At 50.5% G+C, this 56,774-nt stretch carries 56 protein-coding genes (1 of these 56 running past the window's edge); 11 read left to right on the top strand and 45 right to left on the bottom strand.

Annotated elements, in window-relative coordinates:
• Positions 1-195 precede the first annotated feature (195 nt).
• Genes Q8L79_RS09135 through arsS form a run of 4 tightly spaced genes read left to right on the top strand, consistent with a single transcriptional unit; the run spans position 196 to position 3,087 of the window.
• Positions 196-804 carry a DoxX family protein gene (locus Q8L79_RS09135; RefSeq protein ID WP_305270250.1) on the top strand — a complete coding sequence of 203 codons (609 nt, stop codon included), beginning with the start codon at positions 196-198 and terminating at the stop codon, positions 802-804.
• Entirely contained in the window at positions 786-1,472 is a 687-nt protein-coding gene (locus Q8L79_RS09130; RefSeq protein ID WP_305270248.1) for a TVP38/TMEM64 family protein, read from the top strand. Before Q8L79_RS09135 ends, Q8L79_RS09130 begins: the two co-directional genes overlap by 19 nt.
• Before the next feature lie 2 nt (positions 1,473-1,474).
• Entirely contained in the window at positions 1,475-2,119 is a 645-nt protein-coding gene (locus Q8L79_RS09125; RefSeq protein WP_305270246.1) for a DUF3047 domain-containing protein, read from the top strand.
• Positions 2,120-2,124: 5 nt separating this feature from the next.
• Positions 2,125-3,087, top strand: a complete 963-nt coding sequence (gene arsS, locus Q8L79_RS09120) for an arsenosugar biosynthesis radical SAM (seleno)protein ArsS (RefSeq protein ID WP_305270244.1) — start codon at positions 2,125-2,127, stop codon at positions 3,085-3,087.
• Between the two features lie 95 nt (positions 3,088-3,182).
• Here arsS and Q8L79_RS09115 read toward each other — a convergent pair whose 3' ends face one another.
• From Q8L79_RS09115 to Q8L79_RS09085, 7 genes are all read right to left on the bottom strand, one after another.
• Positions 3,183-4,592, bottom strand: coding sequence for an MSMEG_0569 family flavin-dependent oxidoreductase (locus Q8L79_RS09115; protein WP_305270242.1), 1,410 nt, complete (start codon positions 4,590-4,592; stop codon positions 3,183-3,185).
• 435 nt (positions 4,593-5,027) lie between these two features.
• Complete coding sequence (locus Q8L79_RS09110) at positions 5,028-5,315, bottom strand: MSMEG_0570 family nitrogen starvation response protein (protein WP_305270241.1); 288 nt, start codon at positions 5,313-5,315, stop codon at positions 5,028-5,030.
• A 112-nt stretch (positions 5,316-5,427) separates the two neighbouring features.
• Positions 5,428-6,414, bottom strand: a complete 987-nt coding sequence (locus Q8L79_RS09105; RefSeq protein WP_305270239.1) for a sll0787 family AIR synthase-like protein — start codon at positions 6,412-6,414, stop codon at positions 5,428-5,430.
• Complete coding sequence (locus Q8L79_RS09100) at positions 6,411-6,953, bottom strand: MSMEG_0567/Sll0786 family nitrogen starvation N-acetyltransferase (protein ID WP_305270237.1); 543 nt, start codon at positions 6,951-6,953, stop codon at positions 6,411-6,413. Before Q8L79_RS09100 ends, Q8L79_RS09105 begins: the two co-directional genes overlap by 4 nt.
• A gap of 1 nt (position 6,954) precedes the next feature.
• Positions 6,955-8,049, bottom strand: coding sequence for an MSMEG_0568 family radical SAM protein (locus Q8L79_RS09095; protein WP_305270235.1), 1,095 nt, complete (start codon positions 8,047-8,049; stop codon positions 6,955-6,957).
• Positions 8,042-9,031 (bottom strand): Nit6803 family nitrilase, encoded by a 990-nt coding sequence (locus Q8L79_RS09090; protein ID WP_305270233.1) that lies wholly within the window; start codon positions 9,029-9,031, stop codon positions 8,042-8,044. The genes Q8L79_RS09095 and Q8L79_RS09090 overlap by 8 nt, the downstream gene beginning before the upstream one ends.
• A 113-nt stretch (positions 9,032-9,144) precedes the next feature.
• Positions 9,145-9,627: an MSMEG_0572/Sll0783 family nitrogen starvation response protein gene (locus Q8L79_RS09085; RefSeq protein ID WP_305270231.1), complete on the bottom strand. Its 483-nt coding sequence runs from the start codon at positions 9,625-9,627 to the stop codon at positions 9,145-9,147.
• Between the two features lie 489 nt (positions 9,628-10,116).
• Here Q8L79_RS09085 and Q8L79_RS09080 point away from each other — a divergent pair, with 489 nt between their 5' ends.
• Entirely contained in the window at positions 10,117-11,541 is a 1,425-nt protein-coding gene (locus Q8L79_RS09080; RefSeq protein ID WP_305270229.1) for a PLP-dependent aminotransferase family protein, read from the top strand.
• A gap of 12 nt (positions 11,542-11,553) precedes the next feature.
• Here the strand turns inward: Q8L79_RS09080 and Q8L79_RS09075 are convergent, their stop codons facing one another.
• The 8 genes from Q8L79_RS09075 to Q8L79_RS09040 form a co-directional block, all read right to left on the bottom strand.
• Positions 11,554-11,799: a DUF2442 domain-containing protein gene (locus Q8L79_RS09075; RefSeq protein WP_305270228.1), complete on the bottom strand. Its 246-nt coding sequence runs from the start codon at positions 11,797-11,799 to the stop codon at positions 11,554-11,556.
• 482 nt (positions 11,800-12,281) lie between these two features.
• Complete coding sequence (locus tag Q8L79_RS09070; protein WP_305270226.1) at positions 12,282-12,908, bottom strand: DUF2971 domain-containing protein; 627 nt, start codon at positions 12,906-12,908, stop codon at positions 12,282-12,284.
• A gap of 61 nt (positions 12,909-12,969) precedes the next feature.
• Positions 12,970-13,347: a type II toxin-antitoxin system VapC family toxin gene (locus Q8L79_RS09065; RefSeq protein ID WP_305270224.1), complete on the bottom strand. Its 378-nt coding sequence runs from the start codon at positions 13,345-13,347 to the stop codon at positions 12,970-12,972.
• The gene (locus Q8L79_RS09060; RefSeq protein ID WP_305270222.1) at positions 13,331-13,582 is read right to left on the bottom strand and encodes a type II toxin-antitoxin system Phd/YefM family antitoxin; all 252 of its coding nucleotides are present in this window, start codon (positions 13,580-13,582) and stop codon (positions 13,331-13,333) included. The genes Q8L79_RS09065 and Q8L79_RS09060 overlap by 17 nt, the downstream gene beginning before the upstream one ends.
• A gap of 327 nt (positions 13,583-13,909) precedes the next feature.
• Entirely contained in the window at positions 13,910-14,779 is an 870-nt protein-coding gene (locus Q8L79_RS09055) for a peroxiredoxin-like family protein (RefSeq protein WP_305270220.1), read from the bottom strand.
• 82 nt (positions 14,780-14,861) lie between these two features.
• Positions 14,862-15,083 carry a 4-oxalocrotonate tautomerase family protein gene (locus tag Q8L79_RS09050; RefSeq protein WP_305270218.1) on the bottom strand — a complete coding sequence of 74 codons (222 nt, stop codon included), beginning with the start codon at positions 15,081-15,083 and terminating at the stop codon, positions 14,862-14,864.
• A gap of 44 nt (positions 15,084-15,127) precedes the next feature.
• Positions 15,128-15,769 (bottom strand): cysteine hydrolase family protein, encoded by a 642-nt coding sequence (locus Q8L79_RS09045; RefSeq protein WP_305270216.1) that lies wholly within the window; start codon positions 15,767-15,769, stop codon positions 15,128-15,130.
• Between the two features lie 37 nt (positions 15,770-15,806).
• The gene (locus Q8L79_RS09040) at positions 15,807-16,385 is read right to left on the bottom strand and encodes a carboxymuconolactone decarboxylase family protein (protein WP_305270214.1); all 579 of its coding nucleotides are present in this window, start codon (positions 16,383-16,385) and stop codon (positions 15,807-15,809) included.
• Between the two features lie 180 nt (positions 16,386-16,565).
• Between Q8L79_RS09040 and Q8L79_RS09035 the strand changes: the two genes are divergently transcribed.
• Entirely contained in the window at positions 16,566-17,459 is an 894-nt protein-coding gene (locus Q8L79_RS09035; RefSeq protein WP_305270212.1) for an AraC family transcriptional regulator, read from the top strand.
• 48 nt (positions 17,460-17,507) lie between these two features.
• On the opposite strand, the gene Q8L79_RS09030 is transcribed toward Q8L79_RS09035, so the two are convergent.
• Positions 17,508-18,980, bottom strand: a complete 1,473-nt coding sequence (locus tag Q8L79_RS09030; protein ID WP_305270210.1) for a hypothetical protein — start codon at positions 18,978-18,980, stop codon at positions 17,508-17,510.
• Positions 18,981-18,982: 2 nt separating this feature from the next.
• On the bottom strand, positions 18,983-20,227 hold the full coding sequence (locus Q8L79_RS09025; RefSeq protein ID WP_305270208.1) for an SPFH domain-containing protein: 1,245 nt from the start codon (positions 20,225-20,227) through the stop codon (positions 18,983-18,985).
• A gap of 500 nt (positions 20,228-20,727) precedes the next feature.
• Here Q8L79_RS09025 and Q8L79_RS09020 point away from each other — a divergent pair, with 500 nt between their 5' ends.
• Both Q8L79_RS09020 and Q8L79_RS09015 read left to right on the top strand, forming a co-directional pair.
• Positions 20,728-21,438, top strand: a complete 711-nt coding sequence (locus Q8L79_RS09020; RefSeq protein ID WP_305270206.1) for a response regulator — start codon at positions 20,728-20,730, stop codon at positions 21,436-21,438.
• Positions 21,435-23,531, top strand: coding sequence for a HAMP domain-containing sensor histidine kinase (locus tag Q8L79_RS09015; protein ID WP_305270204.1), 2,097 nt, complete (start codon positions 21,435-21,437; stop codon positions 23,529-23,531). Before Q8L79_RS09020 ends, Q8L79_RS09015 begins: the two co-directional genes overlap by 4 nt.
• A 166-nt stretch (positions 23,532-23,697) precedes the next feature.
• On the opposite strand, the gene Q8L79_RS09010 is transcribed toward Q8L79_RS09015, so the two are convergent.
• From Q8L79_RS09010 to Q8L79_RS08950, 12 genes are all read right to left on the bottom strand, one after another.
• Entirely contained in the window at positions 23,698-27,558 is a 3,861-nt protein-coding gene (locus tag Q8L79_RS09010) for a hypothetical protein (RefSeq protein ID WP_305270202.1), read from the bottom strand.
• A 358-nt stretch (positions 27,559-27,916) separates the two neighbouring features.
• Complete coding sequence (locus Q8L79_RS09005) at positions 27,917-29,614, bottom strand: sorbosone dehydrogenase family protein (RefSeq protein ID WP_305270200.1); 1,698 nt, start codon at positions 29,612-29,614, stop codon at positions 27,917-27,919.
• Between the two features lie 223 nt (positions 29,615-29,837).
• The gene (locus tag Q8L79_RS09000) at positions 29,838-30,749 is read right to left on the bottom strand and encodes a hypothetical protein (protein ID WP_305270198.1); all 912 of its coding nucleotides are present in this window, start codon (positions 30,747-30,749) and stop codon (positions 29,838-29,840) included.
• Positions 30,750-31,169: 420 nt separating this feature from the next.
• Positions 31,170-31,487, bottom strand: a complete 318-nt coding sequence (locus tag Q8L79_RS08995) for a hypothetical protein (RefSeq protein ID WP_305270197.1) — start codon at positions 31,485-31,487, stop codon at positions 31,170-31,172.
• 303 nt (positions 31,488-31,790) lie between these two features.
• The gene (locus Q8L79_RS08990; RefSeq protein WP_305270195.1) at positions 31,791-32,078 is read right to left on the bottom strand and encodes a ferritin-like domain-containing protein; all 288 of its coding nucleotides are present in this window, start codon (positions 32,076-32,078) and stop codon (positions 31,791-31,793) included.
• Between the two features lie 468 nt (positions 32,079-32,546).
• Positions 32,547-32,684, bottom strand: a complete 138-nt coding sequence (locus Q8L79_RS08985) for a hypothetical protein (protein WP_305270193.1) — start codon at positions 32,682-32,684, stop codon at positions 32,547-32,549.
• A gap of 176 nt (positions 32,685-32,860) precedes the next feature.
• Complete coding sequence (locus Q8L79_RS08980; RefSeq protein ID WP_305270191.1) at positions 32,861-33,496, bottom strand: class I SAM-dependent methyltransferase; 636 nt, start codon at positions 33,494-33,496, stop codon at positions 32,861-32,863.
• 35 nt (positions 33,497-33,531) lie between these two features.
• Positions 33,532-33,885 carry a hypothetical protein gene (locus tag Q8L79_RS08975; protein WP_305270189.1) on the bottom strand — a complete coding sequence of 118 codons (354 nt, stop codon included), beginning with the start codon at positions 33,883-33,885 and terminating at the stop codon, positions 33,532-33,534.
• A gap of 90 nt (positions 33,886-33,975) precedes the next feature.
• The gene (gene feoB / locus Q8L79_RS08970; RefSeq protein WP_370869909.1) at positions 33,976-36,501 is read right to left on the bottom strand and encodes a Fe(2+) transporter permease subunit FeoB; all 2,526 of its coding nucleotides are present in this window, start codon (positions 36,499-36,501) and stop codon (positions 33,976-33,978) included.
• Between the two features lie 144 nt (positions 36,502-36,645).
• Positions 36,646-36,999, bottom strand: a complete 354-nt coding sequence (locus tag Q8L79_RS08960) for a hypothetical protein (protein WP_305270187.1) — start codon at positions 36,997-36,999, stop codon at positions 36,646-36,648.
• A 27-nt stretch (positions 37,000-37,026) separates the two neighbouring features.
• Positions 37,027-39,441 carry an SAM-dependent methyltransferase gene (locus Q8L79_RS08955; protein ID WP_305270185.1) on the bottom strand — a complete coding sequence of 805 codons (2,415 nt, stop codon included), beginning with the start codon at positions 39,439-39,441 and terminating at the stop codon, positions 37,027-37,029.
• A 13-nt stretch (positions 39,442-39,454) separates the two neighbouring features.
• Positions 39,455-40,201, bottom strand: coding sequence for a protein-L-isoaspartate(D-aspartate) O-methyltransferase (locus Q8L79_RS08950; protein ID WP_305270182.1), 747 nt, complete (start codon positions 40,199-40,201; stop codon positions 39,455-39,457).
• 401 nt (positions 40,202-40,602) lie between these two features.
• Between Q8L79_RS08950 and Q8L79_RS08945 the strand changes: the two genes are divergently transcribed.
• A complete protein-coding gene (locus tag Q8L79_RS08945) occupies positions 40,603-41,169 on the top strand; it encodes a YbhB/YbcL family Raf kinase inhibitor-like protein (protein WP_305270180.1) in 567 nt (188 codons plus the stop codon).
• Between the two features lie 83 nt (positions 41,170-41,252).
• Here Q8L79_RS08945 and Q8L79_RS08940 read toward each other — a convergent pair whose 3' ends face one another.
• The 6 genes from Q8L79_RS08940 to Q8L79_RS08915 all read right to left on the bottom strand — a co-directional run bounded on the left by Q8L79_RS08940 (position 41,253) and on the right by Q8L79_RS08915 (position 45,618).
• On the bottom strand, positions 41,253-42,497 hold the full coding sequence (locus tag Q8L79_RS08940) for an aminotransferase class I/II-fold pyridoxal phosphate-dependent enzyme (RefSeq protein ID WP_305270178.1): 1,245 nt from the start codon (positions 42,495-42,497) through the stop codon (positions 41,253-41,255).
• Between the two features lie 305 nt (positions 42,498-42,802).
• On the bottom strand, positions 42,803-43,192 hold the full coding sequence (locus tag Q8L79_RS08935; RefSeq protein ID WP_305270176.1) for a DUF2934 domain-containing protein: 390 nt from the start codon (positions 43,190-43,192) through the stop codon (positions 42,803-42,805).
• 15 nt (positions 43,193-43,207) lie between these two features.
• The gene (gene htpX / locus Q8L79_RS08930; protein WP_305270174.1) at positions 43,208-44,086 is read right to left on the bottom strand and encodes a protease HtpX; all 879 of its coding nucleotides are present in this window, start codon (positions 44,084-44,086) and stop codon (positions 43,208-43,210) included.
• A gap of 56 nt (positions 44,087-44,142) precedes the next feature.
• The gene (locus Q8L79_RS08925) at positions 44,143-44,748 is read right to left on the bottom strand and encodes an Hsp20/alpha crystallin family protein (protein ID WP_305270172.1); all 606 of its coding nucleotides are present in this window, start codon (positions 44,746-44,748) and stop codon (positions 44,143-44,145) included.
• Positions 44,749-44,859: 111 nt separating this feature from the next.
• Positions 44,860-45,351, bottom strand: a complete 492-nt coding sequence (locus Q8L79_RS08920; protein ID WP_305270170.1) for an Hsp20/alpha crystallin family protein — start codon at positions 45,349-45,351, stop codon at positions 44,860-44,862.
• 78 nt (positions 45,352-45,429) lie between these two features.
• The gene (locus Q8L79_RS08915) at positions 45,430-45,618 is read right to left on the bottom strand and encodes a DUF2934 domain-containing protein (RefSeq protein WP_305270168.1); all 189 of its coding nucleotides are present in this window, start codon (positions 45,616-45,618) and stop codon (positions 45,430-45,432) included.
• Positions 45,619-45,868: 250 nt separating this feature from the next.
• Here Q8L79_RS08915 and ggt point away from each other — a divergent pair, with 250 nt between their 5' ends.
• A complete protein-coding gene (gene ggt / locus Q8L79_RS08910; RefSeq protein WP_305270166.1) occupies positions 45,869-47,542 on the top strand; it encodes a gamma-glutamyltransferase in 1,674 nt (557 codons plus the stop codon).
• Between the two features lie 78 nt (positions 47,543-47,620).
• Positions 47,621-48,313 carry a 4'-phosphopantetheinyl transferase superfamily protein gene (locus Q8L79_RS08905; RefSeq protein WP_305270164.1) on the top strand — a complete coding sequence of 231 codons (693 nt, stop codon included), beginning with the start codon at positions 47,621-47,623 and terminating at the stop codon, positions 48,311-48,313.
• A gap of 209 nt (positions 48,314-48,522) precedes the next feature.
• Here the strand turns inward: Q8L79_RS08905 and Q8L79_RS08900 are convergent, their stop codons facing one another.
• The 10 genes from Q8L79_RS08900 to moxJ all read right to left on the bottom strand — a co-directional run.
• Complete coding sequence (locus Q8L79_RS08900) at positions 48,523-49,020, bottom strand: hypothetical protein (RefSeq protein WP_305270162.1); 498 nt, start codon at positions 49,018-49,020, stop codon at positions 48,523-48,525.
• Positions 49,021-49,078: 58 nt separating this feature from the next.
• Entirely contained in the window at positions 49,079-50,047 is a 969-nt protein-coding gene (locus Q8L79_RS08895) for a vWA domain-containing protein (protein ID WP_305270160.1), read from the bottom strand.
• 456 nt (positions 50,048-50,503) lie between these two features.
• Complete coding sequence (locus Q8L79_RS08890; protein ID WP_305270158.1) at positions 50,504-51,064, bottom strand: MxaK protein; 561 nt, start codon at positions 51,062-51,064, stop codon at positions 50,504-50,506.
• A complete protein-coding gene (locus Q8L79_RS08885; RefSeq protein WP_305270156.1) occupies positions 51,061-52,041 on the bottom strand; it encodes a vWA domain-containing protein in 981 nt (326 codons plus the stop codon). Before Q8L79_RS08885 ends, Q8L79_RS08890 begins: the two co-directional genes overlap by 4 nt.
• Positions 52,038-52,913 carry a nonribosomal peptide synthetase MxaA gene (locus Q8L79_RS08880; RefSeq protein ID WP_305270154.1) on the bottom strand — a complete coding sequence of 292 codons (876 nt, stop codon included), beginning with the start codon at positions 52,911-52,913 and terminating at the stop codon, positions 52,038-52,040. Before Q8L79_RS08880 ends, Q8L79_RS08885 begins: the two co-directional genes overlap by 4 nt.
• Complete coding sequence (locus Q8L79_RS08875; RefSeq protein WP_305270152.1) at positions 52,910-53,746, bottom strand: DUF58 domain-containing protein; 837 nt, start codon at positions 53,744-53,746, stop codon at positions 52,910-52,912. Before Q8L79_RS08875 ends, Q8L79_RS08880 begins: the two co-directional genes overlap by 4 nt.
• Positions 53,747-53,878: 132 nt before the next feature.
• Positions 53,879-54,895, bottom strand: a complete 1,017-nt coding sequence (locus Q8L79_RS08870) for a MoxR family ATPase (protein WP_305270150.1) — start codon at positions 54,893-54,895, stop codon at positions 53,879-53,881.
• Positions 54,896-55,257: 362 nt separating this feature from the next.
• Positions 55,258-55,542 carry a methanol dehydrogenase gene (locus Q8L79_RS08865; RefSeq protein WP_305270148.1) on the bottom strand — a complete coding sequence of 95 codons (285 nt, stop codon included), beginning with the start codon at positions 55,540-55,542 and terminating at the stop codon, positions 55,258-55,260.
• Between the two features lie 13 nt (positions 55,543-55,555).
• On the bottom strand, positions 55,556-56,032 hold the full coding sequence (gene moxG / locus Q8L79_RS08860) for a cytochrome c(L), periplasmic (RefSeq protein ID WP_305270146.1): 477 nt from the start codon (positions 56,030-56,032) through the stop codon (positions 55,556-55,558).
• 25 nt (positions 56,033-56,057) lie between these two features.
• Positions 56,058-56,774 carry the 3' portion of a methanol oxidation system protein MoxJ gene (moxJ, locus tag Q8L79_RS08855; RefSeq protein ID WP_305270144.1) on the bottom strand. The gene runs 123 nt beyond the window's last position, so 717 of the gene's 840 nt are visible here — the last part of the coding sequence; the start codon falls outside the window, past its right edge — the gene reads right to left on this strand; the stop codon is at positions 56,058-56,060.

The raw sequence follows: 56,774 nt of genomic DNA, 5'->3' as shown, positions 1-56,774 counted from the left end.
ATATCTGCATTCACCCCATCCCTGTGGCTTAGCAACGCAGGGAGCAGTTGCCGAGACACAGGCCGATAGGCAGACCTTCCAGGTTTTTAAAACCTGGAAGGTCTAATTTGGGCGAGAAGGGTCGATGTAACCCGTTGTTCATTCGTGGCTCAACTGCGTTTTCCATGATTAACTATTTTATAGAGTACATACGCTATGAACTATCATTCTTTACCCGGCCATGACTGCGCTATCTGCGCCGTTTCTTCTGCAATCAGTCGAGTCCGCGCCTGTCCCGGCAAGCTGTCTCAGTGGTTCGACAGCAACGCGCAAGGCATGGCGCCGCTATTTCCAAGATTACTGCTGGCTTATGAATTCGGCGAGGCCGGGCTGGAAAAACTTAACGGCGACAACTGGTTTGCCGACTTGACCTTTCCGTTTCCAATTAGTCTACTGCCTGCCGACGTCAGTTGGACATTGGCTACCGGCCTGGAAATTATTGCGCCGGTGGCGCTGGTCTTAGGTTTTGCTACCCGGTTTTTCAGTCTGGCATTAATGCTGTTGACCGTGGTGGCGATTGCTGCCGTACACTGGCCCGCCGAATGGCATAGCCTTGCCGAACTGTGGAAAGGCTATGCCATCACCGATCAGGGGTACGGCAATTACAAACTGCCATTGATGTATTTGCTGATGCTGTGCTCGCTGCTGCTGAGCGGCAGCGGCCGGTTAAGTGTTGATTTCCGGCTTAAGTCCTTGTCAATCGCCGACAAAATCATTCACAATCAAACTAAGTGTAAGGGGGAAATATGCACAAAAAACACCTGATCTGGCTGCTGCCGATAGCGGTAGCCGTCTTCTTTCTATTCGACGGCCCGCAACTGTTAAGCCTGGACAACATACGCGAGCACCGGCAGGCATTGACGGATTTTACCGACCGGCATTACCTGCTGATGCTGCTCGCTTGCGGCATCGGTTACAGCCTGTCCACCGCGTTAAGTCTGCCGGGCGGTACGGTGTTGTCATTGTTGTTGGGTTTGCTGTTCGGGCGCTGGATGGGCACCTTGTTGATCCTGATTTCCGCGACAGTGGGGGCAACGGCGCTGTTCTGGATGGCGCGTTACCTGTTGGCGGACTGGGCCGAACAGCGTTTGCGCAGTAACACGCTTGCTAAAAAACTGCTGGACGGCTTTCAGGCCGATGCCTTTAGTTACCTGCTGTTTCTGCGGCTGGTGCCTGCGTTTCCGTTCTGGCTGGTGAATCTAGCTCCGGCGTTTACACCGGTATCGTTGCGGATTTATGTGATGACCACGTTTATCGGCATCATGCCCGGCAGTTTCGTGTTCGCCAATCTGGGGCAGTCCCTGGGCAGTATCCAGCGTCTGGATCAATTGCTGTCGACGCAAACTTTGTTGGCTTTTAGCCTGCTGGGCGTATTGTCATTATTGCCTGTAGGGCTGAAACGCTTGCAGGCCAAACAAGTGAACGGAGCATAGGCATGAGAGGATTACCGGCCGTATTATTGACGGTTTTAGTTATGCAGGACTTGGCTGCCGAACCTACATTGCCGCTGGGTGAGTTCAGCCGCAATCGGCTCGACGGCTGGGAACGTAAAGATTTTAAAGGCGAGACCCGTTACCGCTTGCAAACCGTGGATGGCGTCGTGGTGTTGCAAGCCGAGAGTCATGCATCAGGCTCCGGGTTGTTCAAGGAACAGCGCATCGATCTCGAACAAACGCCGTTCCTGAATTGGTCATGGCGCATTGCCGACCGCTTGAGCGGGTTGAATGAACAAAGCAAGCCCGGCGACGATTACGCCGCCCGTATTTATGTGGTAGTCAAAGGCGGTCTGGCGTTTTGGCAGACCAAAGCGATTAATTATGTCTGGGCAGGCAACACCGGCAAAGACACCGTCTGGCCCAACGCTTTTGCCGGCGATCATGCGATGATGATAGCTGTGCGCGGCCCCGAGGCGGCGCTGAACGTCTGGCACAGCGAAAAGCGCAATGTCCGCGCCGACCTGCAAAAACTGTTCGGCGAAGACTTGAACGCTATCGATGCGGTGGCGCTGATGACCGATACCGACAACAGCGGCGGCCGCGTTTCGGCCTATTATGGCGACATTTGGTTTTCCAAGGATTAATAACAATGCACGATACCCAACCGCTACTGGCAGATAGCGATTTTCCTGCCATTTTCCGCAAACCGCTGGAAATCCTGCAAGTCAATCTCGGCTATTTGTGCAATCTGAGTTGTACGCATTGCCATGTCAACGCCGGGCCAAAACGCACCGAGCTGATGAGTTTGGCAACGCTGGAGCAAGTGCTGGCAGTTGCCGAAGCCGCGAATATTCATACCCTGGATTTAACCGGAGGCGCCCCGGAAATGCATCCGCATTTTCAGTATCTGGTGACCAAAGCGCGAAGTCGGGGCATCAACGTCATTGATCGCTGCAATCTGACCATATTGGAGGATAAGCGCTATGCCGGATTGGCGGAGTTTTTGGCCGAGCAGCAGGTGGAAATCGTCGCGTCTTTGCCGTGTTATCTTGAAGAAAACGTCGATAAACAGCGCGGTAAAGGCGTGTTCAAGGACAGCCTGGCGGCATTGCAACGCTTGAACCGATTAGGTTACGGACAGAAACTGCAACTTAACCTGGTTTACAACCCGCAGGATGCGGTATTGCCGCCGGACCAACAAAACCTGGAACAGGCCTATAAACAGCATTTGCAGCAACATTACGGCATCGTATTCAATCGCCTGTATGTGATGGCCAACATGCCGATCCAGCGTTTCGGCAGCATGCTGGTCAGTCAGGGCCGCTTTGACGCTTACCTGGAATTATTGCGCGGCAGTTTTAAAAAGGACAATCTCGACCATCTGATGTGCCTGAATACAGTGAGCGTCGATTGGCAGGGCAGTGTTTACGATTGCGACTTTAACCAGATGCTGGAGATGCCGCTCGGCGCGGCGGCAGGGCGTATTCATATCGGCGATGTGTTGCCGCAGATACTCAACGGTGCAAGCATCGCCACCGCCGCGCATTGTTACGGTTGCACGGCGGGGCAGGGCAGTAGCTGCGGCGGTGCATTGGAGACAAGTCGGTCATGAAATGTTTTTGGTTTTACTCGCCACGAAGACACGAAGAGCACGAAGGAAAGCATAAGCTTCGTGTCTTCGTGTCTTCGTGTCTTCGTGGTGAATAATTAATTCATGGCAGGCCTGCGCGATGTGCAAGTCTGGCTCTGCGCGGCCTCTATCTTGCCCTGAATCACCCCGGCCAGGTATTGCGCATCCTCGGCGATCCCCAGAAAGCGGCCGGAACCCCAGGTGTTGAGCCAGGGCAAACCGATGAAATAGAGCCCCTCTTCGTTGGTTATTCCGCGCTGGAATTGCGGATGACCCTGGGCATCGAAAGCCGGTAGCTCTATCCAGCTGTAATCCGGGCGGAAACCGATCGCCCACACGATGGAGGTGATGCCCGCGGCATCCGCATCTACAGTCAATGGATCGAATTCGGGTTCCCAGACTTTCCTGAACGCCGGTTCCTCCGGCGCATCGATACCGTTCTCCGCAATATAGCGGTCAATATCCTTGCGTATACGCACATACACGTCGTCGGCCTCGTCGAGGTTTTGGGTTAAATCAGTTTTGAATTCCAGCGTGGCGCCTTGGATATTGGCCATGCTGCCATACAGATTGACGCCTTCCAGCGCAAACTTGCGCAAATCGATTTCATGGCCGCCGTCACGCCCGGTCAGATAGTGGTTGGTCTTGTGGCGAACCGCATCGCCCAGTGGATGATTATCAAAAGTCAGCTTGTAAAAGCCCAGATCGTACAGCCATTCCGTCGTTTCCCGGCCGCGATACAGGCGCGGCGAACGGGGGGCGTTGCCGACTGCCAAATGCACTTTACGACCCGCCAAATGCAGGTCTTCCATCAGCTGTACGCCGGATTGCCCGGTACCCACGACCAGCACCTCACCGGCAGGAAGGGATTGCGGATTGCGGTATTGCACGGAATGGATCTGGGTAATGTGGGCGGGAAGATTTTTGGCATAATCCGGAATAATCGGAATATCGTAGCCGCCCGTTGCCACGACCAAGTGATCGGCGGTGAACTCGCCGGCGCTCGTCGTCACTTCAAGCCAGCCCTGTTTGCCCCGGCGGACGCGAGTCACGGCCACGCCTTCGTTCAGCGGTGCGTTGATCTTTTCGGCAAAAGCCTCGACATACTCGACAATCTGGTCCTTAAGCATGAAGCCTTGCGGATCGTCGCCTTGATACGGAAAATCCGGCAGGCGGCATTGCCAGTTCGGGGTCACCAGGCAAAAGCTGTCCCAGCGGTCGTTGCGCCAGGAATGGGCGATCCGGTTTTTTTCAAAGACGATGTGGCTGATATTCAGTTTTTGCAGGTAATAGCTGACCGACAAACCGGCCTGGCCGCCGCCGACGATGATGACTTGATAATGGGGGTGTGGATTATTTTGTTGATTATTCATGGGGTTCTCTCTTTGTTGTTGTGTGGCGGTTTGTGATTTCTGAGTGCCGGGTCTCGGAAGCTCACCCTGTTTTTGCTCGCATTCCCACGCGCTTGCGCTTATCGTTATACACATCTCGACGTAGGCCGGAATAAGGCCGCCCAAGCGTAGCGCGAGGTGGCGTTTCCGGCTTGCCGCACAGTTTCGCCGGAAACACCCGCCCTTGCTTACGCCGGGCGGGCTTATTCCGGCCTACGTCCGAGGCGGTTATTCCAGCGTCTATGGCGAAATCACGATCTTTGCTCTCGTTCCCACGCGCTACGTGGGAATGCAGTCAAGGCGCGCTGCGCCGCGAGTCACGGTCAATGTCTTGTGCGCATACGGGATGCAGCGCGTCCAGCGCCGCGTCACTGGCATTAAGTTAAGAAATTACGCTGGTTCCCACGCTCCAGCTTCACGAGACGGGAAGCTGGAGCTTCCTCCACTGAATTCCCAAGCTGGAGCTTGGGAACCAGCGCAAACCCTCTTTTTCTGGAGATGGCTTTACCATCAGCTCGGTTTTGGATGGACTTACCCGATAAACGCTTCCACCAAAACCTTCGGGTTTTCAGTGTCCGAAAATCGCGAAGCGATAGTTTCAATTTCGGCCAGCTGAGTCATTGCGCTGGAGCAGGTGTAACCGTATTTCTGGCGAACCCGCTCGCTGGCGATTTGCAGAGCTGCCCGGCTACGGGCGAGAAAATCCTCCAGCTCGTAGGTTTCGCCCGGATTGAAAAAATCCTTGATCACCTGCGATGGTGAATAACAAAGGGTGGCGGATTGGTCCGGCCAGCGGACGCGAAAACGCATTTCAGGCATGGGTAATTCCTCTTACCGTAAAAGTTGCAAAGCGGTTAGCTTAGGTAGGGTACGCTGTGCGTACCTTTGTAATCTTCATAAAAATCAATGTGGAAGGTACGCGCAGCGTACCCTACGCTCCCTGCTTGAGTTTTGGGCCGCAACCGGTCAACGGTTCTGCATGCAAATCCCATAACAGTTGCTCGCTGTCGGCATCGGCAAGACGAAGGCGGCCGGACGCATCGGTTTCGCCGATCACCGCGCAACTAATGCCGCGCCGGGAGAAATGCCCGATTATGGCTTCGGTATGTTCATCTTCCGCGCTCAGCACAAAGCCGTAACTGGGAAAACAGCACAGCCAGCGCTCTAACGGAATATCCGGCGGGCGCGGTATAGCGGTCACGTCGATCACGCCGCCCAAGCCGGAACACTCCAACAGCATCAGCACCGTGCCGATCATGCCGGCCATGCTGATGTCCTTCGCGGCTCCGCACAGCCCGGCTTCGGCGAGCTGCGGCAATAGTTCCAAATCCTCGCGCAATCGTTCGGGCGGCGAACCGGTACTCGCATCCCACCAAGCATGGGGTTCGCGAAAATGCCCTCGCAAATCGATCGCCGCCAGCAGCTTTTGCCCGGCTTTTGCCGCAAAACTGCTGAGCAATTTATTGGCGCGGCCGAGAATCGCCACCGATAGTTGCGGCCGATCGTTGCGAAGATTGCTGTGCCCGCCGGCGATGGGTACGCGATAAATTTCGGAGGCGGCGGTCATGCCTTCCAGCACCGGCCGGGCTTGCTCTGAGCCGTCGCTCCAGATCGCATCGACCACGGCAATCGGCCTGCCGCCCATTGCGTAAATGTCGCTGACGTTGACCATCACGCCGCAGTAACCGGCAAACCAAGGCTGGGCGGCGACAAACTCGTTCAGGAAACCTTCGGCCGCGAACAGTAAAAAACCGTCCCGGTCGCGAATGGCAGCGCAGTCGTCGCCCAGCGCGATTGCGCCGTTCTCCTGAAACGGCATGCGCTTGGCGAGCATGTCCGTTACCGCGGCAATGTCGCGCTTGTGCGCCAAGCCGAGGCTTTGTCTTATGCTCTGAGTCAGCCGGGCTAAATCGCTCATGCCGCAACCCTGCCTGTTGCAATAAAACCGGTCGCGCCGTCGGCATAAGGTGGATACCAATCCAAATCGGCTTGCATTAAATGATGCGGCCTGCCGTGCAGCTCGATTTCCTGTAGCGAGCGCCAGTGCAGGCGACGAAACAACGGTACATTGCGGCTTTGCACCTGCGCCAAAAAAGTGTGACAGTCCTGGGCATGGGCGCTGGTGACCGCGAGACGAATCAGCGCCGCGCCCAGGTTGCCCTGTTTACGGTAGTCGGCCGCGACCGCCAACCGCGAGCCCCACCAGATGCCTGATTCGGCTTGGTGAATGCGGACGGTGCCGACCACTTCATCGGGCAGGCCGCCGACGCAGGCAATCGCGACAATCGGCGTGGCAACCCGGTCGATGTCATCAATATCATCGCCATGGAAAACACCTTGTTCCTCGCAAAACACCGCCTGCCGTAAGCGCAGCATTTGCTCGCGTTCCCAGTCCTGAGTCACCCATTTGACCAGGTACTCGTTGGGCACAAAATGATTGATAGCTTCGTTCAGCATGTCAGGCCTCATAACTGGAAAGGGCCGAGCAAGCGCCGCATTTGGCGCAGCCTGCTTTCATGTCGGCGGCGCGGAGCCCGGCTTGTTTCAACATAGCGCCCAACGGTTGCAAAATATCCTGCATGAAGCGCGGATCGGGCGAGGGATGATCAGCCAGCGGTGTGCCGGTAATCGGTATGAAAGGTACGACGAACGGATAAACGCCTTTGCCGATCAATTGCTCGCAAACGGACAGGACCGCTTCCGCGGTATCGCCGAGTCCGGCCAAAATGTAAGTGCTGACTTCGCCCCGCCCGAACACCGCGACCGCCGCATCGAAAGCGTCCATATAACGTTCCAGCGGCACACTGGCCTTGCCTGGCATGATGCGGTTACGGACTGCCGGGGTGACGGCTTCCAGATGCATGCCCAGGCTGTCGATGCCTGCATCTTTCATACGTTTGAACCAAATATCATCGTCCGGCGGTTCGCATTGGCCTTGAATCGGCAGATCGACGGCGGCTTTCACCGCGACGGCGCTTTCGCACAGAATCGCAGCGCCGCGATCGGTCAGGTTCGGCGTACCCGTGGTGATGACCATGTGCTTGACGCCGTCCAGCTCTACCGCGGCACGGGCGACTTCGGCCAATTGCTCCGGGGTTTTGCGAAGGATGGTAAGACCGGCTTTCAGCGATTGCTCAATCGCGCAAAACTGGCAGGATTTTTTGCGATTGCTGTAGCGGATGCAGGATTGCAGTACCGTCGTAGCCAGCACGTCCGCCGCATGCAGCGTGGCGATATGGGAGTAGGGCACGCCGTCCTCAGTTTTTAAACCGTAAAAGCGCGGCTGGCGGGGGAATGCAATCGAATCGATTGCGCGGCCATCGCGGCGAATGATACTGATGCCGTGTTCATCCGGACGGCTGGCGATAAACGGTGAGTTGATCGCTCCGGCTATGGCGATCGGCACCATGATGGTCTTGCCGCCCAGGGTAACGGCTTTGTGGTCGGACGGACCGGCACCGCCGCGGCGAACGGCCATGCCTGATTCGGCGTCCTCCAGCCGCAATCCCAACGATTGCAGTTCGGTGATTAGCTGTGCTTCGGTTCTATTCATGGCTGGGTTGCTCGCTGCTGTGGGGGATTGGAAAAGGAGCCGGTATCGACTCATCGCTAAACATCGGCGCCGTCGGCCGGTCGTTGATCCTCAGGCTTAACAGTTCGGGACGGGTGTAATGGCCGACCGAATCCATCATGCGTTTGCGTTTGGTGATCAGCGACATATCCAGGTCGGCGATGACCATGCCTTCGCCGGAGCGCAAGGGTTCGGCCAGATGCTGGCCTTCGGGCGAGATGATCGCGGTGCAACAGCCGCCGCGCAGGGCTTTTTGCAAATCGGGATCTGGCGTCACCGATTCTATCTGCTCGTCGCTTAACCAGCCGGTCGCGTTGATCACGAAGCAGCCGGATTCCAACGCGTGGTGGCGGATCGTGACTTCGATCTGCTCGGCGAAAATCGGCCCGACCAAGGAGCCGGGAAACTGGCTGCAATGGATTTCCTCATGTTGCGCCATCAATGCGTAGCGGGCCAGCGGGTTGTAATGTTCCCAGCAGGCCAATGCGCCGATGCGGCCGATGCCGGTCTCGACCACTTTAAGGCCGGACGCGTCGCCTTGGCCCCAGATCATCCGTTCATGATAAGTCGGGGTGATTTTGCGGCGTTTTAATATCAGGTTGCCGCACTCGTCGAAAATCAGTTGGGTGTTGTAAAGGCTGCCGTGGTCGCGCTCATTGACGCCCAGCACCACGACTACGCCCAGCGCACGGGCTTGGGCGGCAACCGCATCGGTGACCGGTCCCGGCACGGTCGGTGCATGTTCGTAGAGTTTTAGATGCTCGCGGCCAGCGGCGACCGGCGGAAGCACGAACGAAAAATACGGGTAGTAAGGCACAAAAGTTTCCGGGAATACCACCAGCTGAGCGCCTTCTTTGGCCGCATCGCTGATGGCCTGGCACACTTTGTCGATAGTGCCGGTGGCCGAATCGAACACCGGTGAAATCTGTACTGCTGCCGCTCTGGCGATTTTTTTCGATGTCACAATCTGTACTCCTATTCTGAAAAAGCTGTTAAGCCACGGATTGCACGGATGAACAACGGTAATGTTTTACCCGTGTCTATCTATGTAAACCGGTGGCTAATTAAAAAAATGATTTACATCGTCCAGGTGTCCAGAATGAAAGCATTCTCGCGACGATGGATCAGCACGATGTCCAATACATCCAGCGGACTGACCGGACGGATGCCTTCGATCAGGCTGGGTTCGCCGTGTCCGTACAAGGCTTGCAGCGCGAACCGGCAGGCATAGACTTTGCCGCCTTCGGCCATGAACTTGTTGATTTGGGTGGTGTAGTTTTGGTGCCCCGGAAAAGCCTCGTCGCCCAAGCGCGGAAAGCCGCGCTGAATGCCCAGCGTCACGCCCGGTCCGTACAACAGGATCGAGGTTTCAAAGCCTTTGCGTTGCAAACGGGTCGCCTGCAACAGATTCACGAAACCGATGGAACCTTCAAAGGCGACGGTGTGGAATTTCACCAAGGCTTTCTCGCCCGGTTCTGCTTTGACGTCCTCGAATACTTTTTCTTCGTAATCCACAAAAAAATCGCCGTTGACGTGGGCCGGTTTTTGAACTGCTGGCATGGAATGCTCCTTGTTATGAGTAAAAAACCCTGCACCAATGGCGCGGTGCAGGGAGGGTTACGGCTGTCAATCAATGAGGGGGATTGACGGAAGATAGTTTACGAGCGAGGCAGTATTACTGACAGATTCAGGAAAAAATGATTTTTAGGGTACAGATCTCGGTTTAAGCTATCTGTTCTGCTTAATGAAGCGGATAACTGTTATGGATAAACCGGATTTATCGTTCTTGCGTTTTAATACTTGCTCCGTTCCCACGCGCTGCGAGGGAATGCAGTTAAAGGCGCGCTGCGCCGCGAGCCACAGTTAGCGGATAGAAGTACACATCGTATAAATACAGGACGCAGCGCGTCCGGCATTGCATTCCCACGCAGCGCGTGGGAACGAGGGATATGAGAGGGGCTGGAGCGATACAATATGAAAAAATTAAATAACTAAGCGGTACAGTTATGCTAAATTTGCCGGACAGACAACCGCATAAATTTAAACCCCATGAAACATCTTTATGAAACCGTAGCAGAAAATATCCTCGCCCATATCGAACAGGGCGTTTACCGCTCCGGCGAGCGCTTGCCCGGCATACGCCGTTTAAGTCAACAATTGAACGTAAGCGTATCGACCGCGCTTGAAGCCTACCGGCTGTTGGAAGACCAAGGCCGAATCCAGGCTAGAGCACGTTCGGGCTACTATGTCAGCACTGTTCACCGGCTACCGATCACCGAACCCGATATTTCCGAACCGTCAGCGATGCCTTCCCGAGTGACAGGCCAATCCCTGACACGGCAGATTCTGCTGGCCGCTAAAGATCCTTACCAGATCAATCTGGGATCTTCGGTACCCGCCCCGGCATTTTTACCGACACGGATTCTGCAACAAGCCACCCAAAAAGTGGTGCGCCTGTTTGAAAAACGCTGTTTCGACACCGACGAATTGCTGGGCAATCAGGAGCTTCGCCGCCAGATCGCCAAGCGCATGGTCGAGTTGAATTGTGCGGTCAGTCCCGATGATATAGTCATCACCCATGGCGCCAGGGATGCGGTCCGGCTCGCGTTGATGGCGGTCTGCAAGCCGGGCGATGTGATCGCTATCGAATCGCCGACATTTTACGGTTTGTTGCAGGTCATTGAATCCTGCGGCATGGAAGCGCTGGAAATCCCGACTCATCCGCGCGAGGGCGTTTCCCTGGAAGCGCTGCAACTGGCTATCGAACAGTGGCCGATCAAAGCCTGCCTGCTGATTTCCAACTACAACAACCCGCTTGGTTCCTGCATGTCGGACGATAGAAAGAAAACCCTGGTCGCGATGTTGGAAAAAAACGGCATCCCGCTGGTCGAGGACGATGTCTATGGCGATTTGGGCTTCGGATTAAAACGGCCATCGGTCGCCAAGGCCTGGAGCCAACAAGGCGAGGTGCTGTATTGCTCGTCCTTTGCCAAAACCTTGTCGCCGGGCTTGCGCGTCGGCTGGCTGGTTCCGGGCCGTCACATGAAAAAAGTGGAGAACCTCAAATACATGCTGCACCAAGCCACTCCGACGCTAAATCAACTGGTCATTGCCCATTTGCTGGAGCAGGGCGGTTACGACCGCTATCTGCGGCAAGTCCGGCAGGAATATGCCCAGAGCGTGACGCGCATGGTGAAGGCGGTGAGTCTGTTTTTTCCTGCGGGCACTAAGGTGACTCAGCCGGAGGGCGGTTTCGCGTTGTGGGTCGAGCTGCCGGAACATGTCGATGCGATGGAGCTGCATCGCTGCGCGAGTCTGGAAGGTATCATCATCGCGCCGGGGCCGTTGTTTTCGGCTACGCAAAAGAAATACGGTAATTTCATCCGGCTCAGCTGCGCGGTTCCCTGGAATGATAGGCTGGAACGGGCGTTGAAAAAGCTGGGGGATATGGCTGGGGAATTAATGGCGGGTTAAATAATCAGTAGCTCAGTCTGCATAACCATTACGCCATAACTCATATTCGCTAATATCAATATCATCGTTCCAACTTACCGCATAACCACCTTGCTCGACTTTAACGCTTTTAAAAAAAGCGGCATTTTTTAACGCGGCAAACATGGTTTTGTTTAATAGCGGCTTTACATCGTAGCGACGTTTTTCGTGGGTCGTAAATTCAACTAATAATTGGTAATCGTCCATTGGCTGGACAGCGAGAATTTTAGGATAGTTCATAATAATTACTCCAGCGGCGGCAGTTTATGGAACTGTTGTTCCGTCCACATGACCATCAATTCGGTTTGATAGCGTGTCGCCCATTCAATAACCATCTTCGTGCTAGTTCCCAAGCTCCCGCTTGGGAATTCAGTACGGGAAGCTCTAGCTTCCCGGCTCGCAAAGCTAAAGCTTTGCTCACTGGGTTCCCAAGCGGGAGCTTGGGAACCAGCGTAACTTTTGAGGCTCACCGCAACCTACGGCCTGTTGTTAAAACGTGCCTGGCATTTTCTGAATCGGAATTGAACATCCCGAGAATTCGCTTGCATTTGACCAGCGATGTTTTTCTGAATGAATTTCTTGATGAAATTCAAGAGAGAATGAATGCTTGTCCATATTGGCAAAAAAAGTTTGTACATGTTCGTACTCACTGTCTGATTTCAAGATTTCAAAAACCAATTTCTTTGTTTCTGCACTGACTCGACAGCCAAAAGTTATCGACTTTATGGATTTCTTGTTGATTCGAAAAAGGTTGACATTAGGTTTGTCTCTGTTATCTGCATTGATGAGAGGATTGAAGTATCTCCACTCATTTTCATATCTCCACTCAGGGCTCTTTTGAAGATAAATGCAATGGGTGTCTTCGCAAATTTCCTCAAATGTGCAAACAGGTCTTTCATTGGTATAGATGACTCTCTCTCTGCTTCTCCCGCAATAAAGTGTGGGTGAAACTCTATTGCAAAGCCGGTATGCTTGTCGCAATAGTGTGCCCACATAAGCAGGTTTCGTCTGGGGTCATCTTCGTAACCTAAAAATAATGCTGGGTTTGGGTTTGTATCATACGATGCACTTAGGGATAACACTCCATGCTCGCTGGCATATTTCTCAATAATGCTTCGGTGCTCTTCGATTTGATGAAATCGCTCTGTGGAGAAGTCCAAGTCAGCTTGCGAATATTCCAATTCGGTGCTGCCTCTTTCGATCCAATCTCTTGTGAAGTGAGTAACGCAAGGATTTAGCTCGAATGGATCGTTAAAGTCAGCTGGTTGAGTGAATCGAATCATCCCCTTCTTAAGGATGTCCGTTCTTTCTTTTGTGACAAATTTAAAGAATGAACTCGGCTTTTTCATTTTGCGGATTCTTTTGCATCAAGTGGGCGTAGTACGTCATAGTGCCGGCCGTCGAGTTTATCTATTTTTTGATAAAAAGCACATCACCAAGACAATCCTGAAACACCGCATCGTAAGTCACAATACATAGCTTCTCGTACTTGGCTTGGGCGATCAACAATCGATCGAACGGGTCTTTATGATGATCGCCCAGTTCGAGAACCATTTGGGCATGGTAAGGCGTGATATTCAGCCATTGAAAACCTTGCGCTTCAATATCTTCGGCGATATGTTCCGAGGGCAAGGGCATTTTACCCAAACCGTTTTTGATTGCCATTTCCCAGACCGTAACCGAACTGACCAATGCGCCTTCAGCCTGAATACGTTCGATGATCGGGCGGTGCTTGATTTCGCCCATCAGCCAGTCGTAAACAATACAAGTATCAAGCAGCAGGCGCATTGTTGCTGTCGTTGAATAGTTGTTCTACTTCGGCGTTGGTCTCGGCGGAATTCCAGTCCGCCGAATAAGCGGCACGGCCTTTCCAGGCACCGGGAGGGGCGACTTTGTTGGCCGTATATTTGACAAGTTTGGCGACGGGTACGCCGTTACGGGCGATCACGACTTCCTCATCTCTCTCGGCGGCAACAATGAGGCTGGATAAGTTGTTTTTGGCTTCGAGTATGTTGACTTGCATGGAGAATACCTGGGCTAAGTTGGCTAATGTTAGCCAACTTAATTGGATTGGCCTTTATTGTCAAGAGAGCGCCTCTTCCAATCAAGGCTAGCTCATTAAAAACAAATCGGCGGTGGAGAAAGTCAGGGTTAAGTCAATCCGGCGAGCTAAGCAGTTGCCGAACTTGTTCATGCAGTTCCGGGAAATCGGCGTGGATGGTTTCCCCAAAACCAATTCAAAGTCTACTTTATCCTGTCCGCCACCCTGCGGGTGAGTGAAAAGGTTAAGTCAACAGCATTGTTTTTGATGCCCAGTCTCCGGTGTAAAACGCTATTCCCGGACAGTCTCCTAAGCCGCATCGGGAACTATCCGGTTACGGCGCAACACCTCCAGGTAAACATCCGGCTCGGGGCGGATACGGTAGTTATCGGTCTCATGCGTCCAGATGACCTTGCCGTTGTTGCCGGTAATGATGACGGTCGGCAGTACGGTTTCGCTGTCGTAGCCCATCATCTGCATGCCCATCGGCAAGCCGTGAGCTTGCGCTATGCCCAATGCGCGGGCGGCGGCGTTGCCCTCGTCGGTTATGAAATCGAATTCCACGCCGAATTTTTTCGCCAAAGCCTCGGTATTGCTGTGCGGCTGCGGGGAAATCAGCGCAATCCGGACGCCGAGAGCACTGATGTCTCTATACCGGCTCGCCAGTTCCTTGATCTGGGCCATGCACAAAGGGCACCAGTTGCCGCGGAAGAAAATCAGGATGGCCGGTTTGTCGGTTAACTGTGCCGAGGTTACGGTTGCACCACTGGCGTTCCTGACAGTAAAGCCGGGCAAAGTAGAGCCAATCTTGAGCTTTGCGCTGGGTTGGCGTCCGCCATAGGTTGAAAACCAGTAGGCATACAGTAAAAAACCGAACCATCCGGCCAGCGCCAATGCCGGGGCGATGGCACTTGCGCCTTGACCATACCAGGCCCAAACGGCAAGGCCTACGCCGACTGCGCCCAGGAAATTAATAAACGGAAAATGGGCGCTGGTGCGCGCCACGTTTTTGAACAGCATCAGCCGGGTAATCACCATCAACAGCGGCCCGGCAGTCAGTATTGCGCCGCTCCAGGCGATTGGGTTCCCGCCCTGGTACAGCATCCATCCGGCATAACCGGCAATAGCCATCATCAGCGTCATGTAATTGCTGATAAATATCGATTTAAGTAGATTCATCATCGGTTCCTTATGTCGGTTATGCGGTGCTGTAGGCGCGGATAAATCCGCACCTACAAACGCTCAAGTTATTACGAGTCAATTATCCTGACGCCTGACTCATCGCGCGAATAGCATCGGTGGTGACGGCTTGTCCGCCGACGCCCCATTGGCCCGAAGCGACATCCTCGATGATCACCCAAGTGACCGGCCTTAAGCCTTCGCCTTCTACGGATACGATCGCATCGGTGACCTTGCTGATGATTTCCTGTTTTTGTTGTAGCGATAAATAACCGCTGATACCTTTGATTTGTACGAGTGGCATGGTGTTTCTCCTGTCAAAATGATTGTGTTGTTAAACGCGGATTTTTACTGGCCGCAGGATGAGCCGGAACTGGTTTGACGGCATGATCCTGTGGCCTGTTCAAGGAATTCCTGCTGCGTCACCGGCAAGGAAAACATCGGCCAGTTGTTCTCGACGGAAATACGGTACTGTTCGAGACTGATGGTCGCGCCGGCATCGGTGATGCCGAACACCCGATAGCCCTTGTCGTAGGCGGAACGCATCGTAGACTCGATGCAGATATTGGTCAGCTGTCCCGCAAGCGCTATGGTGGTGATGCCATGGGCGCGCAGCACGAAATCGAGGTTGGTTCCGGCGAACGCATCGATGCTGGATTTTCCGTCGATCACAATGTCGCTGTCCCGGCGGGCAATGACCGGTGCGATTTCGGCGCCCCAAGTCTCCTTGATCAAAGCGCCTGCATCTTTCACCGTTGCCATGATGCCGTAAGGCGCATGGCCCATCTCCCTGTAATCCGGGGAGAATTGGATGGGCGTATGCACGATCAGCATGCCTTGTTCCCGTGCACCCTTGATCAGTTGGTTAAGGTTAGCTATGACATTGTGTTTTTCGAGCACGGGTTTCAGCAGGGGATACAGCTTGCCGCCCTCGCTGAGAAAGTCGTTCTGTAGTTCCAACAGGACGACTGCGGTCTGTTTTGCATTCATAGGGGGTTCCTTCAATTGAGTTGGTTGCTGGTTGCGATCAAGCGCACTGCTTGTTGCACTGGGTCGGGGCATTCCATTCCTCGGCTTTGAATTGACTGTCCAGCGGCGCATGAATAATATGATTGGCGTAGTTGCTGAGGGTTTTCATCGTTACGCCCAGCACTACTTCCAGCACCTGCGACCGACTGTATCCTGCGGCGATAAAATTATCCAAGGCTATGCCGGTTACCTTACCGCGCTGTTCGACCACGGCGCGAGTAAAGGTTGCCAAGGCATCCAGTTTTTTGTCCGGCAACGGCTGTTGTTCACGCAGTGCATCGACAATAGCGGCATCGGCCTTGGCTTTATGTTTGGCCAGCATTGAATGGACGGCTACGCAGTAAATGCAATGGTTTTCGACACTGGCGGCAAGCAGTACGACTTGTTGCTCGACCGGAGTCAGCGAGGTTTTGTCGAGGATGACGCCCAGGTTAAGATAGGCTTGCAATACCGCCGGCGATTCGGCGAGGCCGCCCAGCAAGTTCGGCAAAAAGCCGAATTTTTGCTGGGCGCCGTCAAGCAGCGGCTGGGCAGCAAGAGGCGCATTTTGGATGGAATAAATATTAAATTGGGACATACTGTCTCTCCTGTTTTTTTGATTAATCTGAATAGGTTTTGCTATGCAAGGGCTTGGGCTAAATGTTCATTTCACGATCTCCGCAATGAAAAATTTTGACGGGGATAGGTTAAGCAATTCGGCTTGCCGAACCCATGCCCGTGACTCCGGGATTGTTGTCCGATTGTCCGGGAGATCGATGTGGATGCTTTAACTGCGCTGGTCAACGCGCTGAACTTGCGCGCCAAACTGGTTTATTCGGGCGGCGTTTGCGGACGCTGGCTGATGGATCACAATTCCGATACTTCGGTTTGGTTTCATTTGCTCAGCAAGGGCGAAGGCTGGGTGCATTCACCGAGCCGGGAAACGCCGCTGGCGCTGGAAAGCGGCGATTTGATTTTGTTCCTGCCGCATGCGCCAAAGCACTTTTTGTCCTACAGCGCCGAGCATTTGCCCTGCGACGCTGCCGACACCCAGTTGACCGGTTGGGCGGGGGGCGAATCGGGATTTGTCTGCGGCGAAATCGAGCTGGCTGCGCCCCGATCGTTATTGTGGCAGGCGCTGCCCGCCGAGATTGTGATCAAAAAAAATCAAGCTGGCGATATACTGGCCAAGCTGATTGAGCTTGTTATCAGCGAGGCTTCCGGTCAGCGTTTTGGCAGCGACTCGGTGGTGGAACGGTTATGCGACAGCCTGTTTGTGTTGGTGATTCGTTACTGTATTGAGGAAAATTTGGTCGGGGAGGGTGTGTTTGCGGCCATGCAGGACAGACGGCTGGCAACCGTGTTGGGCTTGATTCATCAGCAGCCTTGGCAACCTTGGACGGTTGCCGAACTGTGTTCCAAAGCGGGATTGTCCAAAACCGTGTTATCGGAGAAATTTGCCGCGCTGATCGGCAGTTCGCCGATTGAATACCTTAGCGCCTGGCGCTTGCAGATTGCGGCAGGCTGGCTGATGGAGCCGGGCATGAGCGTAGAGCGGGTGGCCGAGCGTTGCGGATACGATTCGGTACCGGCATTCAGCAAGGCGTTCAAGCGTTACTTCGGCAACTCGCCGGGTGCGTTTCGGCGTGGGCGTGGTGCAAACGAAACATAGGGCAGGCATTTTACGATTGCAAGCAACATTAAAGCCCTCCCCAATTTTTTAGCGTACGCTCAACGTATGTTCCTTCCACCCCGCAGCTTGCCAACGTTGCAATGCACCCAGCAGTCCCGGCTTGCTGCTTTGTTGTTGTATCGTTGCAGTATCCAGGTCCAGCACTTCAAAACTACGTTTATATTTACCTTCGCTACGTGCTTCACGGGCGATTAACATTTGCTTGTCGCCGGGAATCCAGCCGGCGAATTCGATATAACCGAGTTCCGGGCTACTCGCACTTGGCGGTAAAATATGCAACACCCAGCCTTGCGCCGTTTTGCGGAACAGCCATATTTCCCGCCAAGCTTCCATCGGTTGCACGGCCAATGCCAGCGCATTCTGTTCGCGATTGATGCTGATGGAGTTGTCCCACACGACGCTATAAGTGCAACGTCTTAACAGCTCTTGCTTGCCATCAACCAGTGCCACACAGGTTTCGCCGGGTTGCCCGCTAGTAGTTACGACGTTTAAACTTTTACCTGAATTACTCGCTACGGGCAATGCTGCCCAGCGGCTGGCGCTCGCACGCATCAGGCTATCGTTGTATGCGCTTAAATCACCATCGGGCAGTTCTTGGGCGTTTACACCGGCCAGTTCAGTCAACGCGTAATTCATGGTCGCGATCGCATTTTCGCCATTGCGGGTTTGCTGGTAAGCTAAGCGACTCCGCACACTGGCGCGGCGCATGAAGACGCGATTTTTTAAGTAGCCGGGCAAGTCCTGATGTTCCACTTTATCAAGGATAACGGCGTATTGTTCATTTAGCTGGTAACGGTCACGCGGCCCTAAATCCGGATCGACACATTCGGCACGGGTGAGGGCTAATGCGGCTTGTGCGCGTTGGATTGGGGTGGCAACACCCGCCAACACATAACGATAAGCTTCGCCGTCATAACACATCACCATCTGCCCATCGCGTTCATAACTGATGAATTTGATGCCGTAACGCGCAGCCACTTCCAAATGCGACGATAAGGCGATAGCCGCATTTTTGCTAACGCCGGTTCCGGCTGAAGCGCGTTGGGCGAGACGTTCCGCCATGCTGCCTAATGCGTCAAATACCTCGCTGCCTGTTGCGCCGCGTAATGCTTCGGCAGGCGCGGCTTTTAGAAAAGCTGCGGCGTAACCGAATCCCAACGCTTCAGCGCCTGGGGTGTCGCGTATAAAACGTAATACGGATAACAAATCAGCAGCTTCGTTAGCGTCCAAGGCGGTACGGCGAATTTGATTGGCGCGCACAAAGCCGCCACGTTCGCGGTGGTAGTCGTACACTTGTAAATAATCCATCCGTTGCCCGCGTATTTCCACTAATTCGCCTTGCCACAGTACTGCTTGTTGCTGCGCGGAATCACGCGGGGCGGCGCGTAATGCCGTTGAATCCTGAACAATCATCCCCATTTCTGTCGGGCCGGCGAATGCCGAGCCGGTTAAACACAGGGCAAGCAATAGACGAGATACAAAAATAGACATTGTATTCATGATTATTCCGCTCCTGCTGTTTCATTGGCACGCGCAGCATTTACTGGCGAAGTACCCAATAAATTGGCACCGATAAAACCGCCAGCGGCAGGAGGCGAGGCGATAATCACCTGTACTTTATCGGAGAGTTTATCCGCCAATGTTTTTTGAATCAGCAGCGGATGTTTGGTCACCAACGCACCTTCACGTTCCATTTGTTCGGCGTTGGTTTTGCCCATGTGTTCTGCACGATACACTTCGGCATCGGCCAGTTTTTGCCGCGCGTCGGCTTCACCTTCCGCCTCGATGCGGCGTGCTTGCGCGCTGCCTTCCGCAACGCGAATACGGGCGACTTTGTCGGCTTCCGCTTCTAATTGGCGTTGTTGAATTTGCTTTTCTTTGAAAGGCAACACATGCTTCATCGCTTCTTCTTGGGCTTTGGCGGCAATGACTTGTTCGCTCGCCGCCGCCTGTGCTTCGGTTTCGCGACGCGCTTTTTCGGCTTCGGCTTCCAAGGCTGATTGCTTAACCTGTTTTTCTTTGAGTTCCAAGGTGTAACGCATCTTCTGAGTCGCTAATTCTTCGGCTAACAAACCTTCCATCCCGCGCCGATATTGTGCGGGTAAATCAATGTTGCCGAGTTGTACATAACGCAACACAATGCCGTCTCCGGCTAAACTCGCGCCCACTTCCTTTTCAATCAGTTGTTGGATTTCCACACGTTTGACCGAGAAAATTTCGCGCATCGTATAGTTGGCAAAAACTTTATAAATGACGCCTTGTACCGCAGATTCGACCAGTCCTTTGCTGATGTCGTCGGGGCCGGTTTTAGCCAGCGCAGTGATTTTAAGCGGATCCAAAGCATAACGAACCGACAAATCAACCCCAAACGACAAACCTTCGCTGGATTGCAGCGGCGCACTGCCTGTTGCACTCTGAATGTCACCCGGGTGATAAAGCTGATCGCGCAGTGAATACACCTGCATCTGATACAGCCCAGGAATCACCAATACATTGCCGTTCCGCCATTCGCTCACGCTGCCGGTGAACTGATTAATTCGTGCTCCCACTGAACCTTGAGGAACGTTTTGAAAAGGCGGATGTTGGTAAATTCCATAACCCAGGGCGCCTAACAAACCCACCGTAATTAAAGTTTTGCTGATGACTACGCATTGTCGCGGTGCGCCAGTGTCGGCAAAGATTTTATCGGCGGATTGAGCAAACAGATTCCGAATGCCGTGGACGATGTTTTTAACGCGATTCAACATGATGATTCTCCTTAACTGAGGGTTAATTTGCGCCTGCGTTATGCCGTGCGCTGGAAGACATTCTTCGTGTTTAGCCGGGAAGGTTCAATGCAGCCGCTCACCCAGTTATTTCACAGTAGTGAAGGACTATTCCGGGTGCGGAAGAAAAACTCACAACGTTTTTTGGCGGAAGGGTTGATAATTGCGAGCATACATAAAACCGCAGAGCATAAAACCATGAAGAACATGAAAACGAGGTAAAAACTTCGTGTCGGTTATGGTTTATTAATCCTAAGGGAACTACTCACCCCATCTTGCTGTGGTTGTGGACAGTAACGTTGTAGGAGCGGGCCATGTCCGCGATATTGTGGCAACGATTGATAACATGCTCACTCTGGCCGCGGGCATGGCCCGCTCCTACAGCATTGGTCGTAATTCAATGGACAAGAGGCGAGTAATTAGATTGGCTTGATGCATATGGGATCTGTCCCTACAAGTTTGAGAATTAACCTGGAGAAACAATGACCAAAGTAGCGGTAATCGAAGACGATCGCCCCACCAGCAACCAATTTGCAGGTTGGATTAAAGCGGCGACAGCAGAAATGAACGACGTGCAGATCGATCAATGGTTTACCCGTGACGATGCGCAAGCGGCCATTGCCCGCGAAGCTTACGATATTGTGGTGTTGGATATTGAGCTGGGGCGGGAGCGTCACGCAGGCGTAGCCATCATTAACGAGATCAATAAACTACAGCAAGGCACGCCCGTTCTGGTCGTCTCCGCCATGCCCGCCGCCATTTATCGCAGCATTATGAAGGCACTCGACGCGTGGGATTATTTGCAAAAAACCACCTTTGAAGAGAACGATTTCATCGAAACTTTCCTCGACATGTTGCGCGTGGCTAAAAGCCGCCAAGCGCAAGCGGCGAAACCGGAACCGGTCCCCGCACAGGAATTAACGCTTGATCCGCTGTGGCAACTCAGCCCGTTATGGCGCGGAGAACGCATCAATTTGCCGCTCACCGCCCAACGCATTCTCGCCACTCTTTACCAACATCGCGGCGAAGTGGTGTCCTATAACGACTTGTTCGAGGTAGTGAAAAGCGGGCGTAATCGCGACAATGTGCGTAAACACGTCAGCACCCTACGTGAAGCGTTTCGCGAACTTGACCCTGATTTTGACTGCATCGAAAACGTGCCGATGCGCGGTTTTCGTTGGGTATCGAGATGAAAGTCGTGTTGCCGGCGCTGGCTGAACTCGCGGCTCCCCGTTTAGGCTTAGCCGCATTTCACAATCGTTTGGTGTTACGCGCCACCTTTGTGTTGCTGATGCTCGCAACACTCGCGCTGGCTATCGTGTTGCTCCATGAAGAAAAACAGCGCAGTTATCAAAACTACCAAAGTAGTTTTAGCAAAACTCAAGCGGAAATCATGGCGAAACTGCGCCATCCATCCGGCCAATTAGCCCTGTTAAATCCCAGTGTCAGCAATTTTTCCACGCCGCTGCATCCGTTGATGTTGCCGTACGGTTCATTGGATTTCGACGATCAATATAAAGCGCAACAAGCGGTTGAAATGTCCGGCTGTAGCGTGGTGTACCCCAATGGCAGCTTGATTTGCGTCGCCATTGGCAATAATCCCTATGCCGGTGGCTTCATTTATTTGGTGGGCAGTTTTCCGAGCACCGAACTGGTGAGTAGAAAACCCGGCCTGTTGCAACTGGATGCCGTCCACCGTGCGCGGGTCAATTTACAAATGCGCGGCAAACAGTGGCTGTGGATTGCACCCTTTGAAGCGCAAAATGCACCGGAAGCGGCCAGCCAACAAGGACGACTGACCGGCTTTGTCGAAACTGGCGAGTTACTCAGAAGCGATGCCAAGCCGGTGCGCGATTTTCGCGGTTGGTTATGGCAAAGCCCGCACTGTGCGGGTGCCGTCAGCGATACCCCAAACTGCCCAAGGCTCGCCTATTTTTCCATACGCTTGCCCGTTGAACCCTTGCGCGATGCACTTTTTCAAGGCCATCGCCCGGTTTGGCCGCCCGCTGATTTGGAAAATATCCGCCTCAGCATGCAAATGCTGGCTCCGCAAAATAGCCAACCCTTGTTTGATAGCAATGCTCAAAACGCATTGCCGCCTTTTTCATTAAACGACTTGCAAACCATCTTGCAGCCCGGTGAGACTTTATCGGTGCGCAAGCTGGGGCAAACGACTCAAGCGCTGTTAACCATCAAGGGCAAGCAAGCCATTGAAACATCGTCGCCTTGGCTCACTCGCTTAATTCATCGTTTACCGATTCAAGACGTTCCCGAAAAGCTTGAGCTGTACGACATCATTACCACCGCCGCAGGCCGTTATGAAATGCGATTAACCGGCCAACTGCGTAGCCTTGATCGCGGTTTAAGCATTGCCGCAACACGAACCTCCTGGTTTGTTGCGGCAATGCTGGCAGCGATTGTTTTGGCGTGGCTGGTGATTGAATTCAGCTTCGTGCGCCGCGTGGCGGTTCTCACCAAACGTGCGGCAACGGTGTCGCACACCATGCAAGACGGGCAGTTTGAACAACAGTTCAAGCAACTGGATTTTGCCGACCTACGCGGCCGTGATGAATTGGGGATTTTGGCAGGCAGTTTGGCGGATCTATTACAGCGCGTTAAAAACGACATACAGCGCGAACACATCCGTACTCAACAAGAACGCGAAATGTGGCATGCCGTCGGACATGAAATCATGTCGCCCCTGCAATCGCTGATGGTATTGCATGGCTCATCCGACGACGCCAGTCATCGTTATGTCCAACGCATGCAACAAGCCGTGCGCGTGTTATACGGCAGCGCTTCGCCCAGCGAAGCCTTGGAAGCCGTAACCTTGCATATCGATACGCTGGACATTAACCAGTTTTTACAAAACGTCGCCGACAATGCCCATTTTGCAGGCGTGCTAAACGTGCAGTTTCAAGCGGACTCGCTGCCGAACACCCAAGTACGTGCGGACGAATTTTCTCTCGAAGATGTCATCACGCATATCCTGCGTAATGCCGATCGTCATCGCATTCCAGGCACCGTCATTCACATCAACCTTAGCGTCATTGACAACACCGCGCACATCGGCATTCACAACCAAGGCCAGTCCATCAGCCCCGCGTTGTTGGATAAATTATTCGAGTACGGTATCTCAGATACGGAGGCATTTAATAGCAGCGAGCGACGAGGACAAGGATTATTTGTTGCGCGAACTTATATGGCAAAAATGGGCGGAACCATCCGAGTCGAAAATCAAAATGATGGGGTGAGTTTTGTGTTGACTTTACAGTGTGTGGTGTAGCGTCCCGTCAAAGTTAATGGTCTGGATGAGCAGCTGACTGACCGATAACGACCCTTACCGGCCATTCACAACAATTATTAAATTGAGTACTAATGTAAAACTACTGATTTATCCAGTTGATTTTTAACTATAAAGTTTGGAATAGCCTCACATATGCATTCCCACTTCAGAAGTTAATTTTACTTTGGGCTAAATTATTCACACCTAATTGCTCAAGCCTGTCAAATGTTAAAAACTCAATTTGATCTTTATGTAAACGATTTTCGTTAAATACCATTGGGACTGTATTTGAAAACACGACATACCCTTTAAGAGCGAATTCAGAATTTATTTCAGTAAACTTAGCCACATTATCCATATTGTCATTTAACACATCTAGTCTGCAAACATGCTTAAGCAATCGATCTTTTTTCCCTTTTTCATCTTGTTGTCCTTTAAAGTCATGCAGTTGGCGTGCAATCTCTCCTTTAGTTTTTGCAAAATCTAGGTTCTTACATTCAATAACGGCAACCATTTGTAATTTTTTATTCCAAGCAAGAACATCTATGTCTCCCCAATCTTCAAGTTTTTTATTGAGGACTTCAGTGAGCTTAATTTCCTCCTTAACAGTCCAACCAAGTTCTTGAAGCCTATTTGCAACTTGCGTATTAAACGCTAAACCATTAGTTTTTCGAGCTCTACCAATCCATTTTTTCATCAACTTACTGGAAAAGTGATTCTCATCTAATGCGGCATTATGGCAACTTCTTGCTAAATACATAAAAGCATTGCGTATATGCTGCGGAGAAATTAAAAAACTTGTGTCATCAAATTGGACAAGAGGTCGCATAATTAATGAAAATCTTCTTCTAAATTTCCATGGTTGCCAGTCAACATTTTTAAAAGGAGAAGGTATATCACTCCATGAGGCTCTTGGGTAAATAACTAGCTCTTGAATAATTCTTTCTACAACTCCGATGATTTTTGCGTCAAACATCCCTAATAAATTGTCATATGAAAGCTTATAAACAAGCTCATTTTTCTCTAAACCATAATCTTCCAGTGTATCAATAAATAACCTAACATTATCAAAGGTAAATCCAAACTCATTTAGCCAAGCATCGGTAAAGTCATCTTCAAAAAGATTATTTACAGATTCAACGGGTTTTGATTCGTTTAAGTGTTCTGCATATTTTTCAACACTTGCAGATAATGCAGACTTATTAATTTTATCAGCATAGGATTCAAGGACGGTGTCATTGAAATCATAATTAAACATAACATCACCAAAAGTAGATATAACTAACTTCGGATCAATCGCATCGTAGTTAATTGCTTCTGAAAGTCCTCCAAGATGGTGCATCAAAGAGGCTAAACAAATCAATTCTTGAATGTCTAACACTCCTGCTTCTTTACCACCAGTTAATGGACATTCACAAATTGCCATTTCTATTACCAGCCTTGATGATAAAGAAGCTCCATTCAACAGCCCAATTCTATTGTTTACTACAGAATAAAGATTTCCCTTGTCCTCATGTAAAGCTAAGTTCGCTTTAAATGTTCTTTTCCATCTTGCTTTTTGATGGTCGGAATGTTCCATATTAACAAGAAGCTTATAAATCAATAACTCTCTATCAAGAGCCTGAAGTTTTTTCTTAATAATCTCCCAGACACCACCAACTAAATCATTAAGATATTTCTTACATTCATTTTTCCCTTCTATTAAATTACCTTGCCTTCTATCTCTACAATTCCATCCCAAATTTAATTTTATATTGTTTCCATCCGTTTGTTCTATATAGATAGGCTCTTGCCTGTCTAATATAAAATATTCTCTATATTTTTTTGCCACAAATAAATGGATGTGTCTTGCAGAATGGCTTCCAATTATCTCATTAATAATCTCGTTATAATTTATAATTTTATTAAAATCACATATATAGCTAACAAGTGATAGAACAAGTGCTTGCTCTGAAAAGTTATCTTCCAGCCTTAAGCCATCAATAAACTCAGATCCAAATGTTGAATATAAAACAGGACTGACAAATTCATTTGAAAAACAAGACAAAACTTCTTCTGGTTTTGGGCGATCTCTAACACTGTGAATATCCTCTGGAAAATTAAAAGATAGATTCCATACTTGAAGTTTATCTGGAATCAAAAAACCAGCATTTCTAACGACAGTAATTATTTTCTGTATCCATGAAAGAGCTGCTTCAAAACACTGGAATTGCAACGAAAAATCATAATTCGGAATAATCTTTTGTTCTATCCATAATTCACAATCAGCATCAATATAAACACATTGCAGAATGTTTTGATCTATGTGTTCTGGACAATAAATGTCATATCTTTCATTTTTTTCAAAAAATGAATCGATGAAGCCTCTAATAACTTTGACAGCACCAATTTGATGGTGATAAACCTGTAATTTCTCTGAATCTTTAAGAACCTGTCTTCTTAGCTCAACTTGGCAATTAAGAGGGATAGAAATTATAATATTAGAAGGGTCACTACCCGATTCTTGAAATGATTCGTGAGGCACAAGGCAATAATCATTTTCTTTAGCATAGGCATATAAATTCAAAAAACCATTAGGGTTCATTAACCGAACCCCCATAGTAGTTAATTGCTCTAATGATTCAACAATTCTCCATATTTTATGTGGATTGCAATCTGGATCATTGCTTATAGTATCTAAGTCATGCGAATTAATTACCTCAAGCATCCATTGACTATCACTTTTAAAATCCAGGCTTAAACCTAAGCCTTTACCATAACCGCATGGAACAAGTATCGTGCAGCCTTTATGCCCGCCTTTCTTATCTATTACATGAGATTTTGCTTTAGAAATTGAATCTACAATGTATTTAGATAAATGTTCTTTAGGTATAGTAAAACCGTTAAACCAGTCGCTACCTAATGATCTAAGACTTTCACCTAAAAAAATAAAATGGAGAAAATAGCCTTTATCAAAATCTACGAGAAATTCAAAGTATCTCCAGTCATCAATCCCTTTTATTTTAAAAAAGTTAATAGGTATGTGTTCAAATTTTCTTAACAGGTTTGTTTCATGTATTTTCTTTGCCTGATAATTAAAAAAGAGATCATCTAACATTTCATCTGAATAATTCTCCCTAACAAAATTAATGATCTGTCTTTTTATGCAAACTAAAATTGAAGATGGTGAGATTAATGAACAAATATTTCCATCGACAAAAAACGGAGATGCTTCCAAATCAGACTCACCAAATTCTTGCATATAAAGTTCTGATTGATCATTGATGTCTATATGTGGCAAAAACTTAGATTCATCAAAATCATGTAATTTAACCTTATAAATTAGTTCGTTTAAATCAGATAATTCATCATAATTTATCTCTGTAAGAGGGTATCCAGCACCTATTTCATTAATATTGAGCCCAATTCTTGTTATGATAAAATCCGATGCTTTAAGTACTGCTCGCAGCCTATTTTTTATAAAAATATGTTTTTCATTGTTCGGGGCTGCATTTATAAAGTCTAAAAATATCTGAGCTTCGTAAATACCGCCCTCCCAAAGCCCTGTACTTACCTTATATTGATTCCCTTCAAACCACACTGTTGAAATAAATACGTCCTCAGCAGGGTCTTCCATACATACAAAACCTAAGTCATCTAATTTTTTAAATATAAATTTAATCAAATTTAGATCTGGTTTTTTATCTCCATTACAAAAAGAAAGGCATATTACAATTGCCTTTTCAAGCCTATACTGACTGGATTGAAAACTAGGGTTTAGCAAAAGGGAGGAGAAAACAGAAGCGGTATCTATTTTCGAATACTCTTTAAGAATTTCGCTAAAAGTAGTCTTTATGGACTGATCGTTTTCATTATTGCGTCTGACCAAGCTTTCAAGCATGAACTTCTCATCAAGTTGTAACTCACCAGATTTTTTACAACTCTTACTTCTGGCTTTGACTTTAGACTTTTTCTTAGCTTTAGCATTTCTCTTGAGTAGTTTTCTATTTTTAGTAATTTGTTTTTGTCTCGCTGAATTTTTAGTCATTCTTAATCGTATATTTCATATCCACTATTTAAATTATTAATTAAAGACAACACGATAATGTATGCTAAATCGATGTGCTATACATAGAAAAGTATATCGTTCGAGTCTTGTTTGACATACTAACGGACAGACCGAAATTACTTACTGCTAAGAAGTGAAAGTTTAGTAACTCGAACAATTCATATTCAGAAAAGCCTAACCGATGCACTTCTAACCATCAATGCATCTTATCAACATTCATGTTATTAAAATTTCATTCCTAAGGTGAGCGCCAACTTTTGGCCGATTGCTGCCAGTCTCGCGGAAGTCAACTATCGACCCAAATAGGCATTCAGAAGAATGGGTTCCAACCAACCATTTACTTTCCAAACACTTTAACAATCTCGGTCAAAATCAATTTCCGTTCTTCGGCAGTGAGCGGCGGAAATTCCTTGGGATCAGAAGTTTTCGGCGGCATTTGCCGGTAGCGGACTTTTGTCAGCAAACTGCTTTCTTCAAGGCCTGAAAGATTGAGTTTGCCGGAATCGATCAAGGCCTTTAGATTGACTTGGGGCTGGTCGTCTGCCATTTCGGCGTGACACGCGCCGCACTTGGTTTTTAACAGCTGACTTATTGGCGCGAACTTTTGCACCATGGCTTCGGTAACTTTGAAGGTGTCGGCATTGGCGGCAATGAAATCGATTTTGTTTACCCGCTCGCCAAGGCTTAAGCGAAGAATGGCTCCATTTTTGTCGTCCATAATGATAATCGAGCCATCGTTCCATTCCAGTAATCCAGTGGGCGCACCCAGTGGGTTGAGGTTATTGGCACTACTCCAATTTGAAATTACCTCGATCAGCGGCGCGTTCTTATCGGGCTTGCCGGTTGCGTCCACGGGTAAAGCCACTAATCTATGGCCATAAGCCGCATAGCCATGCAGACCGATTAATAGCGTATCTGCCAGCATCGGCAGTTTTTTCGACGAGGGATAAATCATGCCCAGCGGGGCGCTATGTCCGGGCAGAGCACGATAGGCCGGGATAAAAGATGAGTTTTCGCATTCCTCTTTTCCGGTTTTAAACTCGGCAAACGATACGACTTTATCGCCATCGTTATAGCAATAGGGCCAGCCGTAATGTTGAGCCTTATTGTCCGGCGATAATTGCAAGATATTGATTTCCTCAGCAGGCAGTTCGCTATCGGGCAAGTCGATGGCATTTTCGCCTTGCACCACCAAGCCGCTTGGATGAACGGTTAATGCCATCGAGTTTCTCAAGCCGTTGGCGAAGGTTATGCCGGAGTCGGCAATCAGGTTCATTTGAGCATCTAAAGAATAACGCCGCACCGAGGACAAAGGCAGCTCGCCGGAGTTTTCAGCGCAAATTTCTTTGCCGTTTTGAGCGGTCGATTTGTGTTTAACGCAAGAATCGGTTTGGGAACCCACATTGACATAAATAAACCGATAATCCGGGCTAAACGAAAAACTGGTCATCGGATGGGCATAGTCTTCAATCGCCATCAGATTTTGAGAGAATTTTCGCACTTGATCGAAATCGTTAATAAAAACCTCAAGTTCAGGGTCGGTTTTAAGTTCGCCGCTGTCGCCCCGTTGCAGTTTGAATTTCATGATGCCAGTTGGCAAGCCTATATAAACCATGCCGTTAGGCGCAACGGCGATTCCGGCCGGGTTGGGCAAGTTATTTTTGGAAAATAGATTGGTAACTTTGATCGATTGGCTTTCATTCGGGCTAAGCTCTTCCATTTTCTTGGAAAATTCAATGGCCCATACCGTACCGTTTTTAGCGCCCCAGCCCAACATATCCGTAACCAGCAGGGTCTTGTCATCGAACTGGGCGGCATATCGGGGTTGTTTAAGATGATGGCTTTTTGCAGCGACCAAACCGACACAAGTACCCTGGATGCTGGTAATCGGGATTTGCGAGAAGCCGTCGCAGTTTTTATTGATCAGTGCGGTGTTATAACTTGATGTCGCGGCAAGCGGGGATAATTCTGCGGCTAAAACGCTATGGGGTAGGGGAGTTAGCAGCAGGATTAACAGGGAAATTTCTTTTATCACCCCCTGGCGTCTCCTATTTAGAAACGCCATAATTCGGGACATGAAAATTGGTTTGTATGGTGCGCTGAAAAAAGATAAGTGGAGCATTGCAATTCGTCCGGAAATAAGCTCTTGCGTAATTGTATTATTTCCGGAGAGTATGCCATATGTGGAGTTGGGCTATTCCAAAATACTTTTTTACTAAAGTTTCGGTTTACGACTGGACATCTGATGGATAGGCTTCTTAATCATAGGTCTTGCGCTCTTCGGACTTTACATTGCTTCGCCACGCACGAATTAAACTATTCAGATCGCCATTAGGACTATTGGCGTAAGTGCCATGGTCTTTATTCCCAATAAAATGATGAGAATATTTCAGCTCGGAGTAAAACGGTTTCCGTGGTGATGGTGTTCCGTCGCTGTATGTACTTTCGCCCGCAATTATTAAATCAGCAAAACCATCGCTAATATTTTTACTCATGCTGATCGTCAGTTTTATATCCTCAAAGACAACACCTTTTGTCGTCGTGGGTTTTCCATCCCTGCAATTGGCGTTGCCTTTAATGCGCGTTCGATAAGACATGGTCAAACCCTGAGAAAAAAGCGCACCTATTTCATTGCCGCGCTTAACGTAGAGATGACGAGTATGGCCTATCGTTTCAGCTCCGCAATAAGGATCGTCCTGATCCCCTTTGAACACATCTATAGCAAACGCCCTGACTCCCGGCGCAAGGTCGTAGCGAGCCGTATCAATGCGCAGATGGTCTTTGCCTGCATCGATAACAGGAGCGAAGGCATTTCCTTGAGCCTCATTGTAGCGCGCCAACAATTGATTTTTTTTGTTATCAACCATGCCGATTAACAGTTCCGGATTACCCTCAGCATGAGATGACCCTATAAGAAAGGCCGAAAGAGTAATGGATTCATCATAAGGCCAAATTCTGCAAGCAGTCATTAAAACTAAGCTTTTGCCTTGCTCATTACGATAAGTTAAACCGTCAAGATTGTAGAGTTTGCCTAGATTACGCAGCACATCGTCGCTACAGCGTTGGCTTTCCGGCTTTTGTGCGGACTGAGCATAAACCAACGGGCTAAATCCCAATGCTATCAAGGCGGCGATATAAATTTTGGTTTTAATTATGATGGGTATAGCCATTTTTTATTCCTAAGTTTAAATATGGGTGAAAAAATCAGAATTCCTATGCTGGATAACATGGCAAACAGGCATAGTAATGCCTATTGCTGCTCACTGAGGGATCAAAATTTTGACATTTAGGCGCTTTCAGCCGAACAGACGCAAAAAGCTGCACCAAATAAGGAGATACATTTTGTTATTGAAGATAAGGGTAGCGGCGTTTCCGAGAATGGCATTACCAAACTAGCCCAGCGCAAACAGGGCATCAGTGAGAATCCGGTACTTTAATGGTATCAATACTCTTTCGGGATTTAATAACAGATAGTCAGCTACCGCTATTATGTCAAAACACCCTCTTGCCGACAATCTGCACGGTAGTATTGGTATCTTATTTCAGTATTAAGCAACCCCGTGGCTATTTGTGAGGTCAAACAACTGGTTTTATGCTTGAGTCAACTTTGGAAAATACCACGTCGCAATCCCATACAAACAAACCGCCAGAAAGATCAACACGGTAAAGCCGAACTGCATCGCAATCAGGGTTGCCAGTATGGGCAGATGACTTCCCGATCCCGCTTCGATGCCCAGCTTGCTTTTCCATAGCCATAGCTGAAACGCTATCAATAACAGGCTGGCGAGTGTCGCTTGCACTAACGCAACGATTAATAATAAATAGCCGCGTTCCAGCAAAAAGCTTCCGCCGGTCGCAGCCGGATGCTTGCGATAACAGAATACCTGTATCGGCTGCAAGACTGACAATTGTGGTGTTGGTCATGTACTGTAGCTAAGTTATCAATGTTGTTAGGCGGCGGTTATTGTTCGGCCTAACTTGCTGATCAAAGACGCGCCGATTGGCGCGTCTTTGAGTTTATCTTTTTTCAGGTTCCGGGGCGTTATTGAACTTAAGCGCGCATCGACAGAGGCATTGGATGCCGCGTAATTTTGCCGCTTGCTTGGGTTGGGATGCTCAAAAACAAGCTTTCGCAAAAATAGCGGTACTATCAACTCATATCGCGTCACATAACGTCATTATCTCAAGTCCATAATGCCATCTGGCATATTTTATTCGTGAGCGATGGATTTATCGGTAAAAAGATAATCCTTCAATTCTTTATCAAAGCGCGGATCTTGACGCCGAATCCATTCGAGAATCATTGCCGCATGCTCTTTCTCTTCATCCCGGTTATGGGCGAGGATGGCTTTCAATTCAGCATTCTTACACGCATCGACCCGCTGGTTATACCAATCCACAGCCTCCAATTCCTCCATTAACGAAGTAATCGCTCTGTGCATGTCTCGTGTTGAATCCGTAAGTTCATTGATGGGTTCGTGATAACCTTCATTTGCCATATCTATTTCCTCTTGCGATAAGTTCGATTTTTCGTTTGGCGCAGTAATCAATGCTTGCCTGGCTTTAGTCTAACACTGAGGCGCTCGACAGCAACAGTTTGATGCCATGAACGTTCCGCCGGCTTTTTCAGCGATGGCGCTCATGCTCGCCCCCTCCCGACCCTATGTTGCCTGGCGCCGCCCCCCATATCCGTCGTCCGCAGAGTCTTGCGCACAACGCCGGAATGCCGATAGGTGTCGCTGCTGCGATGCATCCCGAAGATTGCGGAATACCGTGAGAATATCCGGGTGCTTTGTCGCTTGAAGCAGCCGCTCGTAGATTTCAGCATTGGCGATCTCTGCGGCAACGCCCGCTTCGCAGGCGGCTTGCAGACTGGCGTACCGTTCGACCTTTCCCCGCCAGGGATTCTCGGGTACGGGCAGGCCGTAGCGCGCAAACAGCACGCAAAGTGCGTCGATATGCCGCCCTTAGGCTTCGCGGATATGGCTGAACGGCGGCACTTCGCCGAAGTCGGCAAGCACCTGATCGTAGGTCGTGAAGGATCGGTACTCGTCGTCGAGCGCCTCGTGGAGGGCGCGGTTTTCAGTGTCGGTCAGATTGTTCATGTCTTAGCCTCCAAAGTAAAATTGATTTTATTTACTGATCTGATGTTACGCACAGATAGTTTTTGTCCTGTTTGTCGCGCTGCATGGATGTAGTGTGTACTCAACTCGCGGCGCAGCGCGCCTTTAACTGCATTCCCACGCAGCGCGTGGGAACGAGAAAAAAACCTTTCCTCAGGTCAAGTCTCCCGCGTTGCCGCCACGACTACAAACGCACATTGCCCCCGCCCTGCTTGTAGCGATTCAATCTCTCTTGTCTCGGGCAGGGGGTGTGCGAGTGTCTGGCCCCAGGCGTCAATCGAGAAGCCGGTGTCCAGCAGAAGCCGCGCCACCTCGTCAGCCGAATAGAACGTGGCTTCGCGGTAAAACACGCTCTCGGCCTGATGCGCCAGATAATCTTGTCCCAAGGCGCTCTGCCGGTCTATGAAGCCGATCACCAAACGACCGCCGGGCTTGAGTACTCTGCGCGCCTCGGCAAGCATCCGAGCCGGCGAATCCACGAAGCAGAGGGTGGTCACCACCAACGCGTAGTCAAAGGAGCCGGCTTCGAAAGGCAGCTTTTCGGCCACGCCTTCCACGACCTCGATGCCTCGAGCCGCAGCGTGAACAAGCATTGCCGGGGAGGGATCCAGGCCAACCTGCACGCCCAGCGGCGCAGCGAAGCGGCCGCTGCCAACCCCGATCTCGATCCCGTATTCATCCCAAGGCACGAACGGGCGCAAGGCCAGCAGTTCCGAAATATAGGCGGCCTGGTGTTTTTCGAACCACGCCTCATAGCGTTGATGGTGTGTCTCGAAAGGGGCGGCTCTAGGCATGGGACAGCACCTGTTGAAAATGACCATCCTCGATTCTACTCATGACCATACCCGTGTTTACCCTGCCGTCTTTCGCGGCCCCCATGTCCACAGCGTCCGGTAGAACCTTGTGCGCAACGCTGGAATGCCGGCAGATGGCGTTGCTGCGACGCCTCGTGGAGATTGCGGAATACGGTGAGGATATCCTGGCGAGCTGTCGCTTGCAGCAGCCGCTCATAGATTTCAGCATTGGCGATCTCGGCGGCGACGCCCGCTTCGCAAGCTTCTTGCAGACTGGCGTACCGATCAACCTTTCCCGGCCAAGGGATTTCGGGTACGGGCAGACCGTAGCGCGCATCCAGTCCGAACAAGGCCACCGGCATCACCGCCTCAATCACGCGCAACAGCATGATGTCCCGGCGAGGCTAATTTTCAGCAGTTCCGCATCGATTTTGTCGAAATAAAACTTATACAGCATGGTCTGATCCTTTGTTAAGGCTTTAAACGGAACTGTTCCGGTATCTGCCCCAATATCGAAATGCGATCCCCACGGCGGCGGCAATGGCAGCAATTCCGGCCAGCCAAGCCGTTGAGCTTCCGGGATGCTCGCTAAAAGTCGCCAGTTGATAAAACAGCGTCGCGGTCAAATAAGCCAGGCCCGTGGCCCAGAGCACCATGAATGCGGACCAGCCCCGGCCGGATTCCCGGTAAGCTGCGGCCGACGTGGCGATGCAGGGAAAATAAAGCAGGATGAACAGCAAATAAGCAAAAGCGCCGATTTGCCCCTGAAAATGCGCATGCAGCGCGGCGACAAACGGATCCTGGCCGACCGTCTGGTTGGCGGGGACGATGCCGAACATTTTTTTCAGCCCCGTTGGAATGGTCATAAAAGCCCGTTTGACCGCATCGCCCAAATCGAGGGCTTGATCCTGTTTAGCGGATGCCGCATATCCGGTTTCAGCGTAGATCGTTTTCAGCGTACTGATTACGACGACTTTATGCAGAATGCCGGTAAACAGCGCGACCGTCGCGGGCCAATTGTCCTCCCTGATGCCCAGCGGTGCCAGCGCCGGTGTCACCGCTCGACCGGCCGCGCTGAGCACCGAATGTTCGATATTGTTCGCTTTAAATGAGCCGTCCGTCCCCAGCGAACTGAGGATATTCAACAGCACGACCATCGTGATAATGATTTTCCCGACCCGCAGCACAAAGGCTTTAACCCGGGTCCAGCTGTTAATCAGTACATTTTTCAGCTTCGGGACATGATAGTTGGGGATTTCCATCATCACCAGAGAGAATTCCTCCTTCAGAAACGTGTTCTTCAGCAGCAAGGCGGTCAGGACGGCGAAGACGACGCCTATTGTATAAAGCGAGAATACGACCATCCCACCGTTGTCCGGAAAAAAAGCCGCGGCAAACAGCGTGAATACCGCAAGGCGGGCGCCGCAGGTCATGAACGGGTTCAACAGAATGCTCAGCAGGCGGTCGCGCGGACGCTCCAGGGTGCGGGTCGCCATCATCGCCGGTACGTTGCAGCCGAAGCCCAGAATCATCGGCACAAAGGCTTTGCCGGGAAGACCCAACACACGCATGAACCGATCCATCGCAAAGGTCGCGCGGGCCATATAGCCTGACTCCTCCAATACCGAAATAAACAGATACAGAAAGCCTAGAATCGGGACAAACGCGAGCACTTCCCGAATGCCGTTGCCGACGCCTTGGGCAATCAGCATGACCAGCCATTGCGGGCTGTCCAGCAGTGCCAGGAAATGCGCCATACCGTCGACAAAAAATGCCTGAGCGAGGTCGTTAAAGAACGGCTTGAAGGCGCGTCCGAGCTTAATCGTGAAGGTGAACATCAAATACATTACCCCAAAAAAAATCGGGATGCCTAAAAAGCGGTTCAACATCACGTTGTCGATGTTATCGGACAGCTTGCGGCCCAATTCGGATTGCCGCGTTAGCGTCTCCTGCACCAGAAGATCGATAAAACCGTAGCGGCTGTCCGCAATCAACAGATCCGCCTCATCGCCGGTTTGGTCTTCAATCTCCCGGCGCAGTTGATCCGCGGTTCCGGTCAGCAAGGGATCGGCATGGCTGAGGGCGAAACCGTCCCGTTCCAGCAATTTGACTGCGAACCAGCGCGCATCGCCGAATCGGTTGCCCAATTGTTGTTCGGCCAGAGAAGTCAACCGATCCAGCGCCGCCTGAACGGCCGACGGATAGTCGATAGAGAAATTCGACAGCGTTTTATTCTCCGCCAGACGGTTAATCGTCGATTTCAGCGCCCTGACATCATCGGCACGGGTTGCGATCAACGAAACCAGCGGGCAATCGAGGCGGCGGGCAATTTCGTCGCTGTCGATTTTGATGTCGCGTCCTGTCGCATCGTCCATGTTATTCAGCACCACCAGTATCGGCAGCCGCATTTCCAGCAGTTGTGTTGTCAGGTACAGATTATGTTCGAGGTGCGAGGTGTCGACGATATTGACGATCAGATCCGCCTGCTGCGAAAGGATATAATCCCGGGCGATTTTTTCATCCAGAGCCGTGGCCGACTCGTTCACGTCCAGCGCATAGATACCGGGCAAGTCGACAACTTTGACGGTCTTGTCGCCGTAACGGTAAAAGCCGGTTTTACGCTCGACGGTAACGCCCGCCCAATTGCCGACATGTTGCCGGGCGCCGGTCAGGCCGTTAAACAGCGTGGTTTTTCCGCAGTTGGGATTGCCGATGACGGCAACGGTATATTCCTGCTGCTGCGGGCCAAGCTTCGGTTCTGGTGTGATATTGTCCAGGCGTTCAATTTTTAATTTTGCCACCTCTTCTTTGCGCAGGCTGAGATCGGTGCCGCGCACCCGGATTTCAACCGGATCGCCTAAAGGCGCGATACGCACAATCTTGAATTCAGTGCCGGGCGTCAAGCCCATCGTCAGCAATTTCTGCCGGTAAGGCAGGAAGCTTTTGTCGTAATCCGCGACGCGTCCGCAATCGCCGACTTTCATATCACGTAAATTGATAAACATTTGCAGTTATCCTGATTTAGTGTGTCAAAAAGGCAGTTGATGCCAGAGACATAACATTACCCATTAAAAACATTAGTATATTCTAATGTAGAAATAATTCCCCTGGTATTCCATTTCCCGCAGTTTTCCACTATCCAGTAACTGTTAAACGGCGCTCCAGTCCTGACCGGTTTTGCCCAGCAGCTTTACAACGGCGTCCTTGCGCATCGGGTGCACGGAGGTGATCGCCAGCAGATCCTCGGAAAAATTGCCGCTCGAAGCGAAGGCATTGCCTTCATAGCCGGTGAGCAGTTCAACATCCGGCATGACCCGGCTTACGGTATGGTAGATCCGGTTGACAGTCTCCGCGCCGGGCGCGCGAACGCTGCTGTCGGCGGTGGGTCGTGTCGGCGTGGCTTTTGTCGGACCCACTTGGCAATACAGACAGGAATAGGAGCAGTGTTTCGGCGGAATATTGTTGATACTTAGGCTGCGCGGTACGGGGCCAAATACAAGCATAGGCTCATCCCCGTTCTGTTTTATACCTTACAATTTGGGAAAACACCAAGCCGCAACCCCATACAAACAAACCGCCAGAAAGATCAACACGGTAAAGCCGAACTGCATCGCAATCAGGGTTGCCAGTATCGCGCTGATGACCGAGGCGCAGCCGTTAATGCCCCAGGCCCAGGGGATCAACGCCGGCGTGGTCTGGCTGATTTTAGCCAGCGCCATGGGGAACGGCATGCCCATGCAAAAACCCAGCGGCGCTATCAAAATTATTGAAAACAGGTAGCGGCTCAGGCTACCTATTTTCAATAAAAAATCGGTGATCGATTCAAAGCCCAAACTGTAACTGATGCTAAGCAATGCAATGGCCGCCATCGGCAGCATAAACGCCAATTTTTCAGTGCTGTGTGACAGCTTTGTCGAAAAATAACTGCCTATTCCGGCAGATAGCAAAAATGTACTCAGCACTACGGTAATGGCATAAAGCGGATGATGCAGAATCAGGATAAATTTCTGGATAAAGGCGATTTCAATAAACAAAAATGCCAAACCCAAACTGAAAAAATATACCAGCATGCTCAGATGATTTCCCGATCCCGGTTCGATGCCCAGCTTGCTTTTCCAAAGCCGCAACGGCAACGCTATCAATAACAGACTGGCGAGTATCGCTTGCACTAAGGCCGCGATTAATAATAAATAACCGCTTTCCAGCAAGAAGCTTCCGCCGGTACCCAATAAAGACAAAATCTCGGGCAGGGTTCGCCATTTAAAAAAATGAAACAGGTAGGGCTTATCGTCTGTCGCAGCTTCGATATTGAATTTATAAGCATCAATAAACGCCCGGCTCTGATCGCCCAATAAAGCCACAGTCGCCTCGTACAGGTAAGGCTGCTGCTGGATATTAAAACGATTGACTTCCGACTCCGATATGCCGGGATAGTAAACCAAATCAAAACTGCGTTCGTTGCAGAACTGTTTTAACCGGCTGATTTCTTCGGCGGCTAGTGCGCCGTTTTTTATTATTAAGGTGCTGGTTTGCCAGCCGCGTATCATGATTATTTGTTGGCCGGGTTGCCGGACGCCGGCATCTTTAAGGGCGTTAATGATTGTAGCCAGCAGTTTGGGTTCATCGCGCGGCGGAATTTTAATCCAGCGGGTAATGCTGAGATAACCGTCCGGACTGACATGGCGCAGGTATTCGCGTATGGCCTGTTCGGTATACAGATAGTTTTCAGCCATTGAATACAGACCCGCCGCCGATGCGCCAAACGCATCCAGCAATGAAATATTGACCAGGTCATAGGTTTTGTCGGTTGCTGCAAGGTAGCCGCGTGCTTCATCAACATGGACATTAACATGGGCGCTTGAATAAAGATAACCGGCAAAATCGGCATATTTCCGCTGCACTAAATCGATGATTTGCGGGTTCAGTTCAACGGCGTCGATGTGTTTAATGGCGCGATAGTTGGCCTGCAAAATATCGCTGCCGGTTCCGGCTCCGAGAATCAGGATGTCGGAGTGTTGTTTTAGATGATAGGGCAGGGCCGATGTGGTTTGATCCAGATAGCCGAGCGTTTCGGGGTTGCCGTTATAGCGGGTGATTGCGGTCATATTGTCCGCATCGGTAAATACGGCAAGCTGCTCCGGCGGCTCTGTCGTAGCATTAAGGCTTAAGCCGGGCGCATGACGCAACGGGGTAATATCGCTCTTGACTACACTGATCAACCCCAGCGGACTGGAATACCGGTCTATGATTTTCGTGCCCGGCACTTGCAGTAACTGGTTCAGGCTTTTATACGGCGAAACTTTCAGCGTCATCCAGCCGGGCGGGATGATAATAACCGCCAGCCCGATGATAACGGATGCGAGAGTCCAGTGTTTTGAGGCGTCAAAATAGCTCGACACCAACAGGGCTGCGACTATTCCCGACAGCATTAATACGGTCAATACCTTTTCTGGAAACACGATGGTCAGCAGCAAAATAACGCCGACACTGCCCAAGCCCGCGCCCAACAGGTCGGCCGCATAGATCGAAGCTACCTGGTTTTTATAGCGGTAAAGAGACAAACCGACGACATTGGCCGCAAAAAAGAAAGGCAATGCCAGCATCAGGTAGATACCGCACAAATACAGCAACTGCACGGACGTCCATAGCATTTCTGACGGATTAAAAGGAACCTGCTGGGCCAGCAAAAAACAGATGGCCGCAAAAAGGCTGAACAACAACATATTGGCCATTATCACCGACGGGAACAGCTGCACCAGCCGGTCGCGGTTCAACGCCAGGAACACGCCGCTGACGCCATAGCCCAATAGCGCCAGACTGATTATCATGTAAGCGAAATGATGCCACTGAATAATCGAAAACAGGCGCATCAATAAAACTTCGTAAGCCAGGGCGGAGGCCGAGATAATAGCGACCGCAATCAGCAGGGATAAATGCGGCTTCATCGGCATTCTCCCGTCAATGCTTGCCGGTGAGCGGCACGAAACTGACCGGCAGAATTTGGCGAGTGGTGACTTTTTCATTAGCATCTTTAGTCACCAAAACCAGGTACTGCGTCATAAATTGAGCGCCGACCGGAATGATCATGCGGCCGCCGGGTTTTAGCTGTTTAATCAGCGGCGGCGGTATATGGCTGGCAACGGCGGTGACGACAATGCCGTCAAAAGGCGCGGCTTCTTCCCAACCGTAATAACCATCGCCGCTTCGGGTATGAACGGCGTCATAACCGGTGCGTTTAAGGTTTTCTGCTGCCTGTTTAGCCAGCGGTTCAATAATTTCTATGGTGTATACGCTATCGGCAAGTTCGGCGAGAATGGCCGCTTGATAACCGGAACCGGTGCCGACTTCCAGAACCCGGTCGGTTTTTTTCAGTTGAAGCAGGTCGGTCATGATCGCGACGATAAACGGCTGGGAAATAGTCTGTCCGTAACCGATAGGGAGCGGACTGTTTGTGTAAGCATGGGGACGCTCAGTATCGCGGACAAATTCGTGCCTCGGCACCTTGAGCAGAGTATCGAGAACCCGTTCATCAAGCGATTCCTGATTCAGGAAGCCGCGAGCCGTCATTATTTCGGCCTTGATAACGTTTACCAAGGCATAGCGTTGTCGGGAGAAATCATTTTCAGCGATGACATGGGTGGAAAACAACAGCAAAATAATGCCGATGACCACAAGCCAAAAAATTAGATGTTTCACTCTTCTCATATTCACAACCTCCTGATTTTACCGCGCAAGAATCGGCTGTAGAATTTGGAGTGTAAACCAATGAAAAGTTGTTTGTCTGTAGGTCTTTTCTACAATTGTCAGCCGGTCAGGATAGGTTTATGGTGGATAAGCGGATGCGATTTTGTAGGTGGGGATTCGCCAGTTCCCCCGCAGCACGTCACTGCCATTCAGTTAAGTGATGTAAGAGTGGGCCGCGTCCGCGGTATTTTATTTGGGCAGCGATTGCAGAATTACAGCTGCTTCATCGCGGGCATGGCCCACTCCTACGGCGTCATTGTGCTTAACTGAATGGCAGTGACGTAGCACGTGGGAACGGGTGAAAGCGCAAAGCCAGCTTTGCAAGTTTCCAAGTAACGACAAGTTTAACCATGAGGTGATTCATGAATTCAATTAAGCAGCCTGCTTTTATCCGCCTGATGTATTTGGTTTTCATCATCTTTTTTACGACAGTCGTTTTGGCTGAAGGAGAGAAAAATATGACCTTGACCCTCAAGTCGCCGGATTTTGTCCATCAGGGAGAAATTCCCAAAGTGTTTACCTGTGACGGCAAAGACAGTTCGCCTGCTTTAAGCTGGTCGGGACTTCCGCAAAATACCAAAAGTCTGGTGTTGATCGTTGACGATCCCGATGCGCCTGACCCCGCCAAACCCAAAATGACCTGGGTGCATTGGCTGCTTTACAACATTCCGCCGGCTGTTGCAGAGTTACCGCGAGCCGTTACTGCCGCCGACTTGCCCGCAGGGACTCAACAAGGCAAAAACGATTGGAAACGAACGGGTTATGGCGGTCCGTGTCCGCCTGTCGGCAGGCATCGGTATTTTCATAAACTCTACGCACTGGACATTGAATTGCCTGATTTGCATGAGCCCAATAAGGCCAAGCTGGAGGCGGCAATGGCTGGGCATATTATGGGACAGGCTGAATTGATTGGAACTTATCAGCGTTAGCGGCCAAAATGGCGCAGAGAGGATAGGGTGGGTAATAGCGTTTTGCCCGCGCTATCCGGCTATGTCGGTTTTTTTGATATTCGTCATAACGGAATACATTTTTCCATTTTCTTACCGGGTCCTGTTTCCAGAACTTTCGGAAGATTACGGGCGATTGCCGCAATCAGGCCGTGGATATCCTCAAAAGACAGATGCCGCGTTAAAGTGAAGCGGATACCCGATTTTCGCCGGGATACTGCCGGATAAACAGCGTGATTAGTGTAAAACCCCTCATCAAGCAGAGATTTGACCATATCGCCGGCAATATCAGGAAGTCCTAACTTGATATAAAAAATCGGCGACTGAGAACTGCATCCTACAGGTATTTCGTATACTTGAAGCAGCCGGTTACAGAGCGCAATGCGATCTTGCAGTTCCTGTTGCAGGCAATCAATCTCCGGTGAAAGATGGATGCGAGCCGAAGCAAGCGCTGCGCCTAGCATGGGAGGTTGGATAGGGCCTGAAAAAATCATCGGCCCTCCGCAGTTTTTAACGTGTCGATGCATCTGCGCATTCGGAAAAATAAGCGCTCCGCCGCCGGCAGCGTAGGCCTTGCATAAGGATGTCGCAACAACCATCCGTTCTTGAATGGGTAGGCAATCGAGAACATAACCCCTGCCATGCTTGCCGATCCAACTCATGCCGTGCGCATCGTCAAAGTACAGATGCAGTTGTTCGTAGCGGTTTAATAACGTGCCTAATTCTTTAACCGGAGCCAGATCTCCAAACATGCTGTAAATACCGTCAGTCAGGTACCAGATATGGCGGTACCGCTTGCCAAGAGCGATGATTCGTTCCTCAAGCAACTCCAGGTTGCAGTGAAGCAGCGTTTCGACCGGAACCCCTTCCGCCTGTAGCAACTTTGCAGCTGTTTGCATGCTGTTGTGAGCCATCTGGTCGATGATAATTGCATCGCCTTTTTGGATAAGCACCGGCAAGGCGGCGATATGCCCTAATGTCGTGGTTGGGGTCGCCAGAACATGACCCCCGAATAATTCTTCAAGTTGCGCTTCCAGTTCCATGTAAGGCGTTGCCGACATATAGGCTCTTGAGATAGCGAACTGGGTGCCGTAGCGGGTCACGGCATCGATAGTTCCGCGCTTGAGACGGAAATCCTGCTCTAATCCCAGGTAACTGCAAAGAGCAAAATTCAGTACATGCCTGCCGTTTAAACAAATGGTGCGTCCATTGAAAGCTTCGTCTTCAGTTGTGCGTTGCGCCAGTCCATGGCTCAAGCCCATATCGACTATCCGATCAATAGAGGTTAACCAGTTTGATTGAATTTCCATAGATATTCCTGATTGAATTAAATGACCATTTCCCCTTTAGGTAAAAGTCGAAATGAGGGATAGAAACAGCAATAGTGTACAAACAATATAACTGATGCAGCTTAACCTTGACTTAATGCTTGATGCATACAAACAACTGTGGGAAGGCTACCGGTTCAGCGCTTGGCTGTCACTAATGAAACCGTCAAGCTAAAATGCGGTAAGGTGTAGGAAGATCGTCGACAGGCAATCCGCTTTGCTGTCGATAAACGGTCCCGTGCGGGAGAATTATAGACGGGCTCCCGCAGCGCGATACGCAAAGCCTCTTAATACCACACAGAAATCAATTTTCGGCACTCGGCTCTCCATTTACATTCCCTTTCTTCGCAAAGCATATCAATTTCAGAACGAAAGCAGGAACTATGACCGGTAGCGCTCTGAATTGCGCCTATCAGTTCTATTTCTGAAAGAATATCCTCCGGGTTTTGAATGCCGATAAACCCTGCTAACTGTTGCAAGCCTAAAATCGTCATCGGCCCGTCTTCTTCCAAAATCGACATATAGAGAGCTATCAGCATGTTGTAATAATCTACTTCAGCGGTTAACCAGTCGTTTAATTCTTTGCCGGGCTCGAATTTTCTCGCCAGTGCGATGTAATAAGCCGCTTCTGAAACCCAACGATGCCGATTGAGAGGCTTTGCGGCATGGCTTAGCATTGCCTGGCTTTTGTTTTAACGCATATTTTGCAATGCCTCAATGCGCTCTTCCAACGGCGGGTGGCTCATAAACAATTTTTGTGCGGTACTACTGCCGTTAATGCCGAAAGCCGCCAATTGTCCGGGCAGGTCTTGCGGCTCATATTCACGTTGCAAGGCACGCAGAGCACCGATCATTTTTTCCCGTCCGGCCAGATTGGCGCCGCCTGCATCTGCTTTAAATTCCCGATAACGAGAGAACCACATGACCAGCATGGTGGCCAGAAACCCCAAGGCAATTTGCGCCACCATCTGGGCGATAAAATAGCCCATGCCATGCCCCCGTTCGTTTTGAAGAATAACGCGGTCAACCACATGGCCGATGATGCTGGCAAAAAAGTAGACAAAGGTGTTAACCACGCCCTGCATCAAAGCCATTGTTACCATGTCTCCATTGGCGACATGGGTGATTTCATGACCGAGGACGGCTTCAATTTCATCTTTATTCATGTGTTGCAGTAAACCGGTGCTGACCGCTACCAAGGCACTGTTTCTGTTCATTCCGGTAGCAAAGGCGTTGGCCTCGGGAGCCTGAAAAATGCCTACTTCCGGCATGCCGATGCCAGCTTTTTGAGCGTGTTTGGCTACCATAGCATTCAACCATTGTTCGGTCTGGTTTTGCGGTTGTTCGATCACTTGAACGCCCATCGCTTGTTTTGCAGTCCACTTTGACATGACCAGTGAAATGAACGAGCCGGTCATGCCAATGATCGCCGATACCACCAGCAGTGCGTTAAGGTCAATATCGATCCCTTGCGCGTCTAAAGTCCCGGTTAAGCCAAAAAAACTAAAGACAATACTGATCACAACCATTATTGCGACATTGGTCGCCAGAAAAAGAAGAATTCGCATCATTGTTAAGCCTGCTATATCAAGTGAAGTGTCGGGTGACTAAATAAAGTAGCTTGGAACTACGCTTTTGGAATGGTAATGGTCAGCACACCGTTGCGGTATTCGGTTTTCATTTTGGCCGCGTCGGCAGGTCCGGGCAAGGTTAATGCGCGTTGAAATTGTCCGACGAAACGTTCCCGATACCGGTATTGGCCGTTTTTATCATCAGTTTCATCCTTTGCCTGTTCTGTTTTAATTGAGATACGCAAAACCTGATCTTCCAGTTTTACGTCTATTGACGATTGATCGGCACCGGGCGCATTGACAGTCACAATGTAGTAATCGGGTTTTTCCTGTAAATCCACGTCAGGCATTTTGCTTAAACTGCCTGAAGGCGTTTTCATATGAAAACGTGAAAATGAGTCATCGAACATCTGTTCCATTTCGCTTTGCATGTGCTGTATTTCCGTATAAGGATCCCATGTGCGGTTCTTAAAGAAGTCATCATCCGATTTGAGAGGATTTGGTTTGGGGAGATTCGATGTTTTTGTTTGAGCCTCCCCGGTCTGACTATAGAACCCACTCAGCTGATTAAGCCGGTCATTCAGCCGAAACATCGTATAAGCCTGTATTCCCAGAATAATCACTAATACCGCAGCTATAGCGGCAATGGTTTCATTTTTCATGTACTTTTCTCCGGAGCAAATCGCCGATTCGGCAAGCGTCGACATTCGTGGCGATGCCGGAATAACCTGTTTTTGCTTGCCGCTCAAACAGTTTATTCCTGGCGGCGCGGACTAATGGATTTCGATGCTTTTACGTTTGCTTTTTTCGGTTTTTGGAATGTTTATTGTCAGTATTCCATCTTTAAACGAGGCTTTTGCCTGATCACCATCGACATTGTCGGGTAAAGACAAGGTGCGCTGAAACTCGCCGCGTGATATTTCGCGGCGAAAAAACTTGCCTTTTTCCTCTTCCTTTTTTTCTTCTTTGGTGCAAGAACGAATGGTAACGGTCTGGTTGGTAATTGAGACATCCAGATCTTCTTTCTTAACGCCCGGCAATGCAGCCTGAACTTCTATGGCATTATCGTGGTCGATAATATCGACTCTTGGGACGTTCATTTCCGATAGGGTAGACACATTCCAATCCATCAAGCGGGGCCATCTGCGCGAGAGAAAATCATCAAAAAAGTGATCAAACTCATCAAATGACATCAAACCGCCGGCCGATGATTTGGACATTAATTCGGAACCTTGTTTTGTTTTTTCTACGTCTTGATTGGACATGAATTTCTCCGGCAATAGGTTTAAGTTATTAAAAATGCTAGCCTAACAGGGCATCAGGGCTTATAGCGGGCTGTATCGTTACAGCAAAAATTCCTGTTCGGCTTCAAACCAGTCTTCAAGCTCGTAACCTGGCGCAAATCCTCTACTTTCAGCCTTGTAATAGGCGAGTTCAGCAACTTTGGCATCACGATCGGGAAGGCATATCGTTGAGCAGTCTTCTTCAGGATTTGAAATTTCTTCTTTAGCTTTTTTAGCGGTTTTAGCCATTTTTCACCTCATTATGCTCATTGTGATGGTTAAGGGTTGCTCTTTAAGTTGTATATAAAACAAACAACCTCACTATTATTCTAAATAGAAAAACGAGAAAAAATATTGGTGTAAATACCTAGTAATTCATTTAACAATATAATTTTATTGATAATCTAAAAAAATCAGCTGAGCATCAAGCTGGTGCGTTCTTGTAAATGTGGTTTAATTACCCAAACCATTTTTAGTGTAAATTCGATCAGAGGAAAAGATGTTAAAGAAATATTGTGCGGCGGTCTTTTTAACGATTATTTTGGGGGGCGCGCAGGTTTATGCAGATCAATCCAAAGCTGCAATTGCCAGTGCTCATCCCTTGGCAACCGCTGCCGGTTTTGAAATCCTGGATAAAGGCGGTAATGTTTTCGATGCGGCGGTGGCCGTTAGCGCAACATTGGCGGTTGTCGAACCCTCCGGCTCAGGACTGGGCGGCGGCGGTTACTGGTTGCTGCACAGGGAGCAGGACGGCTTTGAAACCATGATCGATGGGCGCGAAAAAGCGCCGTTAGCGGCTCATCAGGCGATGTATCTGGATAGAGCGGGCAAGGTGATTCCCCGCTTGTCGCTTGATGGCGCGTTAGCCGCCGCTATTCCCGGCCTGCCTGCGGCTCTGGTGCATCTGTCGGAAAAATACGGGCGCTTGCCGCTGGCGGAAAGCCTGAAACCGGCAATCAGGGCAGCCAAAACCGGGTTTGCAATCGGCGAAAGATACCGGAAGCTGCTTAAGTTCAGGGCTGAGGTGATAAAAAAACATCCACAGACCGCGCGGATATTTCTGCCTGGCGATAATATTCCCAAAGCCTACTCAATACTCAGGCAACCGGATTTGGCTAATACCTTAAAGCAGCTGGCCGAGTCGGGCCGGGAGGGGTTTTATGGCGGCGAGATAGCCGATAAGCTGGTGGCGGGTGTCAACAAGGCGGGCGGCATCTGGACAAAACAGGATCTTGCCGCGTATCAGGTTGTAGAGCGGGAGCCGGTAAAGGGCAGTTATCGCGGTATAAAAATCACCAGCGCCGCGCCGTCGTCGTCCGGCGGCATTGTGCTGATTGAATCGCTGAATATTCTGTCCGGCTATGATTTAAAACAGATTGATGAACTGACTCGAAAGCATCTTATCGTCGAGGCCATGCGTCGCGCTTATCATGACCGAACCTTGTATATGGGGGACTCGGACTTTATCGATATACCGGTCAGGCGCTTGTTGAATGATGATTATGCGGCCGGATTGCGTAGCAGTTTGCGGTCCGACAAGGCATTGCCCAGTGCGATGCTGTCGGGCGAAATTCAACCGCAACCCGAAGGCATTAATACCACTCATTTTTCGATTATTGACGAAGACGGCAATCGGGTTGCGGCAACGCTCAGCATTAATTTTCCATTTGGTGCGGGCTTGGTAGCGGATGGGACCGGCGTATTGCTGAACGATCAAATGGATGATTTTACCGGCCTGCCGGGTGCGATGAACGGTTACGGGTTGGTAGGCGGTGTCGCCAATGCGATCGCGCCGGGCAAACGTATGCTATCCAGCATGGCGCCCACTTTTCTTGATGATGGCTATAACGTTGCGGCGTTGGGAACGCCCGGCGGCAGCCGTATTATTTCGATGGTGCTGCTGGCCGCGCTGGATTTCGCCAAAGGCCATGAGCCGGACTCATGGGTGCAAGTGCCTCGTTTTCATCATCAATTTATGCCGGATGTGGTTGAATATGAAAAAGGCGCAATGACGGCCAATGAGCTTATCGGTCTGGCGGCAATGGGACACCAGCTGAAAGAAGCGCGTTACAGCTATGGCGATATGCAGGCTGTGCAGTGGAATAAAACCACGCATCAATTGACCGCGGCTAGCGATCGTCGCGGCGAAGGACGAGCTGTTGTTGGGGATTAAGGGACGGAAATTGTGCTGGATCCCAAGCTCCAGCTTGGCATTCAGGGTAATACGGGTTTTTACTGGAGTTCCAATATTATGAATACTGACACAATTCAAATATGGCACGGCAATATTGCCGCCGATAACGCGCATTACCAAAACTACTGGCGGGTTCTCGATGCAGCCGAACACGCTCATGCCGAAAAAATAAAAAATGACTTATTGCATAAACGCTATGTAGAAGTGCATGGACGTTTAAGAAATATATTAGCCCAAACGCTTAATCAGCCGCCGGAACAGATAAACATAAAAAAAACCGAACATGGCAAACCCTATCTTGCCGATATGCCTGAGCTGGTGTTCAATCTGTCCCATTCGGCAAGTGTTATGGTGATTGCGCTAGGCTGGAACTGTCAGCTAGGCGTGGATATAGAATGTTGCAAACCGAGAACCAGTCTGGCTGGGCTGGTCGATAAATGTTTTGCCGAAGAAGAAATCGCCTACTGGCACAAGCTGCCGGAAGCTCAAAAAACACCCGAGTTTTACCGCTTTTGGACGCGCAAAGAAGCTTTCGTCAAAGCGACGGGACGCGGCATTGGCTTGGGGTTGAATCGCTGTGTTATTAATCCTCAAAATCAGTCTGAGTTTTTAAGGGTTCCTGCCGACTACGGACAGGCGTCAACGTGGCATGTGCAGGATATAACTTTGGGGCAGGATGTTTGCAGCGCGTTGGTGACCGATAAGGGTATTGTTGAAATCAGGCTTATAGAGCTGGCGGTATCGACTTAAAAAACAGTAGTTCAACGTCATAAAAGGGTTTTCCGGCTACATTCGGCTTTTGCAACTTAATGTATTCGCCGGGTTTTTGTATGGCAGCGATACAGCCATCTATAGATGGCTCGCCGCATAACCGGAGGCTGATGTTACAAGACCATCGACTAATGCACGGGCGAGGGTTGTTGTTTTCATGGTTTTCTCTAAAAAAATACATGAACGGGTCAGCTCATGACATTTGAATTCCAATGGTGGCTAACGGCAATGGCCGCGATGGACAATACTGCAAGCTGCCAGACATAGTTATCGAAATAAGCCACACAAACGGCTATAAGGCCTAGAAACAGTCCTGCAAAAATACAGCGCCAGCCTCTTGGTATACCGTCCAGATAAGTCGTCAATGCCAGTATTAACAGCACTATCAAACCGGCTTCTTCATGGAAGATTCTTCCTGAACTGTGGTAGGCATAAACGATAATGGCCGCACACAAGCCGCCGGCCCAATGCAGCAGTCGACTGATAAACGCCTTGAAATTATCGCCATGCTGTTTGAATTGATAATAGCCGGGAGCGATAGCGATAAAGGTAAACACGAATATCATCGCAAACCAATAATCGTGGCTTGTATGCCGATAGGTATGGCCAAGGTAGGCCCCGAGCAGCGACAAAAGTAAACGTAACGTAAAAAGATTATGAGTTGATAGCAGGTTTTGCTTGTTCATGAGCTGTCCTCAAGATGATAGATAATTAATAGTAGTTGCTGGTTCCGGAGCTTGGGAGCTAACGACACTCTTTAGCGAAAAATCGGCGAAATTTATACGCTTTAGGCAGATAGACCAGGCTTAACAGCAGCAATGCCAATAAGGCCGGTTGCCGGCGAATATCGGCCTGCACAACTTTTGCAGTTGCCAGTTTCGGGTTTTGTAATGCCCGGCTCAGGTTTTGCAGGTCGGTTAAGCGGGCGTAACTTAAGCTGGATTCTGCGCCCAGTTTTTTCAAATAGGTTTCGTGCAAGGCGGTTAAATGCTCGTTGCCGGTGGCGGCTTCGCTGCCGAATGGGGCATTGCGCGCGTTGTAGCCTTTGATTTGCGACGGGTCCAGATTCGACTGCCCGAATGAAGAACGGTGCGGTACATCGTCCTGGGCATAAAACCCGGTTTGTTTGCCTTGACTGTCGAACTTGGGGATAGGCACAGCCTGCAAGCCGCCGACGCCGATAATCATGCCTTTTGCTTGGCTCTTTACCGTGGAAAAATCGGCTTGGTAATTGGGATTAACAGGCGGGGCTTCCTGGCCGTCGGTAATGAAGATCACCGAACTGTCGCTTTTTTGCAGCATTTCCAGTGTGCTCAGCAAGCCTTTGGCAATATTGCTGTCCGCCGCCCAGGCCATGCGCCAGTCGATCTTGCTGATGGCGGTATCGATTTCAGTGTAAGCCGAACAAACTTCCAGCGGTTCGAATAACAGGGTTGAACGCCTTTCGGTGAACAGGCCCAGGCCGACTTTGGATTCGCAAGGCAGTTTTTGCAATAATTCGCGCAAGGTTTGTTTGACAAAATTCAGGCGGCTGACGGCTTGGTTGTCTTGTTGGTAGTCGGTTGCATTCATGCTGCGGGTAATGTCGATAATAAAGGTGTAGTTATAGGTTGGCATTTTTTGTTGCTTACTGGGGTATATGAACAGTACCAGCATGGCGATCAGCGCCGACAGTAAACACCCGATTCGATAATCTTTTAATGTGTGCTTCATTGTTTCCTCATTTCTCATTCCCACGCGCCGCGTGGGAATGCAGTGCTGGACGCGCTGCGTCTCGTATTACGCTGGTTCCCAAGCTCCTGCTTGGGAATCCAGATGCGAAGCTCCAGCTTCGCGAGACGGGAAGCTGGAGCTTCCCCCACTGAATCCCCAAGCAGGAGCTTGGGAACTAGCGCAATGTGTGGTTCATTGTTTTCTTGTTCTATTGGCTGCATGCCGATATGCAGACCTTCCAGGTTTTAAAAACCTGGAAGGTCTAACTCGCAATGTTCTCAGCAGGCGGGAAGGCGTTTTTTTCCGCGTTCCCACGCGCTGCGTCACTGACATTAAGTTAAGCGTTGTAGGAGCGGGCCGCGCCCGCGATGAAAGTGCTACAATTCTGCAATCGCTGCTCGAATGTCGCGGGCGCGGCCCGCTCCTACGGTGTCTTCGCGGTAAAAATATCTAAACTCAAGGCAAACCACGCGGAAACCCCGGCACTGTCGTCCACAACTGCGATTTCTGGTTCTTGGGTTCGTCGTCCGGCATGTCGACCCTGTCCATTTCCGGCAATAGGCGCATGGCGACTTCAAGGTTGTATTTGGCATCCCAGTCGCCGCTGTTTAAGGCCAAAGACTGCCGGTAGGCCTGTTTCGCCAGTCCTGCCAAGGGCATGGCTTCATTGATATTCATGGCTTTTGCCTGCTGTATGGCTTGTTCCAGGTACAGGTTGCCGAGGTTATAACGGACTTTGGCCTGGAAGTTCCGGTCGCCTTTGTCCATAATCAGGCTCAGGGTCGATAAGGTCTCGTCGTAGCGGTGTTTTTGCTTGAAATAAAAGGCCCGCGCCAGTCTCAGTTCCGGCTTGCCGCTGATCACTTTATTAACGACCACATCCTTGCCCGAAATCAATTGCCGGATTAAGTCATTGTCTTTGTGAATGCCGTACAACATAGCGGCGCTGTAAACGAAAGCCGCTAAACCGGCCGCTAACGCGGCCCACAGCATGATATGCCTGATTGTTCTTATCATCGTTTGACCTCAAAAAATTTAACGCCCAGCAGAACCAGCAGCAAGAAGGCCGCTACGCTGTAGCAAGCTGCCGACAAGTCCTGTTTGGGGATGCGTTCGACATAGTGCATCGGCAGGTTCTCCAGCCGGTTGATGTCGGCAATCGCCTGTTTTAACGCGTCCGGGCTTTCCGCTTCATAAGCCTGATAAGGGCTGCCCAGCCCCAGAAAAAACTTGTGCAGGTACAGTTCGGGCATGGCTTGGGCGTTGTCGTCCCGGCTGTCTTCAGGTTGGTCGAAAATGCCTGGGCTGCCCGCCGTGCGCAGGAAAATCCAGTACAAGCGGACTTGCTGTTGTTTAAACCAAAGCCGTAATTTTTGTTCGCTGTCGTGATCGATCGCCGCCGCCCCGTCCGAAACCAGCAGCACGATACGCGAGCCGGTAACGGGTTGTTGTTCGAAAAACGAGATGGCCATGCCCAAGCCTTTGCTGACATGGGTAAAACCCAGCGCCGGTGTCGCGGTCGCCGCAATCGCCGCCTGCACAGCGTTTTTGTTTTCGGTCAGCGGCATCACGAATAGCGGCGAGGTGCTGTATGCCGCGACCCCGATCAAATCGGTTTGCCGTTGTTCGACAAAAACGGTCAATAAGCGCCGCGCCGCCGTGGCTTTGGATTCGTCGGAGCCGTTCGGCGCGCGTCCGGCAAAGGTGTTATCCATGCTGCTGCTGCGATCCAGCAGTAACACGATATGCGCGCCGTGGCCGATACGCTCCCGGCTTTGTTCGGTGCGGTGCAGGCCCGCGATGCCCAGCACTAATCCGGCGATGGCAGCCATTGCGCACAGCCGCAAACAGCAGACAATAAAAACCGACAGCGTGTCCGCAGGTATCAACGCCGACCACGGGGCAGGGCTTGAACGCATGCCGCTATTGAACAGCGGCAACAGGGTGAGCAGCAGGCCGGTCAAAGCCCACGGGGTATTAACCGCTAAATTCATCGGCTGCCCCGTTCGATTTTGCGGCATTGCTCGCAGAGGTTTTTTAGCTGTTGCAAATCCTGCGCGACAACAATCATGCCGTCGGAAAAAAAGTAACGATTGGAGTAGTTGAAAAACCAAAGCAATTGGGCGTTTATTTGCAGATACTGCGGGTTGCGCCGGTAAAATTCGCCCAGCCGGTTAAGGAACAGCGGCTGTCCGTTGAGACTGTTCAGGGCGTGATGAACAACGGTCAAGGCTTGCTCCATGTCGGCTTTAGACAATCCCGCCAGTTTGCGCAACGCCCGCTTGAACACGGTGCGTCGCAGCATGTTGGGATAACAGCCGTATAAATAACCCAAGTAGACCGCTATCAGTACGGCAACGCTCAGGCTGGCCGCCAAGCCGTACAAGGCCTGGGTGTCCGTCAATAACGGCGGCGGGCTGTCGGGGCGCATGTATTCGCCCTGTTCGCTTTGGCGTACCATCAACTCCCTGAGCGGGGACAGGGTAAAAGTCCAGGCGGGAACGTTTTGGCCGATGCTTTTTTCGCCCTGGCTGAGCTGCACGGTAAAGCCGGGCAGGGTCAACGATTTAACCTCCAGCGGCGCGTAAAAAACCTGGTAGAGAAAGTCGATTTCATAGCGCTGTCCGCTTTGTTTAACCGTGACCTGATTCAGGTTCAGCCAGCGGTTGATTTGTCCTTTGACCGGCAAGCTGCCGGGTTGCAAACTGATGCCCGAACGGGTTTCGATCACGATGTGCTGGGGAATTTCATCGCCGTTAACGTAACCGAAGGGGCGGGGCGTTTCGACCTTAAAGTAACTGACCGGCTCATCAATCTGACCGGAACAGCCCAGCAGCGACAACGCCATGATTAACAGAATTCTCATGCGACCCTCTGCTGCAAATGACGATTAACGGTTTGGGTGTTGTAGCGTTCGGTAATAAATAAGGGCTCGCTGCCAAAGGCCCTGAAGCTATGTTTCAGGTCGTTTTGGCGTTGCCGGTAGGCGGCCATTATTTTTTGCCGTAAGGCCGGACGCATGAACAGCGTGCGGATCGCATGGTTTTCCATGTCCTGAAACGAAATAAGGCCCCAGTTGGGCAAGGCTGCGTATTCGTGCTGATTCCACAACACCAAGGGGATCACGTCGTGAGCCTGTAGCGAACCTAATACGGCGCGCAACTGCGGCAGCGGAAAATGGCAGTCGGATAGCAAAAATACCAGCGAGCGCTCGGCAGGCAGAAAGGCTACCGCATTTTGCAGTCCGTTTGCGCTGCCGCTAAAGTTAAGGCGTTCCAGTTGTGTTGCCAGTGCCGATACCCGTCCCAAGTGTTGACCGGCGGGAAGCAGCCAGCGATGCTCGATACGCTCGGTGCAGCCGATAAAGCCGAATTTGTCGCCGTAACCGAAGGCCGAATGGGCTGCGGTCAGTAAAAAACGGAGCAGGGTTTGTTGTTTGTCGGCATAGCCCATTGACGCCGACATATCGGCAATCAGATAGACGTTGACGCTGCTTTGCTGTTGATAGACGCGCACCCGGTACGAAGAAAACGGATCGAGTACGCTGGCGCGCAAGTCTATGCGTCTGGGGTCGGGGCTGGCGATAAGCGGTTCGTGGCGCTTGAACAGCTGTCCGGCGCCGATCATTTGTCCGGGATGCGCTCCGGGATAAACGGAACTTGATTGCCAGGGTAAGCGATAATGTAGCGTTTCGGTCATGGGTTTTTACGGTATTTTTCTTGTTTTATGCGTCAAGGTGAATGCTATTAAGTTTGTCTCTAGGCGGGGCGGGGTTTGAAACCCCGTTCCCAACGTTTTGTCCTCGTTCTCACGCGCTGCGCGGGAATGCCGTCAAGGCGCAGCCACCTGGTTCAAAATCCCCTCGATCAATTCGGGCAACAGCTGTTCTTTCCTGTAGGCAACCATCGGGTTTAAAAACAGCCGGTGCGTCATGCAGACCGGAAAAACCGCTTGCAGGTCTTCCGGCAAGACATGATCCCTGTGTTCCAGCCAAGCGCGGGTTTTGGCGGCGCGGATCAAGTAACTCATGCCGCGTGGACTGGCTCCGGCCATTAACAATTGCGGCATTTCGACATCGGTCAATTGAACGCCGTATTGGTGCGGCTGATGCGTGGCTTTCCATAAGCTCAGTGCGTAGGCATGGAGTTTGGGGCTGGTCTGTATGCGTTGCTGCACCGTTTGCGCCAGCTCATTGAGCCGGTAGTAAATGCCGCTGTTAGCGACGCCGGTGATAAGCCGGTCGGTATCGTGAAAACGGGGATTGAACATCAGCTCATCCAGCTCAGTATCCCCTCTGGGCATATCGATATTGATTTCCATCATAAAGCGGTCTTTGGCGGCGGCGGGCAACTCGAAGGTTTCTTCCTTCTCGACGCGGTTGCGGTCGGCAAAAACCTGGATGTGCGGGAAATGATAGTCGCGGTTAAAAGCGTTGATGCTGCGCTCGGCCATCGCTCTTAACAGCAAGGCATGGACTTGCGGACGGGCGCGGTTGATTTCGTTGAAGAAGAAGGTGGCGAGTGTGTCGCCGTGTTTAAGCAAAGGTCCCGGATCGACGCACGGACGGCCTTGGTCGTTTAAGTAAGTGTAATAGATCAAGTCGGCCGGCATCAGGTCGATAGTGCCTTCAATCCGTTGGTAATCGCCGCCCAAGCCTTGGGCAACCGCTCTTAGCAGCGTGGTTTTGCCGACGCCGACATTACCTTCCAGCAAGACATGGCCTCTGGCGAAAACCGCCAGGATGATATGCCTGACCGCAGGCTGTAGACCGATAACGGTTTGGTTGATTTGTCGTTCAAACTGTAACGCTTGCTCGCGCCAGTCGGTAAGTTGGATGTCTGTGTTCATTGGCTTTATAAAAAATCTGGATTCATCTATGCGGCGAGCCCCTCGTTCCCACGTAGCGCGCTCGTCGTTATACACATCTCGACGTAGGCCGGAATAAGCCTGTCCGCGCGTTAAGCGCAGGACTGGTGTTTCCGGCGCTCCGATGCCGGAAACACCCACCCTGGCTGACGCCGGGCGGTCTTATTCCGGCCTACATCCTGCGTTGCTCTACCTCCTGCATCCATGCAGTCGTAGCTTATCGTCTCGCGAAGCTGGAGCTTCGTCCTCTGGGTTCCCAAGCTGGAGCATAAAAAAGGGCATAAGATACAAACAGACTGACAAGGGGAAGAAAGCTGCAATGTATCCATGCCCAAAACAAATCATTACTCGATATCATCCAAGTCATAAACAAACTTGCCGGTCTTGGCTGAATTTTCCTGACGTTTTTTATTACGTTCTTCCATTTCTATAACCGATTGGGCTTGCTTGTTGAGTTCATTGACATCGTGTTTCGGATCATACTTGCTGCCAGCCACTTTTTCCGGGTAACCCGGCTTGGGTTCCCAGCAAACGCCCGGTTCGCTGCAATTTTGGCCGTCGTATGCGATAGCCGAATAGGACAGCGCCGCCAACACGACGCCTGCATTAATTAAAAGCATTTTTTTCATGGGTTTTTCCTCTCTATTTTTTTAACCATTTGGCTTTTTTCGGATCGCCTTTGTAGATGTCCCGTATCCAGGACATAATCAACAGCATTTCATCGGTCGATAGATTGACGTATTGCGGCCCCATCATGCCGTTGGCGCCGCCGAACAGCACTTCGAACAAACCCTGATCGGTCGCAGCCGATGGATAGGTCCAGTAATCGTCCGCCAGTCCCGGTCCTAATTTACCTTCGGCTTCGTGACCATGACAGCCGGAGCAGGCGGGCATAAACAGATCGTGGCCTTTTTGTACGGCTTCTTTATCACCGTTGTAGGGGTTCTTGCCTGTCTCCTTAAATTGATTGAAAACAGCTTCGTTGCCGCCCGATTTGGCGACGCTCATATCCAGCGGTGCACCGGTAATGGTATTGCGAAAGGTTATTTCCGCTAAAGCCGCCGTGCTGATCAGCGCAAGGCTGACAGCCGATGCAACAAATAATTTTTTCCTGTTCATGTTAAAACCTATATCTTTATGATTTTTAAGATGCATCGGGTTCAGCAACCAAAGGGATGCCTTCCTCTTCCAGCAGCTCGGTTATTTCATCCCGATTGTCTTCAATAACCTTGTTCAACTCAGCCAGTAAGGTCGGATCGTTTTTTCGAACGCCCATCGAGGTACTGAAGTGAAAGTCGACTTTTTGTCCGTCTGCGTGAACGTTGTCGTCAGGAACCATCGTCATCACTAACGGTATGCTCGATGCTTTAACATAACGCGCGGCAGAAGGCCCCCAAAGAGCGGCAATCCCGGCATGACCCGATGAAATTTCAGAAACCAGTTTCGAGGTTTCGTATTTAATGTACTGGTTGCGTCTGGATTTAAAGCCCACCAGCTCCTGGGAATAATTGAACATATCGTTGTAACGCCCGATAGCCCGCATCATCACTTCCGGCGGTGTGCCGGGCACGAAAGCGATGCGCTGCGCCTTGCGTAATGCTTCGCTATCCCAATTTTCCAGATCCAGGTTATCGGCTTCGCGCGAGATGAAGACGTAGCCGGAACGGTAATAAGGCTGGGTGGTTAGAACGCGGGGATCGCCCTTATCAACGCCCATTGCCACATCGCAGAGTCCTTTATCCAGCGTGTCGCGTATGTAGTAGCGCGGGTCGGTCCAGCCAAGGTATTCGACTTTTCTATTCAGCGCTTTGCCGACCAGTTCCGCCAGTTTGTTCTCGAAGCCTTCGCCTGCCTTATTGGA

Source organism: Methylobacter sp. (assembly GCF_030680395.1).
Classification (GTDB): Bacteria; Pseudomonadota; Gammaproteobacteria; order Methylococcales; family Methylomonadaceae; genus Methylobacter_A.
The sequence above is the reverse complement of the archived record's forward strand: the minus strand, read 5'-3'. Positions and strand labels throughout refer to the sequence as shown.

Bases quoted from the DNA above. Each gene is read 5' to 3' on its own strand.
- moxG (WP_305270146.1), bottom strand. From the start codon at position 56,032: ATGAACAGGAAAAAATTATTTGTTGCATCGGCTGTCAGCCTTGCGCTG.
- Q8L79_RS08940 (WP_305270178.1), bottom strand. From the start codon at position 42,497: ATGGAAATTCAATCAAACTGGTTAACCTCTATTGATCGGATAGTCGAT.
- Q8L79_RS08865 (WP_305270148.1), bottom strand. From the start codon at position 55,542: ATGAAAAAAATGCTTTTAATTAATGCAGGCGTCGTGTTGGCGGCGCTG.
- Q8L79_RS09110 (WP_305270241.1), bottom strand. From the start codon at position 5,315: ATGCCTGAAATGCGTTTTCGCGTCCGCTGGCCGGACCAATCCGCCACC.
- Q8L79_RS08955 (WP_305270185.1), bottom strand. From the start codon at position 39,441: ATGAAGCCGCATTTATCCCTGCTGATTGCGGTCGCTATTATCTCGGCC.
- Q8L79_RS09010 (WP_305270202.1), bottom strand. From the start codon at position 27,558: ATGACTAAAAATTCAGCGAGACAAAAACAAATTACTAAAAATAGAAAA.
- Q8L79_RS08890 (WP_305270158.1), bottom strand. From the start codon at position 51,064: ATGATAAGAACAATCAGGCATATCATGCTGTGGGCCGCGTTAGCGGCC.
- Q8L79_RS09045 (WP_305270216.1), bottom strand. From the start codon at position 15,769: ATGAATGCAAAACAGACCGCAGTCGTCCTGTTGGAACTACAGAACGAC.
- Q8L79_RS09030 (WP_305270210.1), bottom strand. From the start codon at position 18,980: ATGAATACAATGTCTATTTTTGTATCTCGTCTATTGCTTGCCCTGTGT.
- arsS (WP_305270244.1), top strand. From the start codon at position 2,125: ATGCACGATACCCAACCGCTACTGGCAGATAGCGATTTTCCTGCCATT.
- Q8L79_RS09025 (WP_305270208.1), bottom strand. From the start codon at position 20,227: ATGTTGAATCGCGTTAAAAACATCGTCCACGGCATTCGGAATCTGTTT.
- Q8L79_RS09085 (WP_305270231.1), bottom strand. From the start codon at position 9,627: ATGCCAGCAGTTCAAAAACCGGCCCACGTCAACGGCGATTTTTTTGTG.
- feoB (WP_370869909.1), bottom strand. From the start codon at position 36,501: ATGTTTATCAATTTACGTGATATGAAAGTCGGCGATTGCGGACGCGTC.
- Q8L79_RS09075 (WP_305270228.1), bottom strand. From the start codon at position 11,799: ATGAACTATCCTAAAATTCTCGCTGTCCAGCCAATGGACGATTACCAA.
- Q8L79_RS08870 (WP_305270150.1), bottom strand. From the start codon at position 54,895: ATGAACACAGACATCCAACTTACCGACTGGCGCGAGCAAGCGTTACAG.
- Q8L79_RS09070 (WP_305270226.1), bottom strand. From the start codon at position 12,908: ATGAAAAAGCCGAGTTCATTCTTTAAATTTGTCACAAAAGAAAGAACG.
- Q8L79_RS08935 (WP_305270176.1), bottom strand. From the start codon at position 43,192: ATGCTAAGCCATGCCGCAAAGCCTCTCAATCGGCATCGTTGGGTTTCA.
- Q8L79_RS09000 (WP_305270198.1), bottom strand. From the start codon at position 30,749: ATGGCTATACCCATCATAATTAAAACCAAAATTTATATCGCCGCCTTG.
- Q8L79_RS08950 (WP_305270182.1), bottom strand. From the start codon at position 40,201: ATGAGAAGAGTGAAACATCTAATTTTTTGGCTTGTGGTCATCGGCATT.
- Q8L79_RS09060 (WP_305270222.1), bottom strand. From the start codon at position 13,582: ATGCAAGTCAACATACTCGAAGCCAAAAACAACTTATCCAGCCTCATT.
- htpX (WP_305270174.1), bottom strand. From the start codon at position 44,086: ATGATGCGAATTCTTCTTTTTCTGGCGACCAATGTCGCAATAATGGTT.
- Q8L79_RS09015 (WP_305270204.1), top strand. From the start codon at position 21,435: ATGAAAGTCGTGTTGCCGGCGCTGGCTGAACTCGCGGCTCCCCGTTTA.
- Q8L79_RS08915 (WP_305270168.1), bottom strand. From the start codon at position 45,618: ATGGCTAAAACCGCTAAAAAAGCTAAAGAAGAAATTTCAAATCCTGAA.
- Q8L79_RS09065 (WP_305270224.1), bottom strand. From the start codon at position 13,347: ATGCGCCTGCTGCTTGATACTTGTATTGTTTACGACTGGCTGATGGGC.
- Q8L79_RS09130 (WP_305270248.1), top strand. From the start codon at position 786: ATGCACAAAAAACACCTGATCTGGCTGCTGCCGATAGCGGTAGCCGTC.
- Q8L79_RS08880 (WP_305270154.1), bottom strand. From the start codon at position 52,913: ATGAGAATTCTGTTAATCATGGCGTTGTCGCTGCTGGGCTGTTCCGGT.
- Q8L79_RS08895 (WP_305270160.1), bottom strand. From the start codon at position 50,047: ATGAAGCACACATTAAAAGATTATCGAATCGGGTGTTTACTGTCGGCG.
- Q8L79_RS09115 (WP_305270242.1), bottom strand. From the start codon at position 4,592: ATGTGTATAACGATAAGCGCAAGCGCGTGGGAATGCGAGCAAAAACAG.
- Q8L79_RS08980 (WP_305270191.1), bottom strand. From the start codon at position 33,496: ATGCCTAGAGCCGCCCCTTTCGAGACACACCATCAACGCTATGAGGCG.
- Q8L79_RS08920 (WP_305270170.1), bottom strand. From the start codon at position 45,351: ATGTCCAATCAAGACGTAGAAAAAACAAAACAAGGTTCCGAATTAATG.
- Q8L79_RS09095 (WP_305270235.1), bottom strand. From the start codon at position 8,049: ATGAATAGAACCGAAGCACAGCTAATCACCGAACTGCAATCGTTGGGA.
- Q8L79_RS09105 (WP_305270239.1), bottom strand. From the start codon at position 6,414: ATGAGCGATTTAGCCCGGCTGACTCAGAGCATAAGACAAAGCCTCGGC.
- Q8L79_RS08945 (WP_305270180.1), top strand. From the start codon at position 40,603: ATGAATTCAATTAAGCAGCCTGCTTTTATCCGCCTGATGTATTTGGTT.
- Q8L79_RS09125 (WP_305270246.1), top strand. From the start codon at position 1,475: ATGAGAGGATTACCGGCCGTATTATTGACGGTTTTAGTTATGCAGGAC.
- Q8L79_RS08925 (WP_305270172.1), bottom strand. From the start codon at position 44,748: ATGAAAAATGAAACCATTGCCGCTATAGCTGCGGTATTAGTGATTATT.
- Q8L79_RS08985 (WP_305270193.1), bottom strand. From the start codon at position 32,684: ATGAACAATCTGACCGACACTGAAAACCGCGCCCTCCACGAGGCGCTC.
- Q8L79_RS09020 (WP_305270206.1), top strand. From the start codon at position 20,728: ATGACCAAAGTAGCGGTAATCGAAGACGATCGCCCCACCAGCAACCAA.
- Q8L79_RS08900 (WP_305270162.1), bottom strand. From the start codon at position 49,020: ATGAACAAGCAAAACCTGCTATCAACTCATAATCTTTTTACGTTACGT.
- Q8L79_RS08960 (WP_305270187.1), bottom strand. From the start codon at position 36,999: ATGCTTGTATTTGGCCCCGTACCGCGCAGCCTAAGTATCAACAATATT.
- Q8L79_RS09100 (WP_305270237.1), bottom strand. From the start codon at position 6,953: ATGCTGAACGAAGCTATCAATCATTTTGTGCCCAACGAGTACCTGGTC.
- Q8L79_RS08905 (WP_305270164.1), top strand. From the start codon at position 47,621: ATGAATACTGACACAATTCAAATATGGCACGGCAATATTGCCGCCGAT.
- ggt (WP_305270166.1), top strand. From the start codon at position 45,869: ATGTTAAAGAAATATTGTGCGGCGGTCTTTTTAACGATTATTTTGGGG.
- Q8L79_RS08875 (WP_305270152.1), bottom strand. From the start codon at position 53,746: ATGACCGAAACGCTACATTATCGCTTACCCTGGCAATCAAGTTCCGTT.
- Q8L79_RS08885 (WP_305270156.1), bottom strand. From the start codon at position 52,041: ATGAATTTAGCGGTTAATACCCCGTGGGCTTTGACCGGCCTGCTGCTC.
- Q8L79_RS08975 (WP_305270189.1), bottom strand. From the start codon at position 33,885: ATGCTGTTGCGCGTGATTGAGGCGGTGATGCCGGTGGCCTTGTTCGGA.
- Q8L79_RS09055 (WP_305270220.1), bottom strand. From the start codon at position 14,779: ATGAATCTACTTAAATCGATATTTATCAGCAATTACATGACGCTGATG.
- Q8L79_RS09050 (WP_305270218.1), bottom strand. From the start codon at position 15,083: ATGCCACTCGTACAAATCAAAGGTATCAGCGGTTATTTATCGCTACAA.
- Q8L79_RS09135 (WP_305270250.1), top strand. From the start codon at position 196: ATGAACTATCATTCTTTACCCGGCCATGACTGCGCTATCTGCGCCGTT.
- Q8L79_RS08990 (WP_305270195.1), bottom strand. From the start codon at position 32,078: ATGGCAAATGAAGGTTATCACGAACCCATCAATGAACTTACGGATTCA.
- Q8L79_RS09040 (WP_305270214.1), bottom strand. From the start codon at position 16,385: ATGTCCCAATTTAATATTTATTCCATCCAAAATGCGCCTCTTGCTGCC.
- Q8L79_RS09080 (WP_305270229.1), top strand. From the start codon at position 10,117: ATGAAACATCTTTATGAAACCGTAGCAGAAAATATCCTCGCCCATATC.